This is a genomic window from Pseudomonas sp. G11-1 (assembly GCF_024031555.1).
GTDB classification, from domain to species: Bacteria; Pseudomonadota; Gammaproteobacteria; order Pseudomonadales; family Pseudomonadaceae; genus Halopseudomonas; species Halopseudomonas bauzanensis.
In genome coordinates, this window is the sequence record NZ_QEYQ01000007.1 from 1 (window position 1) to 56,819 (window position 56,819).

Consider the following 56,819-nt stretch of genomic DNA (forward strand, 5'->3'; position numbering starts at 1 on the left):
GCCAGGGAGGCGCATTCTACAGGAGTCATACCCCGTGTCAACGCCTTCCTGAAAATCCTTTCTCACCCTGAAAAAGCGATGCTGCCGGCCTCTTCAGTGAGCGGCGCATTCTACGCCGTTTCGCTTGCCTGTCAACCCTAAAGTTATCGCTAACTTATTGATTGGCCTGGGCTTTTGGAAAAGCCCAGCGACTTGCGAGGGGCGCATTATAGGCCCCTCAGAAAAACCGTCAAGGGGTTTTTACGGTGATTCGGGCAAATTTCTTCTTGCCCGCCTGACACACATGCACCGACCCCACCTGGAACACGAAATCCCGGTCAACGACCTCACCATCCACCTTCACCGAGCCAGCCCCAAGAAGGTCCCGCGCAGCCGCCGCGTTCTTGGCCATACCGGCCCGGTTGAGTACTGCCGATATGGGCAAGCCCGCCTCCGCCTCTAGTATCACCTCAGGCAGATCTTCAGGCAGCTCACCCTCCTTCAGACGGTTTCCTGCAGAACGATGAGCACTGGCTGCTGCCTCTTCGCCATGGAAGCGCGCCACCAGCTCTTCTGCCAGCTTTATCTTGATGTCTCGCGGGTTGGCTCCAGCCTCGACATCGGCACGCAGGCCATCGATCTCTTGCATGCTGCGGAAGCTAAGCAACTCGAAGTAGCGCCACATGAGCGAATCCGGCATGGAGACGATTTTGTTGTACATGACGCCCGGCTGGTCATTGATACCCACATAGTTGCCGAGCGACTTGGACATCTTCATCTCGCCATCCAGCCCCACAAGCAGCGGCATGGTCAGCGTGATCTGCGGCTCCTGCCCATACTGGCGCTGCAATTCACGCCCCATCAGCAGGTTGAACTTCTGATCAGTGCCACCGAGCTCGATGTCGGCACGCATGGCGACGGAGTCGTAACCCTGGATCAACGGATAGAGGAACTCATGGACGGCGATCGACTGACCACCTTTATAACGCTTGTCAAAATCATCCCGCTCCAGCATCCGCGCCACGGTGTACTTGCCGGCCAGCTGAATCATTTCTGCGGCGGAGAACTTATCCATCCACTCGGAATTGAACACCACCTGGGTGAGCTGCGGATCAAGAATCTTGAAAACCTGCTCTTTATAGGTTTCGGCATTGGCCAGCACCTGCTCACGGGTCAACGGCGGGCGCGTGCTGTTCTTGCCACTGGGATCGCCAATCATGCCGGTGAAGTCGCCAATCAGGAACAGCACTTGGTGGCCCAGCTCCTGGAACTGGCGCAACTTGTTGATAAGCACGGTGTGACCGAGGTGCAGATCGGGTGCGGTCGGATCAAAACCGGCCTTGATGCGCAGCGGAATTCCGCGTTCCAGCTTGGCCCGCAGCTCGGCTTCTACCAATATTTCGTCCGCCCCGCGCTTGATCAGCGCCAACTGCTCGTCAACCGGTTTCATGCATGATTCCTGTTTGGTGAAGATTGATTAAGGTCAAAGGAGAAAGGGGGTCAACGATACAACATTGATGATCAAGATCAAACACGCCCGCGGCCTGCGAGCAGGGTCAGTACATAGCACAAGCAGAAAAGTGACGTCGAAAACCTGACGGGCGGGCACGCAAATACTTGCCTAAAGGCACTTTCGGTTATAATTTAGCAAGTTACTTCACATTTCACAGAATCAACCAGAAGAGCGCTTATGGGTCATCACAAGTCAAAGTCACCGCGCTACCCGAAAAGCCACTTGATGGCTGCCAGTGGTATCGCCGCCGCGCTGAGCATTTTCCTGCTCGTCATCCCCACAACCGAAGTCGAAGCCAAGAAAACCCTGGTCCAACTCGAGCTGCAGGACATGCAGCTGGACAACTCGAAACCCGCGCTCTCTGAAGAGTTGGATGCACTGATCAGCGAAACAGTCACAATCAGCTCGCCTCTGCAACTGACCAGCACCTCCGAGTCGCTGAACACTGCCGCTTCCCCTGAAATTGTACAAGCTGGCATCAGCCTGCAGCCTTTGACAGAGCAGGTTGACGAGCAACAGGCCGTCACGCCCGAGTGGACCAGCGTGACCGTTGCCTCCGGCGACACCCTGTCGACCCTGTTCCAGGGTGTCGGGTTGTCGGCCAATACGCTGCATGCGGTACTCAACAGCAGCAAGGACGCCAAGGCGTTCTCCCGCCTGCGCGCAGGACAGCAAGTGGAGTTCAAGCTGGGCGACAATGGCGAACTGCTCGGCATGCGCTCCCAGCTCAACAAACTCGAGACCATCCAGATTGACCGGGATGGCGATAGTTACGCGTTCACCAAGGACGTCCTCGAGCCCGAAATCAGCACCCGCTTCGCCAATGGCAGCATTGACAGCTCGCTGTTCGTTGCCGCCCAAAATGCCGGCCTGTCTCACAATCTGACCATGCAGATGGCGAACATCTTCGGCTATGACGTGGATTTCGCCCGCGAAATTCGTCAGGGTGATAATTTTGAAGTGCTGTTTGAAGAAAAGCACGTCGATGGTCAGCGCGTTGGCACCGGCAGCATCCTCGCAGCCCGCTTCACCAACCGCGGCCGCACCTTTACTGCCGTGCGCTATACCGACAGCGGCGGCAACAGCAGTTACTATCGCGCCGATGGCACCAGCATGCGCAAGGCCTTCATCCGTACGCCGGTTGAGTTCGCCCGCATCAGCTCGCGCTTCAATCCCGGCCGCCGACACCCGGTACTGAACAAGATTCGCGCCCACAAAGGCGTGGATTATGCTGCAGCCACCGGCACTCCGATCAAGGCAACCGGCGATGGCCGCGTAGTACACGTCGGGCGCAAGGGCGGCTATGGCAACACAGTGGTTATCAAGCACGGCCAGACCTATCAGACTCTTTATGCACACATGAGCCGATACGCCAACGGCATTCGCACAGGCAGCAACGTCGCCCAAGGCCAGGTTATCGGTTATGTCGGCGCGACCGGACTGGCCACCGGCCCGCACCTGCATTATGAGTTCCAGGTCAACGGTCGCCATGTGGATCCGCTCAGCGTCAAGCTGCCAGCTTCGGACCCCATTGCCAAGAGCGAGCGCACCAAGTTCATGGCGCTGAGCGAGCAGATGATGGGCAGCCTGGATCAGCAGGGCGCCACGCAGCTGGCCCAGCTGGACGACTGAGTGAAGCATTTGTATGTCGGTATCATGTCAGGCACCAGCCTGGATGGTATCGACATCGCCCTGACCTCATTCTCCCCTTCCGCACCGCGCGCCACACTGCTTGGCGCTACGTGCGTGCCCTTCCCCCCCGCATTACGTCACGATCTGCTCGCACTCTGCCAACCCGGAGCGGATGAAATTCACCGTGCCGGCGTTGCCGGTCAGCAGTGGGCTCGATTGGCAGCTCAGGGCGTCGATGAGCTACTGCAGCAGCAGAGTGTCCATCCGGATCAGGTATCGGCCATTGGCAGCCACGGCCAGACCATTCGCCACCATCCCGAATCCGGTTTCAGCGTGCAGATCGGCGCACCCGCGTTGCTGGCAGAGTTCAGCGGGATCGACGTAATCTGTGATTTTCGCAACCGCGACCTGGCAGCCGGCGGCGAAGGCGCCCCACTGGTACCAGCTTTCCATGCCTGGCTGCTGGCAGCTCCGCAGACCCGGGCGGTAGTGAATATCGGCGGTTTTGCCAACGTGACCCTGCTGGATGGCGCATGCGTCAGCGGCTTCGATAGTGGTCCCGGCAACGTACTACTGGATCACTGGATCCATCAGCACACCGGCAAATTCTTCGACGCCGACGGTGCCTGGGCGCGCGGTGGCCAAGTGATCCCCGAATTGCTGGCAGCCATGCTGGCAGACCCGTATTTCGCGCGCAGCGCACCGAAGAGCACCGGTCGGGAATACTTTCACCCGGCGTGGCTGGCGCACCAGCTGCATAGTCGCCAGGACAATCCCGCTGACGTACAGGCTACCTTGCTTGAATTGACAGCCCGAACCATTGTCGACGCCCTCGACAGTTGCCAGCCGCAGGCCCGAGAGATCTATATCTGCGGTGGCGGCGTGCGCAACGGCGCATTGATGGAGCGCCTGCAGCAGTTGCTCGCGCCCAGGCCGGTGCACAGCACAGCGTCTCTGGGAGTAGATCCGGACTGGATGGAAGCGATCGCTTTCGCCTGGCTGGCCTGGCGCTGCCAGACCCGCCAGAGCGGCAACCTGCCGGCAGTCACCGGCGCCCGCGGCGAACGTATTCTGGGGGCGATTTATCCGGCCTGAGTCGGCAGCGCCGACTCAATCACCTGGGCGGTCTGACGCAGCAGCAGGACCGCAGGCCGATCAGATGGAAAAGGACGAACCGCAACCACAGGTGGTGGCTGCGTTAGGGTTGTTGATGACGAAACGGGAACCTTCCAGCCCTTCCTGATAGTCCACTTCCGAGCCCGCCAGATACTGGAAACTCATAGGGTCGACCACCAGCCGGACACCACCACGCTCGATCACGGTGTCGTCTTCAGCTAATTCATCATCGAAGGTGAAGCCGTATTGGAAACCGGAGCAGCCTCCGCCAGTCACGAATACGCGCAGGCTCAGGCTTTCATTGCCTTCTTCATCGATCAGCGCGCGTACCTTCGCTACAGCGCTATCGGAAAACTGCATCGCGGCAGGGGTGAACACTTCAGCACTAGACATACAACCTCCGGCGGCGGTGCCGCAGCACAACAAGCCGGCTATTATCCGTTTATCCGACTCTTTTGGTCAACTACTCTTGAATTCGCGCGACGGCAACCCGCTATCGGCCCCGGCGCCATGCCCTTCGCCAAGGTAATGCAACTGGCCGTTGATCTGCGCACCGGACACCATTTCCATGAACCGGTAATAAAGATCACCATCGATCCGCGCCTCGGTATCCAGCTGCAGGTGCTCGAAAGCATGCACATCACCAACCACCACCCCGTTGATCAGCACACTCGGCGCCTTGATGATGCCCTCGACATAGCCTTCCTTGCCGACGTTGACGACACCGTCATCCGCGTCGATGTTGCCAATGACCCGCCCCTCGATCTTTACCGCCCCACTAAACCGCAGATTGCCACGTAACTCCGTGTCACCCGCGACAAAGGTGGTCTTGCCCGCGGGCTGATTGATGCTCGCTTTCTTGCGCTTATCGAATTTCAACATCAGGATCCCACTCCCGTTTCTGTCCATTCCATTGTCTGTTCAAGCAATAGCTTGCCATCCTGCTCGGCCCGCAGATGCACGGTTTGCGGCACAAAGCCCACCGGCAACATCAATTCGGCCTCGTTGCCGTTTTCCGGCACTACCTGAAAATAACGAAAGTTCAACGTCAAGCTGCTGGTCTTGCCACCGGTCAGCTCGGTGAGTGATACCCGGGTCTGTTTGTCATTCAGCAAACCGTCGATCGCAATACTCAGCTCCGCCTGCACAGTATCGCTCTCGTTGCCGACGCGACTGACCATGATCTTGTAGCGGAACACCCCCGGCACCTCGGTGCGCTGCACCTCGAATGCCTGAAACCGAACGCCAGGTGTGGTGGCGTTCGGGACCAGGGCACCCTGATATTGCACCAGGTCCTGTTGCAGCTTGAACAACTGCTGCTCCAGGTCTGCGATGGTTTCCTGGCCATCCTCGGCCGATTGGCGTGCCACCAGCAGATCTACCTCAAGCTGCTGATGACGGTGGCGTGTTTCTTCAAGTTCGGCCTGTATGCCACTGCGCTCATCGCGCAAGCGCTGGTAATCCTGCATCCCCGCAGAATGCATTGCTGCGGTCCAGCCCAGCCAGCCGCACAACGGCAAGCCGGCCAGCAGGCCCCAGATCAGCCAGCGGCGCGGGCCCGATGCCGGAGCGGCGGGGAGCAGACTGAGACTGGGCTCGTCCGCGGGTCGGTTTGTCTGGTCACTATCCATCAGGGCATGAGCGCCGGATGCGCCAGCCCCATGCGTTCATCCAGCCCCAGGGCGATATTCATGTTCTGGATGGCCTGACCGGAAGCTCCCTTGACCAGGTTATCGATCACCGACAGCACCACCACCAAGTCACCGCCCTGGGGCCGATGCACAGCCAGGCGACAGACATTGGCGCCACGGACGCTGCGGGTTTCCGGATGGCTGCCGGCGGGCATCACATCAACGAAGGGCTCGTTGGCGTAGCGCTCGGCGAACAGTTTTTGCAGGTCGACACTGTGATCCGGCACCTGGGCATACAGCGTGGAGTGAATGCCGCGGATCATCGGTGTCAGGTGCGGCACGAAGGTCAGACCAACCTCTGCGCCAGCCGCGCGCTGCAACCCCTGACTGATTTCCGGCAGATGACGATGGCCCGCGACGCCGTAGGCCTTCATGCTTTCGGTCGTTTCACCGAACAGGGAGGACACCTTGGCACCCCGGCCCGCGCCGCTGACGCCGGATTTGCAGTCGGCAATCAGGTTGTCGGTACGCGCCAGCCCTGCTTCGAGCAGCGGGATAAGCCCCAGCTGCACCGAGGTCGGATAACAACCGGGCACCGCGATCAGCCGGGCACCGCGGATGGCCTCGCGATTGACTTCCGGCAGCCCGTACACCGCCTCGCCGAGCAGTTCCGGCGCGCCATGGGGCTGGCCATACCACTTGGCCCAGACATCGGCATCACGCAGCCGGAAGTCCGCGGACAGGTCGATGATGCGGGTGCCGGTGGCCAGCAGCTCGGCAGCGAGCGCATGAGCGACGCCGTGCGGTGTTGCGAAGAACACCACGTCGCAGCGGCCGAGGGCAGCGGTATCCGGGACACTGAAAGCCAGATCATCATAGTGGCCACGCAGGTTGGGATACATATCCGCTACCCGCACGCCTTCTTCTGATCGGGACGTGATGATTTCGACATGCGCCTCCGGGTGCGTTGCCAGCAACCGCAGCAATTCGACACCGGTATACCCGGTCCCTCCCACAATGCCTATCTTGATCATCTTACGCCTCGAATCGATTAACATGGCCACAAGCCCCCTATGATAAAAGCGCTGAGGGAAATTACCAGCACAACCCCGCCTCGCTATTGCCGATTTGAGGAGTCACCCGTGTATCTGTGGATCAAAGCCTTTCATATCATGGCCGTTGTCACCTGGTTCGCCGGCCTGTTCTACCTGCCGCGCCTGTTCGTCTACCACGCCATGAGCGAAGATCAGACCAGCCGTGATCGCTTCAAGATCATGGAGCGCAAGCTGTACCGCGGCATCATGACACCCTCGATGGTGATCGCTGTCGGGCTCGGTGTCTGGATGCTGGTCCTCGCGCCGCAGTGGCTGCAACAGGGCTGGCTGCATGCCAAGCTGACGCTGGTAGCCTTGCTGATCATCTACCATTTCATCTGCGGCGCGCAGCTCAAGCGCTTCGCCAGCGACAATAACAGCCGCTCCCATGTGTTCTACCGCTGGTTCAACGAGGCACCGGTACTGGTGTTGGTCGGCGCCGTATTGCTGGTGGTGCTCAAGCCGTTCTGATCAGTCGGCCATCACCGCCCGGTCCCGGGCCCAGTCGCGCAGCGCCTGGATGCGTTCGGCCATGACCACCGACAGCGGCGAGGTTTCGTTCAGCGCATCGAGCAGGTGTGCATTCTCGACTTCCTCCTGACGGGCCGCGGCGCAATAGACTGCGGAAACCACCGCTTGTTCGATCTCCGCGCCGGCAAAACCGGCGCTGGCCTCGGCCAACAGCGGCAGATCGAACCGCTCGACGACCAATTCGCGGCTCCCCAGGTGGATCCGGAAGATATCCTCGCGCACCCGGGCGTCGGGCAGATCGACAAAGAACAATTCATCCAGCCTGCCCTTGCGGATCAGTTCCGGCGGCAACTGCATGACGTTATTGGCGGTGGCCACCAGAAATACCCGGCTCCGGCGCTCGGCCATCCAGGTCAGCAGAGTGCCGAGGATTCGCCGCGAGACGCCCTGATCAGCGCTGTCTTCACCCAGCCCCTTTTCGATCTCATCGATCCAGAGCACGCACGGCTCCATGGCATCGGCCATCGCCAGCGCATCCCGCAGGTTCTTCTCGGTTTCGCCGATGTACTTGTTGTACAGCGCGCCGAAGTCCAGCCGCAGCAGCGGCAACCCCCACAGCCCGGCTACCGCTCGCGCAGCCAGGCTCTTGCCCGAGCCCTGCACCCCAGCCAGCAAAACACCCTTGGGGCTATCGCCATTGGCTTGCGGCTGCTGGAAGGCCGCTTGCCGGTCGCCCAGCCAGCGTTTGAACTGGGCCAGACCGCCGACGTCGGCAAACCGGGCGGTGTCCTGCTCGAAGCTCAGCACCCCCTGCATGTCCAGCAGGCTGAACTTGGCGCGATTAAGAACCGGCAGATCCTCCTGGGTAATGGCACCGTCGTCCACGATCAGTTTGCGCGCCAGCAACCTGGCCTCGCCAAGAGTCACCCCACGGAGATTGCGTACCACCTGCTGCAATGTGCGGTTGTCGGTGCGCACCCGGCGGCCCTGGTTGCGCTCGGTCCAGCGCGCGGCCTCGTCGCGGATGATGGCCGCCAGCTGCTCATCCGAGGGCATGCTCAGGCTGATGTGCGCCGCCAATCGCCGCAGCTCCGGTGCCAGGGTCAACTCGTGGCTGACCAGCAGTAGCGTCGGCGCGGCATCCGCCGGATCCATGGCGATCATCTTGAGCAGGCGGATCAGCCGGGATGACTGCAGAAAAGGATGCAGGTCGCAGAACACATACAACGCCGGCTCGCGCTGCTGGCGGATGTGCTCCAGGGCCACCTCCGGATCGGTCAGATCATCGGCCTCCTCCAACGCACTACCGAACCCCAGCCGCCGCAGTCCTTCGACCTGATTCCAGGTATACCAGGTCAGCCCCCGTTTCACCGCCAGCGTGCCGATGGCTTCGAGCACACGCAGCTCTTCCCAGGATTGGATGACCACCAGCCGCACCCGGGAGTCCAGTACCAGTCCCAGATCATGGATATCATTCTTCATTGCGCATCCCTCGCTGTTACATTCTGCCGGCGGTTGGTTACACTGGCGGTATTTCCAGTCCAACCAGGAGCATGCCGTGGATTGTTTGTTCTGCAAAATTGCCGAAGGCAAGATCCCGTCAAAGAAAATCTTCGAGGATGACCGCGTACTGGCCTTCCATGACATCAACCCCCAGGCGCCGGTGCATTTTCTGGTGATCCCGAAAAAGCATATCGCTACTCTCAATGACATGACAGAGGATGATTGCGAACTGGTTGGCCACATGACCTATGTCGCTCAGCGGCTGGCCCTGGAGCTGGGCTGCGAGGGAGGCTTCCGCACCGTGTTCAATTGCAAGGAAATGGGCAGCCAGACGGTCTACCACATTCACCTGCATGTGCTGGGGCAGCGGCAGATGGGTTGGCCTCCGGGTTGATCTGCAACAACGTCAGCGGCGGCCTCAGCCGCTATACTGCGGGTTGTTCAGGAGACAAATCATGAGTACACGTCAATACAGCCTGCTTGATCGCCTGTTGAACCAGTCCGATCAGGCCATGCGCACCCTGGTGCCCGGCGCCGCCCTGGCTGCCCGCCCTTCGCCTGCGCAACACCTGCGCACCGATGCGGTGACCGAGCAGCAGCGGCGGCATATCGCCGGACTGATGCGCATCAACCATACCGGCGAAGTCTGCGCCCAGGCGCTGTACCAAGGCCAGGCATTGACCGCCAAGCTGCCCGAAGTGCGCGGCAAGATGGAGCATGCCGCTGCCGAGGAAGTGGATCATCTGGCCTGGTGCGAGCAGCGCCTGCGTGAACTGGACAGCCGCACCAGCCTGCTCAATCCGCTGTTCTATGGTCTGTCCTTCGGGATTGGCGCGGCCGCTGGCAAGATCAGTGACCGCATCAGCCTGGGCTTCGTTGCCGCCACCGAGCAGTTGGTGGAGCGGCATCTGGATGACCATCTGCGCCAGCTGCCAGAGGATGACCTCAAGTCACGGGCGATTCTCGAACAGATGCGCGAGGATGAGATAGAACATGGCAGCCAGGCCCTGCAGGCCGGCGGCGTGGTGTTCCCGCGGCCGGTCAAGGGCGTCATGAAGCTGATGTCCAAGGTGATGACTGCTGCCACCTATCGAGTCTGAACCAGGGGCGGTCCGACCCGATGGGCCGCCACCTCACTCTACTTCGATAATCTCGTAATCGTGGGTGATCTCCACACCGGCACGGCCGAGCATGATCGAGGCCGAGCAGTACTTCTCTGCCGACAGTTCAACGGCCCGCTTGACCTGCGCTTCCTTCAACTGCTTGCCGGTCACTACAAAATGCACATGGATGCGGGTGAAGACCTTGGGCTCGCTGTCGGCACGCTCCGCTTCCAACAAGGTATGAACATCGCGAATATCCTGGCGGCCTTTCTTCAGAATGCTCACCACGTCGTAACTGGCACAGCCACCCAGACCGATCAACAGCGTTTCCATGGGCCGCACCCCCATGTTGCGCCCACCCGATTCCGCCGGCCCGTCCATGACAACCGTGTGACCGCTGCCTGACTCACCGAGAAACATGGCACCGTCGACCCACTTGATATGTGCTTTCATCTGGCTCTCCCGCCGCAATGGTTTTGATCTGCTGGCGGCGGAGAATAGCACAGCACCTAAAAGCTGACGCTACGGCTGGCCATTGCAATCAAAACTGGACATAATCCGATTTGGTCTCGACTCGAGGCTGCAAGGACGCCCATGTTCGCCATGGTCTGCTCGATCATATCTGACAGGATGACAACAATGGATGCTCGATCGCTGATAGCCAAAACAAAAAACTTCGATGCGTTTCTCGAACATTGTACCCGTCGCCATTTCGCCCCGCGCAGCACCATCATTCACGCCGGCGACGTGTCCGACAGCCTCTTTTATATCGTCAAGGGCTCGGTCACCATCCTGCTGCAGGACGCCCCGGGGCGCGACATGATCCTCGCCTATCTCAACCAGGGCGACTTCTTTGGCGAGATGGGATTGTTCGATGAAGAGCGTGCTGAACAGGATCGCAGCGCCTGGGTCAAGGCCCGAACCGAATGCGAAGTCGCTGAGCTGCCCTATGCCGAATTCCGCGCCATTTCCGCCCAAGACCCGGAACTGCTCTATGCGGTTGGGCGGCAGATGGCTGATCGCCTACGGCGGACCACCGCCAAGGTAGGCAATCTGGCTTTTCTCGACGTGACTGGCCGCGTGGCCGCTACCCTGCTGGACCTGTGCAAGCAACCCGATGCCATGACCCACCCCGACGGCATGCAGATCAGAATTACCCGCCAGGAGATCGGCCGCATTGTCGGTTGTTCGCGGGAAATGGTCGGGCGCGTGCTGAAGATCCTCGAAGAGCAGGGGCTGATCAGCGTCAAGGGCAAGACCATGGTGGTGTACGGTACCCGCTAGCAGCGCCTGCAGAAGAGCCAGTGCCTGAGGTACAATCGCCGGATATTTCCCATCCGGCGAGGCCATCATGAGCTTGAACAACGAATGGATGCAGCGGGACATTTCAGTACTCTGGCATCCCTGCACCCAGATGAAAGACCACGAGCACATGCCCATCATCCCGGTTCAGCGGGGCGAAGGCGTGTGGTTGTACGATTTCGACGGCAACCGCTATCTGGATGCCGTGAGCTCCTGGTGGGTCAATGCCTTCGGCCACGCCAATCCCTACATCAATCAGCGCATCAAGCAGCAGCTCGATACCCTGGAGCACGTCATCCTGGCCGGCTTCTCCCATCCCCCGGTCATCGAGTTGTCCGAGCGCCTGGTGGCCATCACCCCGGCGCCGCTGACCCGTTGCTTCTATGCCGACAACGGTTCGTCGTGCATCGAGGTGGCGTTGAAGATGAGCTTCCACTACTGGCTCAACACCGGCAAGCCGGAGAAGAAGCGCTTCATCACCCTGTCCAACAGTTACCACGGCGAAACCCTCGCGGCGCTGGCGGTGGGCGATGTAGCGCTGTACAAGGAAACCTATGAACCGTTGCTGATGGACGTCATCACCGTGCCCTCACCGGACTGCTACGACCGCGAGCCGGGCAGCACCTGGGAAGAGCACAGCCGGCTCATGTTCGAGCACATGGAACGCACCCTGGCAGATAACCATGAGCAGGTTGCTGCGGTCATCATCGAACCGCTGATCCAGTGCGCCGGCGGCATGCGCATGTATCACCCGGTCTACCTCAAGCTATTGCGCGAAGCCTGCGATCGCTATGGCGTGCACCTGATCCATGACGAGATCGCCGTGGGCTTCGGCCGCACCGGCAGCATGTTCGCCTGTGAACAGGCCGATATCAGCCCGGATTTTCTGTGTCTGTCCAAGGCACTGACTGGCGGCTACCTGCCCATGTCGGTCTGCCTGACCACCGACAAGATCTACGAAGCGTTCTACGACGACTACGAAACCATGCGCGCCTTCCTGCACTCGCACAGCTATACCGGCAATCCGCTGGCCTGCGCCGCGGCACTGGCTACCCTCGACCTGTTCGAGCGGGACAACGTGATCGAAAACAACAAGATCCTGGCCGCCCATATGGCCAAGGCTACCGCGCATTTCGCCGATCACCCCCATGTGGCCGAGGTGCGCCAGACCGGCATGGTGCTGGCCATCGAGATGGTGCAGGACAAGGCCAATCGCACGCCCTACCCCTGGCAGGAACGCCGCGGCATCCGCGTCTACGAGCATGGGCTCAAGCACGAATCCCTGCTGCGCCCACTGGGCAGCGTGGTGTATTTCATGCCGCCCTATGTCATCACTCCCGACCAGATCGACCACCTGGCCAGCGTCGCCTGGGAAGGTATCGAACTGGCCACCAGGAACTGACCGTGCGCGTTTCCCGCTTCTATCTGGACGCACCGCTGAGCCAGGGCGAACAATTGCTGGAGGGCGACCTGGCTCACTACATCAGCCGGGTTCTGCGCCTCGGCCCCGGTGCGCCGGTGCAGATCTTCAACGGCAGTGGCCAGGAATGGCCCGGCACAGTGCTGGAAGCCGGCAAACGCCAGGTGCGCATCAGCCTGGCTGCACCACTGGACGGCCTGCCCGAATCGCCGCTGCAGGTGCATCTGGGCCAGGCCATGTCCCGTGGCGAGCGCATGGACTGGGCAATTCAGAAAGCCGTCGAGCTGGGCGTCGCGCAGATCACCCCGCTGTTCACCGAACGCTGCGAGGTGCGGCTGCAAGGCGAGCGGGCGGACAAGCGCCAGCAGCACTGGCAGCAGGTCGCGATCAGCGCCTGCGAGCAGTGCGGGCGCAGCGTGGTGCCCACCGTCAATCCACCCATGGCGCTAGCAGACTGGCTCGCAACATTGGATACCGAGCTGAAACTGGTACTGCATCACCGCACCAGCCAGAGCCTGACCAGCCTGACGCCACCCCGGACCCTGGGCTTGCTCATCGGCCCGGAAGGCGGGCTCAGCGCCACGGAAATCAGCCAGGCCGAAACCACCGGCTTCCACGCCACGCGCTTCGGTCCGCGGGTACTGCGTACCGAAACCGCTCCCGTGGTAGCGCTGAGCATCGTCCAGCAACTGTGGGGCGATCTCTGAGCCACTGCCGAGCTGCAATTGACCGCACCCGCCGGCTTGGGTAATGTTCAGCGGTTTTCCCATCACCATCGCAACCGAGGTAGCTGCCCATGGCCCGAAAAAAAACTGCTGTCGATTTCGAGCAATCGCTGGGCGCCTTGCAAACCCTGGTTGAACGGCTGGAGAGCGGCGACCTCAGCCTGGAAGAATCGCTCAGCGCCTTCGAACAGGGCGTAGCCCTGACCCGCGAATGCCAGCAGGCCCTGACCCAGGCCGAGCAGAAGGTTTCCCAACTGCTGGAACAGGACGGTCAACTGACCACCGCGCCCTTTGCCGAGGATGCGCAATGACGCGTTTTGAAGACTATCTCAAGACCTGTCAGCAGCGCATCGACGGCTATCTCGAACAACAGTTCGACAATAACCATCCGGGTCTCGACCGGCTCTACGCCGCCATGCGCTACAGCGTCACCGGTGGCGGCAAGCGCGTGCGGCCAATTCTGACCTACGCCAGTTGCGAAGCCTTCGGAACCACCGCAGTGGCGGTGGATGTGGTTGCCGGCGCGGTAGAGCTGATCCACGCCTATTCGCTGATCCATGACGATCTGCCGGCAATGGACGACGACGACCTGCGCCGCGGCCGGCCGACCTGTCACCGCGCCTTCGATGAAGCCACTGCGATTCTCGCCGGCGACGCGCTGCAGGCCCTGGCTTTCGAATGGATCAGCCGTGAGGGCAGCTGGCAGGCCGACACCCGGCTGCGTATGACCAGCCTGCTGGCCCGCGCAGCCGGCCCCCAGGGCATGGTCGGCGGCCAGGCCATCGACCTGGCCGCCGTAGGCACGCAACTGGATCAGAATGCGCTGGAAGACATGCATCAGCACAAGACCGGCGCGCTGATCCGCGCCAGCGTCCAGCTCGGCGCACTGGCGTCCGAGCGCGCCGATGAAGCCCAGCTGGCGACCCTTGACCAGTATGCCCGTTGCATCGGTCTGGCCTTCCAGGTGCAGGACGACATCATCGATGTCGAGATCGACACCAGCATCTCGGGCAAGCAACAGGGCGCAGACAGCGCCCGGGACAAACCGACCTACCCGGCCATGCTCGGGCTCGACGGCGCCCATGCCCTGGCCCGCTCCCTGTGTGACCAGGCGATCAGCACGCTGGAGCCCTTCGGCAGCAATGCCGAGCGCCTGCGCCAGGTCGCCCGTTACATTGTGGAACGCCAGTTCTGAGCACCCGTTCCCATCGCTCAGTGCCGCCGGAGTTGGGCTATCGACCCTCATCGGTTAAACTGCGCGCTTGTTTCCTGCTGCACCTCTGCGGCAATCAGAGCCTTGTTTGATGCCTAGCACTTTCCACGACATACCCCGCGACCGTCCGAGCACTCCGCTATTGGACAGCCTTGACACCATCGACAAGCTGCGCGAACTCGACGAAGCGCAGCTGCCGGAACTGGCGGATGAGTTGCGCCTGTTTCTGCTGTGGACAGTCGGCCAGACCGGTGGTCACTTCGGTGCCGGGCTCGGGGTCATCGAGCTGACGGTAGCCCTGCATTACATCTACCAGACGCCCGAAGATCGACTGCTGTGGGATGTGGGCCACCAGGCCTATCCGCACAAGATCCTTACCGGTCGCCGCGAAGAAATGGCCACCTTGCGGCAGAAAGGCGGCCTCTCCGCCTTCCCCCGGCGCAGCGAAAGCCCCTTCGATACCTTCGGCGTCGGTCATTCCAGCACCTCGATCAGCGCCGGCCTGGGCATGGCCATCGCCTCCCGCCTGCAGGGCCTGGACCGCCGCACGGTGGCGGTCATCGGCGACGGCGCCATGACTGCCGGGATGGCCTTCGAAGCACTCAACCATGCCGGCGAAGTCGACGCCGACATGCTGGTAGTGCTGAACGACAATGACATGTCGATCTCCCATAACGTCGGCGGGCTGTCCAATTACCTGGCCAAGATTCTCTCCAGCCGCACCTACTCGCATATGCGCGAAGGTAGCAAGAAAGTGCTGTCGAAGATCCCACCGGCCTGGGAACTGGCCCGCAAGACCGAAGAAACCGCCAAGGCCATGCTTGCCCCGGGCGTCTTGTTCGAAGAGCTGGGCTGGAACTATATCGGCCCCATCGATGGTCATGACCTGCCGACGCTGGTCACCACGCTGCGCAACATGCGCCAGCTCAAAGGCCCGCAATTCCTGCATGTGGTCACCAGGAAAGGCAAGGGCTTCTCTCCGGCCGAAGCCGATCCCATCGGTTACCACGCCATCACCAAGCTCGAACCCAAGCCCAGCAGCAACGGCGCGAGCAAGCTGAAGTATTCCAATGTCTTCGGCCAATGGCTGTGCGACATGGCTGAAGCCGACGCGCGGCTGGTCGGCATCACGCCGGCCATGAAGGAAGGCTCCGACCTGATCGCCTTCAGCGAACGCTTCCCGCGGCGCTACTTCGATGTGGCCATTGCCGAACAGCACGCCGTTACCCTCGCCGCCGGCATGGCCTGCGAAGGGGCGAAGCCGGTAGTAGCGATCTACTCGACCTTTCTGCAACGCGCCTACGATCAACTGATCCATGATGTCGCCGTGCAGGATCTGGACGTACTCTTCGCCATCGACCGCGCTGGCCTGGTCGGCGAAGACGGCCCGACCCACGCCGGCAGCTTCGACCTCAGCTACCTGCGCTGCATCCCCAATATGCTGATCATGGCGCCAGCCGATGAAAACGAAACCCGGCAGATGCTCACCACCGGTTTCCTGCACAACGGCCCCGCCGCCGTGCGCTATCCCCGCGGCACCGGACCGGGTGTCCCGGTCGACCCGGCGCTGGAGCCATTGCCCATCGGCAAAGGAGTAATCAGCCGCCAGGGCCAGAAGGTTGCCATTCTCAATTTCGGCACCCTGCATGCCAACGCCATGGCCGCCGCCGAGGCGCTGAACGCCACCGTCGCCAACATGCGCTTCGTCAAACCGCTGGATACCGAGCTGTTGCAGCAACTGGCCGACAGTCACGGCCTGCTGGTCACCCTCGAAGAGAATGCCATCATGGGCGGAGCCGGCAGCGCCGTGAACGAGTGGCTGCTGGCCGAAGGTATCCAGGTTCCGGTCCTCAATCTCGGCCTGCCGGATATCTACGTCGAACATGACAAGCCCAACAACATGCTGGCCGAATGTGGCCTGGATGCTGCGGGCATCGAACAGGCCATCCGCCAGCGGTTGTCGGCCCAATAACGAAAGACCTGCACTAACCCTCCTGGGCGCACCCGTGCGCCCAGTGCCCCATGACACACCAATCTAATTCGGCATGGCTGACTACCCGCCCCGCCCGGACCGTCTGCGTCCAGGGACGGACGTAGACGAGCGCCATGGATGGCGGGGTGCGCGTCCGGGCGGGGCGGGTAGTCAGCCGTGCCGCAACGCCAATCCACCAGCCGCGCGCAGCGTATAGCGACACCAGGCAACACCTGCAGCCAGCCCCAAACCACAACCCCATCCACAAAAACCACCCATCCCCGACCAGGTAAAGCTCAAATCCCTGGCCGCATGCGGCATAATACGCGGCTGACTCACCAGCTCCGGACGCCCTATGTTCTTCGCCGACCAGCGCCTGCAGTTCTTCAAACCACTGACCAGCAAGTACCGCGAACAGATCGTCGAATGCCTGCGCCTGCTGCACGACCGACTGTACAGCGCCAGCGCCGACTACGGCGAGTCGCTCAAGCGCGAACAGGTGCTGGATATCTTCAGCGAAGCACTGGAACGCGCGCCCCTGCTCGAGGGCGACGATGACGACCAGGGGCGCTTCCGCAACAACCGCGAACAGGCCGGCTGGGTCCTCAACAGCCTGGTCGACCATGGCTGGCTCGAACGCCAGGTAGACCAGGCCACCTTCCAGTCCACCTACCCCTTCAGCCGCCTTGGCCGCCTGTTCACCCAATCGCTGGTCGAAGCCGTCGGCCATAGCGTGCGCACCCGGCACCGCAACACCCGCAACACGCTCAACGCCCTGTCCGCCTTCGCCGAGCGCGGCGAAGTCTACGACCTGCTCGACGCCTACGAATACTCCGAACGCATCATCGCCGACTTCACCGACATCATCGCCGAGCTCGAAGAGCGCAAACGCCAACTGGTGCGCGAAGTCGAAGCCCAGCAACTGGTGCAACAGGCCAGCGACCAGTTCTTCGACTTCATGGAGCGCCGCTTCCAGCCCGACGTCTCCATTCGCCTGTCCGCCGACAGCGTGGAAAAACACCGCGACCGCATTCACGACGTGCTCCGGCGCATCCGCCACAAGCCCCGGGAATGGAAAGCCAACGCCGAACGGGAACTGCGCCGCCTGGCCCCGGATCTGATTGTCGACGACAGCGCCTCGGTACTCTGGCAACTGCTCGACACCATCGACAACCGCCTGCGCAACGCCTCGGAGATCATGCTGCCAGCCCTGCGCCGCACCCTGCAGAGCTTCACCAAACGGGCCGACATCCTCATCCGCCAACTGAGCTACCTGCAGACCCAGCAGCACAACGACATCGTCGGCCTGTGCCGCGAACTCAGCGCCCTCGACCCGGCCAGCTACGAACAACGCATGAACGCCGCCGGCGACGCCATGGCGCGCCTGCGCGTGGAACTGATCGACCCAGCCCAGGTGCGCCTGCGCGAGCGCCAGAACCGCCAGCCGGTGCAAAGCCAGATGGACGACCCCGGCCTGCCGGACGACCAGACCCTGCGCTCACTGGCCGTCAGCCAACTGCTGGAGCGGGCCTTCCATATCAATGCCAGCGGCATGCGTGATTACCTGCGCAGCGCCCTGGGCGATGGTCGCCGCATCAACAGCGGCGACCTGCCCATCCGCGATGCCAGCGACCTGCTGGCGGTCAGCCATGTCATCGCCCTGGGCAGCGCCGACCAGGCCGCGGCAGGCTTTCGCGTAAAGATCGAGCCGACTGGCCAGCCGGTTACCGGCGACACCTACTTCAACCGCCGTGACGGTTTCATCATCGAACTGGAACAAGATACCCATGCGTGACGCCCTGGAAGAACAACTGCAGCAACACGGCATCAGCGCCGATGATTTTTCCGACCTGATGATCCGGCTCCTCGACCGCGGCGTGCTGTGCCGTGACGAAAGCAAGCGCGAAGCCGAACTCTATGACCGCTTCCTGCAGGTGCAGCCGCTGGTCGAGGACTACCTGTGGGTCCTGCGTATTCGCCTGCTCCATGAATCACGCTTCAACATGGTCCGCATCTTCCCGCCGGGTGCGGAAGTACCCGGCCTGGCCGACAGCGAAGACAGCTTCAACAACGGCCTGCGCGAACGCCTCAACCAGCAGGAAGTGTCGCTGGTGCTGGTACTGCGTGCCGAATACGACAAGGCCCTGCGTGACGGCCAGGTAGACGAGCTGGGGCAGGTAATGCTCTCGCTCGAAGCCCTCAGCCTGAGCCACCGCAACCTGCTCGGCCGGCCCTTGCCGGAACAGGCCAGCGAGCGTCAGGCGCTGCTGCGGCGCATGCGCCAGCTGCGCTTGCTGCGCAGCCCTGGCGACGGTTCCATGGAAGATGGCGAAAGCTGGCTGATCATCCGCCCCGGCATCATCAGCCTGGTGACCGACACCGCCCTGAGCCAACTGGCTGGCGGCGTGGTACTGGATGACGAAGACCCAATCGACGAACCCGCTGACCTTGCCGAAGGAGCCAACTGAGCATGTATCTGAAACGCTCGATTACCGCCAACTGGGGCAACCTGCCGGTCGAGGAAATGGAATACGGCCCGATCAATCTGTTCTCCGGCGGCAACGGCTCCGGCAAGACCACCGCCGCCGATGCTCTGCAGACACTGATGACCGCCGCCCACGACAACCTGTTCAACTACAACCCCGGGCAGGACGAAACCACCCAGCGCGGGCGCGGCGGCAAGCAGGTACGTACCCTCGCCTCCTATGTTCTGGGTTGTGACGACGGCGCCTTCGCCCGGCCCTGGACCACCGACGGTTACATCGCCGGCGTGTTCCATCCCACCCAGGGCGAAACCGCCGAGCCGTTCACCGCGGTGATCGGCGTGCGCGCCCATCTGGATACTGCCGGTAGCAGCCGCCAGGCGCGTCAGGATGAACTGTTGCTGATGATCGTACCCGGTGAAATGCTGGCGCTCAGTGACTTCGTACGGGACACCGACGACGGCCGCCATGTCATTTCGCTCACCGAATTGCCCAACCTGCTGCGCAAGCAGTTCGGCAAGCAAGGGGTGGAAACCTATGACCGCAAGAGTGCCTACCTGGCCCGCCTGTATGGCGCCCTGCGCGGCAAGGGCGATGCGGTGTCCATCCGCGAGGCAAAGAATGCTGCCCGCACCTTCGCCAACTTCATGGCCTACAAGCCAGTGCGCTCGATCGACCAGTTCGTCGCCGGCGAAGTGCTTGAAGCCCGCGAATTCGGTGACACCATCAAACGCATCCGCGATCTGCTGCGTACCGTGCACGGGATGGAGCAGGAAGCCGCGCGCGTGCGCGGCGCCGTCGGCCTGCTGGAGCAGTCGCGGCAACTGACCGAGGACTATCAGAACAGCTGGCTGGAGCGTGTCGGCCTGGATTATGCCGCCGCCGCGCAGAACTGGAGCCACAATCGCAAGCAGTACGTGGCTGCCAAGGACAAGCAGCAGGAAATCAGCGCCCGCATCGATGACCTCACCGACGAGCAGCAGCTCAATGATGAGCGCACCCAGCAGGCCCACCGCGACCTGGTGCAACTGGAGGCCCGCCGCCAGGGCATTCCCGCGCTGCAGGGCAAGGATGATCTGGAGAACCGCCAGCAGCTACTCACCACGCGGCTGCAGCAGGGCGTGGCACCGCTGCTGGAGCAGGCCCACCAGCGTGATCTCAACCTCGAGGCGGTACGTACCGTACAGCATCTGGTGAGCACCGGTGTGGGGGTGGAAATTCCCGAACTGACCACCCGCAACTGGAAGAACCTGGCCGATGAAATACTGGCTGCCGAGCAGCAACCGGTGGCCGAGCTGCACCAGTTGCTGTCCAACGACTGGATCGACCTGAGTCCGCTGCACCACGGCCTGGACAATGTGCGCCAGCAGCAACAGACCCATAACCGGCTGGCGACACTGCTTGCCCAGCCCGGCACCGACGGCATCAGCCTGCTGCAACGGGTGGACCGGCTGAGTCAGGAGCGGGCCGGCACCCTCGCCAACCTGGAACGCCAGATCACCATCAGCGAGCGGCAGATCAAGACGCTGCAGCAAAGCCGGGTGATCTACCCCATCTATGTTGAAGACGCCCTGGCCGCTATCCGCCAGCAATGCCCGGAAGCCGATCCGCGGGTGCTCTGCGACCACGTGGAAGTCACCGATCCCGACTGGCAGATGTCCATCGAAGGCTATCTCGGTGGTTCGCGCTTCGGCATTCTGGTCGAGCCGGCCCATGAAGCCGAGGCCATCCGCATCGTGCGCCAGCTCAGCGCCCGGGATCGCAACCGCGCCCGGGTGATCCAGGGCGACAAGGCCCGTCAGGACGCCGAGCGCCTCAGCCTGCCCAAGGACTCGGTGGTCCACGTATTGCGTTTCAGCCACCGCGTGGCCGAGCATTATGTGCGCGCCTCCTACGCCTCGCTGGTACGGGTCAACGATGCTGCGGGCCTGCGCCAGGCTCGTCGCGGCATTACCCGCGAGGGCATGGGTTCGGGCAACTACTCCATGTTCCGCTGTGATATCGATGACAGCCAGTTGGTGTTCGGCGTCGCCGCCCGCGAGCGCAACCTGCGCGCCCAGCAAAAACAGCTGGAAGAACTGCAACTGCAACGCCACGCACTGCGTCAGTTCGTGGAACAGCTGAAACATCTGGCCGCGGCGCTGCAACGTATCAAGCCGCTGGACTACCTGAGCCAGGCCAGCCAGTTGCTGGAACAGCGCCAGCAGCTGCAGGACATCGAGCAGCAACTGGCCAGCCTGGACCTGAGCGCCTTCCACGATGTGGAGCAGGAGCTGGACCGGGTCAATGAACGCCACGCCGAGCTGGTAGCCCGTCAGAGCGAGCTGCAGAAGGAACTGGGGGGCTTGAACGTGCAGCTGACCCAGATCAACCAGCGTATCCGTACGCTGTCCGACCAGGGCGATGCACTGCAGGAGCAACGTGAAGAGGCCGAGCAGTATCTGCTCGAAGCCGCCGCCCGCGTCACCGGCCTTGATCCCCAGCAGCGGTTGACCCAGATCGACGAGATGCTGACCCGCACCGGCGATGATTTCGATTTTGCCGCCGACAGCAAGAGCCTCACCGACAGCCTCTATCAGCTGGCGGTCGCGCTTGATCGCGGCCTCAAGGAGTACAACCAGCAGGCGCAGCCGGCGGACAACCTGATCCATGACACCGCCGCCGAGGTGCACAGCCTGGCGTTCTTCGAGCATGTCTGTGGCCTGCGCCAGCAACTGGACAATCTGCATAATCGGCTGCGCAACAACGTGCTGCTGGAAAAGCAGGAGCAGTTGATCAAGCTGCGTGACAGCTTCAACAGCACCTTCATCACCGACCTGTGTCACGAGATCCACCAGGCGATCAACGATGGTGGTCGTACCCTGGAAGGGCTCAACACCGAGCTGCAGCATCACCGCTTCGGCGCCGACCGCGAGAGCTTCCAGTTCGAGTGGAGCTGGGTGCCGGAATACAAGGAATACTGGGAGTTCTTCCGCGAAGTCACGCAGATGCCGAACCTCGGTGACGGTGCCAGCCTCTTCGATGCCCACCTGTCCGGCAAGGGCGCGGCGGTGCGTGATCAGCTGCTCGGATTGCTGCTCGACGGTGATGAACAGCAGGCCCTGCGCGAGCTCGAACGGATCAGCGATTACCGTCGCTACCGCCGTTACGACATCCTCAAGCACCCCGAAGGCAAGGCGCCGATCCGGCTCAGCGAATACGGCACCGGCTCCGGTGGTCAGCTGGAGACCCCGGCCTACATCATCCGCGCCGCGGCGGTGACCAGCGCCTTCCGCTTCAATGAAGGCGACAGCCACCTGCGCATGGTGATTGTGGACGAGGCCTTCATGCACATGGATGAAACCCGCTCACGGGAAGTGATCAATTACCTGACCGAAACCCTCGGCCTGCAGCTGATCTTCATCATGCCGACCAGCAAGGCCGGCCCCTTCCTGGAGCTGATCAGCAACCAGTTCGTGTTCAGCAAGGTGCCCAGCCCCCGCGCGGTGGGTGAGCTCAACACCCGCGTGCTGCTCGATCGCCAGCAGCTCAACCGCGAGCGCATCACCGAGCTGTGGGCCAACCACCGCCGGGTGATTCGTCAGCAGGGGGCGCTGGATTTCATGGAGATGGTGTAGACGACGGGTAACGCCGCCCCCACAGTTGGGGCGGCGTACTGGTTGATACTATCGAGGTCGGTACAGAAAACGCCTGGGCGGTGCAATCAACCGAAACGCTGTGCCGGCGGCCGATACAGCAACATGGCGCCCTGACTGGCGAGCACCAGCAGGATCAACGGGGTCATTTCCAGCGTGCAGACGTAATGCAACATGCCCAGCCAGCCGGGCAGTTTGGCATGCGTCAGACCCAGCAGTTGCTGATGGTGCAGGCGAGTCCAGGCCGATTCGGCCTCGGCGCTATTCTGCTGGGCGTCGGCATCGATCACTGCCTGGCGGAAGTGACGGTAGCGCCAGACACTCAGCAGCAGGGTCAACAGGCCGGCAATGAACAGCGGCAGCGCCACTTCCGGGTAAGCGCCCTGGCGATCATGGAAGAACCAGACCACGGCAATCGGCAAAATCAGTGAAGCCAGACATTGCATGCGCCAGTTGCGGCGCATCGCCTGCCAGTGGGGACGGGTATCAAGCATCATTCTGCCTCGGCCTGGTGAATGGTGCCCAGCAAATGACCGAGCTTGCCGGCCTTGGTGGCCAGGTAGTTGCGATTGAACGGATTGAGGCCGGTCTTCAGCGGGATGCGCTCGGCCACCGTGATGCCGAAGTCTTCCAGCGCCTTGACCTTGCGCGGGTTGTTGGTCAGCAGCTTGAGGCTGGTAATCCCCAGATGCGCCAGCATCGGCTTGCAGATGCCGTAGTCACGCTGATCCGCGCCGAAACCGAGCAACTCGTTGGCCTCGACGGTGTCGGCGCCGCCGTCCTGCAGATGATAGGCGCGGATCTTGTTCATCAGACCAATGCCGCGGCCTTCCTGACGCAGATACAGCAGCGCGCCACGGCCTTCTTCGGCTATTGCCTTCAGGGCCGCTTCCAGCTGGAAACCGCAGTCGCAACGCAGGCTGAACAGCGCGTCGCCGGTCAGACATTCGGAATGCAAGCGCCCCAGCACCGGCTGACCGTCGCTTACGTCGCCCATGGTCAACACCACGTGCTCCTTGCCGGTACCGGGCTCAAGGAAGCCGTGCATGGTAAAAGTGCCCCACTGGGTGGGCAATTGGGATGACGCAACAAAGGTGACTGGCACGCTGTCTCCTGTACGACCACGCTGATTAGAGGGCCGTTATCTTAACAGCACATGGGCACCGCAGTCAGCGCCGATGTGCCCTCTCATGCCAGGCCGGGGATCGCGGCCAGTACCAGCAATACCAGCAAGGCCATGATGCCGGCGAGTATATCGTCGAGCATGATGCCCAACCCGCCGCTGACCTGCCGATCCACCCAGCCGATTGGCCAGGGCTTCCAGATGTCAAACAGGCGAAACAGCAGAAAGCCGATGATCAGCCACAGCCAGCCGGGCGGCGCCAGCCACAGGGTGATCCACACGCCGACGAACTCGTCCCAGACGATGCCACCGTGATCGTGCACACCCAGATCGGCGGCGGTGCGATGGCACAGCCAGATACCCAGCAGCGTACTCAGCACCAGCACCAGCGCATAACCGCCGGGCGGCAATTGCTGCCACAGCAGCACGAAAGGCAATGCCACCAGCGAGCCCCAGGTACCCGGCGCCTTGGGCAGCGCGCCGCTACCAAAGCCGAACGCCAGAAAGTGGATGGGGTTGCGCCATACCGAGGCCGGCGTTGGTTCATGGGATTCAGCCATGCTTGGATTCCTTGAAGTGTTGATAACCACCGGCGCCGCCGGTCGCCTGACCGTCCAGCCAGACCCCACTGCCCGCCGCCGCTTCGCCGATCACCCTGACCGGCCAGCCCTGCCCGGCCCATTGCGCGACCAGCGCGGCGTGCTCCGGCGGCAAGGTGAACAACAGGACGTAATCATCTCCGCCGCGCAGCATCCATTCCCGCTGCTGAGCAGCCGGCCAGGCGCGCAGGGCCGCGGAACCGGGCAGATCGGCGCCATGTATATGCAGCGCCACGCCGCTGGCACCGGCCAGGTGTCCCGCATCCTGCAGCAGGCCATCCGAGACGTCCAGCCCGGCGGACGCTATCCCCGCCAGCGCGACGCCCAATTCACACTGGGCCCGTGGCCGCCAGAAACGCGCAGCGAGATACTCACGGGCCGACGCCGCCAGGTTATCCGGCAGCCCCTGCTCCAGCACCACAGCAAGACCAGCGGCGCCATCACCGAGAGGGCCACCGACACACAGCAGGTCTCCCGGCCGGGCGCCGGCACGGCGTAAGGCCTGCCCCTGCGGCGCCTCGCCAAAGACACTGACGCCGATATTCAGGGGGCCGCGGGTGGTGTCGCCGCCAATCAGGCTGATGCGGTGATCCGTGGCACAAGCGGCCAGGCCAGTGGAGAACGCCTGCAGCCAGTGTTCATCCACCGCGGGCAGGGTCAACGCCAGGGTGAACCCCACCGGCGTGGCGGCCATGGCCGCCAGATCGCTGACAGCCACCGCCAACGCGCGGTAGCCGAGATCCTGGGGGGAATAGTGTTCGGGGAAGTGTACGCCCTGCACCAGACTGTCAGTGGATATGACCCACTGGCAGCCCGGTGTCGGCGTCAACAGGGCAGCGTCATCACCGATGCCGAGTGCGACCTTGGCATGCCCGCCCGCCTGTTCCAGCGCCGCGCGCTGAAAGTAGCGGCCGATCAGTCCGAATTCGCCCAGCGGCATGGCTGCTGCTCCTGCCGTGGCTCAGCGCCCCCGACGGGACGCATTCACCTCGACACTGCGCAGGCGGGGTGCCAGCTTGTCGAGGATGCCGTTGACGTATTTGTGACCATCGGTGGCACCGAAGGTCTTGGCCATCTCGATGCCTTCGTTGATCACCACCTTGTAGGGCACATCCACACGGCGGGTCATTTCGAACACGCCGATGCGCAGGATGGCCAGCTCGATAGGATCAACTTCAGCGATCCCCCGATCCAGCACCTGCTCCAGGTGGCCATCGATCTCATGGAGATTCTGCGGCACGCCCAGCAACAGCTCACGGAAGTAGGCACCGTCCGCACTGTCGAAGTCATACTCGGGATCGCTGCGCAGTTGCGCCTCGATGTCCGTCAGTGACTGGCCAGCCATATGCCAGGAGTACAGGGCCTGCAGCGCAAGGCTGCGGGCCTTGCGGCGCATGGCGTTGCGGGATTGCCCGCCGGAACGCTTGGGTTTCGCGTCGTGATCAGCCACTTAGGCCTCCAGCTGCTTGATCACGCTGACCATTTCGATTGCCGAGAGGGCGGCTTCCGCGCCCTTGTTACCTGCCTTGGTACCGGAACGTTCGATGGCCTGCTCGATGCTGTCGACGGTCAGTACGCCGAAGGCTACCGGAATACCGGTTTCCAGCGACACCGCGCCCACGCCCTTGACGCATTCGCCGGCGACGTATTCGAAGTGCGGGGTGCCACCACGAATGACTGCACCCAGAGTGATGATGGCGTCGTATTGCTTGAGATCAGCAACCTTGCGCACCATCAGCGGAATTTCAAAGGCACCGGGGACGCGAACGATGGTGATGTCGGCTTCCTTGACCCCATGGCGCTTGAGGGTGTCAACGGCGCCGTCGACCAGGCTTTCAACCACAAAGCTGTTGAAGCGGCCGACAACCAGGGCGTAACGACCCTGTGCAGCGACGAAGTCGCCTTCGATGGTACGGATAGCAGTCATGTCAATCTCTCTTAAAGAACCGGCGGCGCGCCAGGCGCCGCCGTGAATCCAAATGCGTTTATTCGCAGGGCAGGTATTCTACTACTTCCAGGTCGAACCCGGATATGGCGTTGAAGCGCATCGGCAACGATAGCAGCCGCATCTTGCGCACACCCAGATCGCGCAGGATCTGCGAGCCGGCCCCTACGGTATTGTAGGTGGTGGGACGGCGTACTGCCGGCTCATCGCCGGTCAGCTGTTGCACATGGTGCAGCAGTTCGTCGCCTTCCATCTGGTTGCCCAGCAGCAACACCACGCCATTGCCCTGCTCGGCCAGCTTGGCCATGGCCGCGCGCAGGCTCCAGCGGCCCGGCTGCTTGACCATGAACAGGTCGCGCAGCGGGTCCATGTTGTGCACCCGCACCAGGGTCGGCTGTTCCGGTTCGATCTCGCCCAGGGTCAAGGCCAGGTGTACGGCGTTCTCCAGGCTGTCCTTGTAGGTCACCAGGTTGAAGGTGCCCAGCTCGGTATCCAGCGGCTGCTCGGAAACCCGCTGCACGGTGCGCTCATTGAGCAGGCGGTAGTGGATCAGGTCGGCAATGGTACCGATCTTCAGGTCGTGCTCTTCGGCAAAGGCTTCCAGTTCGGGACGCCGCGCCATGCTGCCATCCTCGTTCATGATCTCGCAGATGACGCCGGACTCACCGAAGCCACCCATGCGCGCCAGATCACAGGCGGCTTCGGTATGGCCGGCCCGCGCCAGTACACCACCGGGCTGGGCCATCAACGGGAAGATATGACCGGGGCTGACGATATCCTCAGCGACAGCATCGGGGGCGGCGGCCGCTTCCACGGTGCGCGCCCGGTCGGCAGCGGAAATGCCGGTGGTGACACCTTCGGCGGCTTCAATGGAAACGGTGAACTTGGTGCCGAACCCCGAGCCATTGCGCTGCACCATCAGCGGCAGCTTGAGCCGTTCGCAGCGCTCCAGGCTCATGGGCATGCAGATCAGGCCACGACCATAGCGCGCCATGAAGTTGATGTCTTCGGCCTTGCAGGCTTCGGCGGCCATGATCAGGTCGCCTTCATTCTCGCGGTCCTCATCATCCATCAGGATGACCATCTTGCCGGCGCGGATATCTTCAATCAGTTCTTCAATAGTATTCAGTTTCATACGGCCCTCCCGGGCACGTTGTCAGGACTTCAGAAAGCCGTTCTCGGCAAGAAACGCCATGTTGATACCGGGGGCGGCGCCCGCTTCGGCAGCCTTGTCACCCAGCAGCAGACGTTCCAGATAACGGGCGATCACATCTACCTCCAGGTTCACCGGACGGCCGGGCTGGTAATCGCCCATCACGGTTTCCTGCAGGGTGTGCGGGACGATGTTCAGGTCGAAGATCGCACCATCAACCCCGTTGACCGTGAGGCTGGTGCCATCCACGGTAATCGAACCCTTCTCGGCGATATAGCGGGCCAGCGCCGCCGGCGCTTCGATGCGAAAGCGCACCGAGCGCGCCTCCTCTTCCCGTGACAGGACCTTGCCGACACCATCGACGTGGCCGCTGACCAGATGTCCGCCCAGCCGGGTGGAGGCGGTTAACGCCTTCTCCAGATTCACCCGGCTGCCCACCTTCAGCTCAGTAAAGGCGCTGCGGCGCATGGTTTCCTGGCTGACATCCGCCCAGAAACCATCGCCGGGCAGTTCCACGACCGTCAGACACACGCCGTTGACGGCGATGCTGTCACCCAACTTGACGTCGGCCAGGTCCAGCTTGCCGGTCTTCACATAAGCCCGCACATCGCCGCTGCGTGGCTGCAGGCTGTGGATCTGTCCAACTGCTTCGATTATCCCGGTAAACATGATTGCCTCGGTTACAGATGCATGGTCAGGGCGTGATCAACACGCCCACGCCGTAAACCGCCAGGAAGCCGACAACGAAGGCGAAGAACAACAACCCGAAGCTGCGGAAGTAGGACATGAAGGTCAACCCCGGCAACTTGCTCATGGCCACGATCCCGGCGGCGGAGCCAATTATAAGCAGGGAACCCCCCACACCGACAGCATAAGTCAGCCCCATCCATTCAGCGACACTCATTTCCAGGTCGGATTTGAGCAGCGCGGCGGTCAGCGGTACGTTGTCGATCAACGCCGACAGCAAGCCCATCAGGAAGTTGGCCAGCAGCGTCGGCATCATGTCGTATAACGCGGTCAGGCTGCCAAGTACACCAATGAACTGCAGCATGCCGACCACCAGCAGAATACCGAGGAAGAACAGCAGGGTCTCGAATTCGATGGCGCGGATGTATTCGAGGATAGGGTCATTGATGACCTTTTCTTCCATCTGGTGCGCCAGCAGAAACATGACCGACAGGCCCGCCAGAAACGTCAGGGTCGGCGGAATATCGAACAGCAGGCTGAGCACGATGGTGGCGAAGATGGTCAGGAAGAAGACCCATGCGACCATCCGCCCAGTGCGCTGCGAGTGCACCCGATTGCTGCGGTCAATGGTCACCACACCGTTCATGCCGATCGACAGCATCCCGGCCAGCAGCATGACCGCCGCCAGTGCCGGCAGGCTGAGCAACAGCAGCTGGGTGATCTCCACCTTGCCGGCAAGGAAGATCATCAATGTGGTGACGTCGCCGGTGATCATTGCCACCCCACCGGAGTTGACCGAGAACACCACCAACGTGGCGAAGCGCAGGGCCTTGCGCAGTTCCAGCTTGAGGCTCAGCACCAGCGCCATGGACACCAGGGTTGCGGTGATATTGTCAGCGAAGGAGGAAAAGGCGAAGCAGAACAGCGCCGTCAGAAACAGCAGTTTACGCTCGCTGATCTGCCGGGGCAGGATCTTGAAGATGACACTGTCGATCAAGCCCTTCTTGTTCAGATAGGCGACGAAGGTCATGGTCGCCATCAGGAACAGCCACAGCCCGGCGATATCGAGAATATTATGGTTGAAGGCTTCCTGCACCCGCAGCCGGAATGCCTCGTCCGGCGCGCTGATGAACAACAGCATCCAGGCCAGCGTACCGAAGAACAGCACGACGATGGACTTGCTGATGTGGGTCACTTCTTCAAATATGACGCCGAGGATGGCCAGAATGGCCATCAGCAGCAGGGCTACTTCTACTACGCTCATGGGGTGGTTACTCTCGGAAGGAAGACACCGGTCGCGCCGTAATCCGCCAATCACGGCCGATAACCCGCATGTCGGTCACATCGAGATCCATGGCCTCGGCCATCCTGTCGAAGGGCAGTTCCAACAGCGGTCGCGCCCGGCTACCCAGCAGCCTTGGCGCCATATAAACAATCAACTCATCTACCAAGGCAGCGCGCCAGAAGGCACCCGCCAGATCGGCACCGGACTCTACCAGCACCTCGTTGCAGCCACGCCGGCCGAGCTCCTGCAGCAGGCCGCCGAGATCGACCCTGCCCTGCTCGCCGGGCAGCGCCAGCAACTCGGCTCCGTGATGCCGGTACTCCGCCTCGCGTTGCTGCGTGTCGGCACAGACCACCAGCACCGGACCGGCTTCGCGGAACAGCCGCTGCTGCAGCGGTACTCGCAGGCGCCCATCGATCAACACTCGCAGGGGCTGGCTGGCGGCAGCTGCGGTTGCCAGGTCGGCATCCAGGCCGAGCTCGGCGGCGCGCACCGTCAGCGCCGAATCATCCAGCAGCACGCTATCCGCCCCGCTGATCACCGCACCACTGCGCGCCCGCAGGCGCTGTACATCGGCGCGAGCCTGCGGCCCGGTGATCCACTGGCTTTCACCACTGGCCATGGCGGTGCGACCATCCAGACTCATGGCCAGTTTCAACCGCACCCAGGGTAATTCCTGCTGCATGCGCTTGATGAAACCGGGGTTGAGATCCCGCGCTTCGCTTTCCAGCAGGCCGCAGTCGACCTCGATGCCGGCGGCGCGCAGCCGCGCCAGCCCCTGGCCTGCCACTTGGGGATTCGGGTCCTGCATGGCCGCCACCACGCGGCTGACGCCCGCATCGATCAGGGCATTGGCGCAGGGCGGGGTCTTGCCGAAGTGGCTGCAGGGCTCCAGGGTGACATAGGCCGTAGCGCCGCGAGCGCGTTCGCCGGCCTGGGCCAGAGCGTTGACCTCGGCATGGCCCTCGCCGGCACGCACGTGCCAGCCCTCACCGACAATCTCGCCGTCGCGCGCCAGTACGCAGCCCACCCGGGGATTCGGTTCGGTGGTGTACAGACCTCGGGCCGCCAATTGAATGGCCCGGGCCATCAGCCGATGATCGGTGGCATCCTCAGGCATCGGGTTCAACCGGCTCGCCACGGGACAGACGATCAATCTCCTCGCGGAACTGGTTGAGGTCCTGGAAACGCCGGTATACCGAGGCAAAGCGGATGTAAGCCACCTCGTCCAGTTGCTTGAGCTCGGCCATCACCATTTCACCGACCACCATCGCCTTGATCTCGCGCTCACCGGTAGCACGTAACCGATGCTTGATGCGGCCCAGGGCGGCTTCGATCTGCTCGACGCTGACCGGACGTTTTTCCAGCGCACGCAACAGTCCGGCGCGCAGCTTGTCCTCATCGAAAGGCTGGCGGCGGCCGTCCTGCTTGATGATGCGCGGCAACACCAGCTCAGCCGTTTCGAAGGTAGTGAAACGCTCCTGGCAGGCCAGGCATTCGCGCCGACGACGCACCTGACCGCCATCGGCGACCAGCCTGGAATCGATTACCTTGGTGTCATTAGCGCCGCAAAAAGGACAATACATGTTCGGATCCGTAGCAGGTCTGAACAGCGGCCGTGCGCAGGCTCGCTGGGTAGATTGTTCAAAAGCCCCATAGCATACTCGCTGGCACAATGTTATTAAAGTAAGCCCATGTAATGCCGGGCACGTGGTTCCATCATTGCCGCGGATACGGCTAGAATGCGGCCGCCCTCTGCCACGGTACCCATCATGTCTGCACCCGGCCCGCTTGACGATCTGCATCGCCTCCTGCAAGAAACCCTGCCGGAAGCACGCTTGCTGGCCAGTGCCCTGCCCGGTCTACCCGAGCTGCAACTGTGGCTACTCGACCCCGCCAACCTGCAGCGCGCCTTTTCCAGCGAAGAAACCCGCCGCCTGCTCGAAGAGCCGCCCTATTGGGGGTTCTGCTGGGGCAGCGGATTGGCATTGGCACGCTGGATTCTCGACCACCCGGAGCAGGTACGGGGCAAGCGGGTACTGGATTTCGGCGCGGGCTCGGGCATCGTCGCCCTGGCGTGCAGCGCTGCCGGTGCCAAACATAGCATCGCCTGTGACCTGGACCAGCCGGCACGGCTGGCCAGCGGCCTGAATGCCGAGCTCAATGGGCAGCATGTCGAGCTGGCTGCCGACTACTTTGCCGTCACCGGCGAACTGGACCTGATACTCGCCGCCGATGTGCTCTATGACCGCGACAACCACGGCTTTCTCGACCTGTTCCTCGATCGTGCCGATCAGGTGCTGGTGGCCGACTCGCGGGTGCGCGACCTGCAGCACCCCGGCTACCAACGAATAGACACCCTCAGCGGTCAGACCTGGCCCGACCTGGGCGAACCGGTCGATTTTCGCCGGGTCGCGCTGTACCGTTCGACACCTTGATAACTCGCCTGCCCCGCCCCATATAAGACCCATGCCAGCCCGATCCGGAAACGCCATGAGCCAGCCCCGCATGTTCGATGTCACCACCGAGACCTTTGATCGCCTGGTGCTCGATAGCTCTCATGACAAGGCAGTGCTGGTTGACTTCTGGGCACCTGCGTGCGCGCCATGCAAGGCGCTCCTGCCCATGCTGATATCCATCACTGACAGCCACGCCGGCCACCTGCAACTGGCCAAGGTCAACTGTGATGAACAGCCCGCACTGGTCGAGCGTTTCGGCATTCGCACCCTGCCGACGGTCGTCCTGTTCCGGCACGGCCAGCCGGTGGATGGATTCTCAGGGGTCCAGCCGACCAGTATCATTCTCGAGATGCTCGAACCCCATATCGCGGGGCCGACAGGCTAGCTATTAACGCCGATAAATCGCTGACCGCGCTTTACCGGGAAGCCATTGCCGTTACGTTTATGGCACTTTCGCCACTGCCGAATAATCAGCACTGCAGCGCAAAACTGCATTCCAGACGCCTCCCAACTTTCTGTCAAATTTAAATAAGCCGCGATGCCAATAAAAGTTTGACCACTTGGGAAAATATGACCTACTCTTCTTTTACCGACTGGTAAAACAAGCATGTCCGGTCATGCATAAGACTCCACAAAAAAAATAACGGAGGCAGCGGTCATTATGTTGACCCGTTCACAGGCATTAGCGCTTGAGAAAGCGCCCAAGAGTGAATTCACGGAACTGGCCCGCCAAGCGGCAGGTATTCGAGATACTTACTGGGGCAAGAGTCTCAGTTACTCGCGCGCCGTTTTTGTTCCCCTTACCAATATGTGCCGTGACGACTGCGGTTATTGCACTTTCGTTCAGAAACCAGACTCTCCCAATGCGCGCTTGATGACCCCTACTGAGGTCATGCAGATCGTCCATGACGGTGAACGTATGGGGTGCAAGGAAGTGTTGTTCAGCCTCGGCGAAAAGCCCGAGCTGCGTTACCCCGAAGCTCGGGCGGCCCTGGCCCGCCAAGGTCATACCAGCATGATCAGCTACCTGGCCGAGGTCTGCGCCATGGTGCTGAACGAAAGCAGCATGCTGCCCCACGTCAATGCCGGCACGCTCTCGGAAGCGGATATCAGGCTCCTCAAGCCTTACAGCGTGAGCATGGGCATGATGTTGGAGAACGTCAGTCGCCGCCTGATCGCCAAGGGCGGCGCCCACTATGCCTGCCCGGATAAAGTGCCGGTGCAGCGCATCCGCACCCTCGACCGGGCTGGCCGACTGGGCGTGCCCTTCACCACCGGCATCCTGATCGGCATAGGGGAAACCTGGGCCGAGCGCGTCGACAGCCTGATGACGATCAACAACCTGCATCTTCAGTACGGCCATATCCAGGAAGTCATCGTGCAGAACTTCCGGGCCAAGGCGGGTACCGCCATGGCTGGCCATCCTGAGCCCAACCTGGATGACATGGTCCGCACGCTGGTGCTGGCGCGCCTGCTGCTCGCGCCGTCCATCAGCCTGCAAGCCCCACCGAACCTGGAGTCCCGCTTTGCATCCTATATTGCGGCCGGCATCAATGATTGGGGCGGCGTTTCGCCACTGACCATCGACCACATCAACCCGGAACGCGCCTGGCCACAAATAGAATCACTGCGCCGCGCCACGGCAGACTGCGGGTACGGACTGCAAGAACGCCTCGCGGTCTACCCCCATTATCTTGAGCGCCCGCAGCATTTCTTCGCTGGCGACATTGCCCCCCGGTTATCCGCTATCGCCCGCGCTGATGGTCTGGCGTTACACCAGTGCCTGTCATGAGGAGTTCCGCAATGAATGTACAAGTGTCAGGAAAGATTGCCTTGCATGAACCCGCAAAAGAACTTTACCAACCAGGCGTGAGCACAGTCATACGGGATATTCTGGAAAGTGTATTAGCAGGCCAGGAACTTAATGAAGCGGATGCCATTAGTTTATTTGGCACTGAGGGTGCCGAGCTGGATGCCCTAACTGCCTGCGCTGATCAACTACGGCGCGCCAGCGTCGGCGATACCGTTACCTTCGTCATCAACCGCAATATCAACTACACCAATGTTTGCTACATGGGGTGTCGCTTCTGCAGTTTCGCCAAACGCAAGGGCGATGCGGATGCCGAGTTCTTCGATCTCGATGAAATTGTCTCCCGCGCGGAAGAAGCCTGGGCACGCGGCGCAACCGAAGTGTGTATCCAGGGCGGTTTGCACCCGGATATTCCCGGCCACTTCTACCGGGACATGCTCAAGGCGATCAAGGCCAAGCTGCCGGACATGCATATCCATGCGTTTTCGCCGTTTGAAATCTGGTTCGGCGCGCGCAAAAGCAAGATGTCCTATGCCGAGTTTATCCAGGATCTGATTGATCACGGCCTGGGCTCGATGCCGGGCACCGCGGCAGAAATCCTCGATACCACCATCCGCAAGCAGCTGACACGCGACAAGCTGACCACCGAGGAATGGGTGGAGATCGTCAAGACCGCGCACCAGTTGGGCTTGCCCACCACCTCCACCATCATGTATGGCCACATTGACGGCCCGGAGCACTGGGCGGCGCATCTGGCCTTGCTGCGTGACATCCAGAAGGAAACCGGTGGCTTCACCGAGTTCGTGCCCCTGGGCTTCATCCACCATAAAACCCCGCTGTATCTGGAGCAGGCGGGCGTCAGGCCGGGCCCCACGCGGCTGGAGCATATTCGCATGCATGCTGTCGCCCGGCTCATGCTCAACGGCTGGATCGATAACATCCAGGCGTCCTGGGTCAAGCTGGGGCCCGAACTGGCCCAGCAGATGCTTACCGCCGGCGTGAATGATCTGGGCGGCACGCTGATGAACGAGAGCATTTCCCGCGCGGCAGGGGCTGAGCATGGTCAGGAAATGCATCCGGATACCTTCCTGCACATCATGCGCAACATGGGGCGGCAGCCGGTCAGACGCAATACGCTGTATCAGCATATCACCGTGTATGACAGCCCCCAGATCGTGCCCGTCGCGCAGCTGTCCCAGGTCGCCGGAGGGCTATGATGAATCGACACCCTCGTATTACCTTGCTTGCCGGCGGGGTCGGCGGCGCCAAGCTCGCGGTTGGCCTGGCGGCCATTTGTGAACCCGGGCAGCTCAGCATCATCGGTAACGTCGCGGATGATCAGGAGTTTCACGGCCTGTGGGTCTCCCCGGATATCGACACCCTGACCTATACCCTGGCCGGCCGCATCGACAGCGCAAAAGGCTGGGGGCTGGCCGATGAAAGCAACCGCGTGCTCGACAGTTTGAAGCGCCTGGGTTGCGACAGCTGGATGTATCTGGGCGACCAGGATCTGGCTACCCATATCCTGCGGACCCAGTTGCGCGGCCAGGGTATTCGACCCAGCGTTATCGCCCAGCGGATTGCCGAGTCCCTTGGTGTGCAGAGCAACATCATCCTGCCCACCGATGATCGCCTGCAGACCCGGATCAGAACGCCCGAGGGCTGGCTGTCATTCCAGGAATATTTTGTCCGCGAGCAGTGCCGGCCCGAAATCCTCGACATACAGCTTGACGGTGTCGAGCGCGCAACAGCCACGCCGGAGGCACTGGCGGCGATTCGCGAAGCAGACCTGCTGGTCATCGCGCCGAGCAACCCGATTGTCAGTATCGGTCCGATCCTGGCCGTGCCTGGACTGGGTCAGGCGTTTGCCCTGGCCAATGCCGTGAAGGTCGCCGTTTCACCCCTGATCGGGGGCGCCACCGTCAAGGGTCCGGCCGACCGCATGCTGAGCGCATCAGGCTATCGCTGCAACAACCTCGGCATCGCAGATTGTTATAGCGACCTGATTGACGGCCTGATCATCGACCAACGAGACCAGCCCGACGCCAGCGCCCTGCAAGAGCGCGGACTCCACGTCATGACGACCAATACCCTGATGCTGAATGACGCCGACAAGACACGTCTGGCCCGCGAGCTGCTGCAGTTCGCCCAGGGCCAGCTTACTGAGGAGAGGCTGGCATGCTGATGAAAACGCTGGTGGTGATCCCGGTAAGGGATTTCGCGGATGCCAAGTCCCGCCTGGAGCCCTTGCTTGGCGCCAGCCGGCGGGCAACCCTGGCCCGGTGGTTATGTGAACGCACCCTGACGTTTTTCCGTGATCGGATGCCGGAGCAGGATGTGTTGGTAGTCACGGCGTGCGACACCATCGCTCAGTTGGCCCGCAGTTACGGCGCAGCGGTCTTGCGTGAAGACTGCTCGCGGGGGATGTCCGCGGCAGCCCAACTGGCCGCCGACTGGAGCAGCGTACAGGGCTATGACTCACAGCTGTTGATCCCGGCGGACATAGCCCAGCTGGATGAGGCCGAATTGCGCACCCTGCTCAACCACCCCCGGCCGGTGCCCTCCGTGCTGATCAGCCCGGCCCATGACCGTGGCACCAACGCCTTGCTGACCACACCGCCGAACATTCTGCCCTTTCAGTTCGGCCTCAATTCAAGTGACCAGCACTGGAATGCCGCGCACCGCAGGGGCATCACCTGCAGCCTGATCCATCTACCCAAGCTGAGCTTCGATATCGATACACCAGCTGACCTTGCCAGCCTGGCCAGCGCCAGCGCGACGACCAGCACATCGTTTGGTGCCCGTTGGGACCCGCTGCCATCGGGCCCATCACGGCCAGCGCATCGCCCCGCTATGGTGCAGGAGGTACCGGCATGTTGAGTCAACCGCAGCGCCTGAGCATGACCGCCCTGGCTGGTATCGCCGACATTCTGCCCGGCGATGACCTGGCCGATATCCTGGCCCAGGCGATTCGCAGCAACGATGTGGCCTTGAGCGATGGCGACATTCTGGTGATCGCCCATAAGGTCGTCTCCAAAGCCGAAGGCCAGGTAGTGTCCCTGGCAACGATCAAGCCTGGCGAAGAGGCTCGGGAGTTGGCGGCGCAACTGAACAAGGACCCGCGCAAGATCGAAGTCATTCTGCGTGAATCCCGCCGCGTGGTACGCGCTTTCAAACATCCACAACAAGCCGAAGGCATCTTGATCGCCGAACACCGGTTGGGCTTTATCTGCGCCAACGCGGCGGTGGACGAATCCAATGTGGGTGAAGACAACACCGTCATTCTCCTACCCAAGGATCCCGACAGCAGCGCCAGGAGAATCTGCGCAGCGCTGGAAGAAACCTTCGGCGTGCGCCTTGGCGTAGTGATCACCGACACCTTTGGCCGACCGTGGCGAATGGGATTGGTCAACGTCGCCATCGGCCTGGCCAATGTGCCCGCCCAGGTCAGTCTGGTCGGCGACCGGGATGCCTTTGGCCGGGAGCTGGCCGTCACCATCCCGGCCCTGGCCGATGAAATAGCTGCAGCTTCCGGCCTGCTGATGAGCAAGAACGGCAAAACCCCCGCAATTCTTTTCCAGGGCGTGGACTGGGAGCCTGCCCCCAGCTCGGCAACTGACCTGATAAGACCACAAAAAGAGGACCTGTTCCGATGACAATTGCAATTCTAGGTGGTACCGGCCCGCAGGGTCGGGGATTGGCTCTGCGCTGGGCGCGAGCCGGTGTCCCGGTAGCGATCGGCTCCCGCGATGCCGAGCGGGCCAGCGCAACAGCCAAGGAACTACAGGCGCTGCTGCCCGCCTCGGCCGCCTCGATCCGGGGCATGGACATTCGCGACGCCGTGGGCGCGGCGGATGAAATGGTGGTTCTGGCTGTTCCCTACGCGGCCCATGACGTCACCCTAGCCTCCATCCGCGAGCTGCTGCAGGACAAGATTCTGATCGATATCGTCGTCCCGCTGGCGGAGGGCAATCCGCGTGCGGTGGCCATGCCGGGGGCCGGCTCGGCGACCGAAGCGGCCCAGCAACTACTGGGCGAGGCGATCCCCGTTGTCGGCGCGCTGCATAACGTCTCTGCCGCCACCCTGAACCATCTGGACCACGCCATCAATTGCGATGTGCTGGTCTGCGGCGACGCCATGCCGGCCAAGGACAAGGTCATCGAGCTGATCAACAAAATGGACGTCACCGCCTATGACTGCGGTCCCGCCAGCAGCGCCCGCTGCATCGAGGCGATTACGCCGATCCTGATCCGCCTGAACATTTCCAAGAAAGTCCCTTTCACCCACGCAGGAATCCGTATCTGGGCGCCAGACGCCTGATGCATCAGAAGTACCTACCGACACAGGAGAATAACAATGGAATTCGGTATCTGCTTTAAAGGTTTTGTCAGCCCCGAACGGGCCCGCAGCTTGGTCAAACAGGCCGAAGAAGCCGGCTTCGCGTATTGCTGGTTCTATGACTCGCACATTCTGTGGCGCGAGTGTTATCCGGCCATCGCCATGTGCATGGAACACACCGCCAAGATGCGCTTTGCCCCCTGCGTCACCAACCCCAATGCCCGCGATTGGTCCCTGGCTGCGAGCCTGTTCGGCAGCCTGGCCAAGCAAAGCGGCGGTCGCTTCGATATTGGCCTGGGCCGTGGTGACAGCTCGGTGCGCGTGATGGGCAAGAAACCCGCTTCGCTGGCACGGGTAGCCGAATTCACCACCAAGGTAAAAGCCATGATCCGTGGCGAAGAGGTGCTTTATGGCGAATGCCCCGAGCCCGTCAAATTCCCCTGGTCCGACGGCTATGAGCTGCCCGTCCATATCGGTGCCTATGGCCCCATGGCACTGAAAACCGCAGGGGAAGTGGGCGACGGCGTCATTCTGCAGATCGGTGAGCCGAGTATCGTCAAATGGCTGGCTGAACAGAGCATCAGTGCCGGCAAGGAAGCGGGCCGGAACATGGACAACTACAAGGTGATTGTCGCTGCGCCAGCGTATTTTGGAAGCCGGGATCAATGCATCGAAGCCACCAAGTGGTTCCCCGCCATGGTCGGCAACCACGTCGCCGACATCGTGGAAAAGTATGGCAGCGACAGCGGCACCGTACCCGCCAGCCTGACCGCCTATATCGAGAAACGTAAGGGCTATGACTACTCCAAGCATGGCCAGAGCGATAACCCCTACCTCGACTTCATCACCCCGGACATCGTTGAAAGCTTCTGTGTGCTGGGTGAAGCCGAACAGCATGTCAGCAAGCTCAATGAGCTCAAGGCGGCCGGCGCCACGCAGTTCAACATCTATCTGGACAATGGCGATGAGGAAAACATCATCGCCCAATATGGCGCACACATTATTCCCCGATTCCAGGGCTGAGCTGACACCGGTGGTGTCTCCACCACCGGTTTGACAAGGGTCTGGCCGCGCCAGTGAAAACAACAATGACCGAATGAGGCAAAGACAATGCAGAAAACCATGATCAACCAGCAACGGCTGTGGCAAAGCCTGATGGACATGGGCGAGATTGGCGGGACGGAAAAAGGCGGCGTGTGTCGGCTGGCCTTGACCGATCTGGACAAGCAGGCTCGCGATCTGTTTGTGCAATGGTGCAAAGACGCGGGCTGCACCATTCGTATCGACAAGATGGGCAATATTTTCGCCCACCGCGCCGGGCTGGATGATTCCCTGCCACCGGTGGTGATGGGCAGCCACCTGGATACCCAGCCTACCGGCGGCAAGTTCGACGGCATCTATGGCGTACTCGCCGGCCTGGAAGTGATTCGCACCCTGAACGACAAGGGCATGGAGACCCGAGCGCCCATTGAGGCGTCAGTGTGGACCAACGAAGAAGGCTCGCGCTTCCCCCCCGCCATGGTCGCCTCCGGCGTGTTTGCCGGGGTGTTCGAGCTGGATTATGGCTTGAGTCGCGCCGATCTTGACGGCAAGACCATGGGCCAGGAGCTGGAGCGCATCGGCTATAACGGCCCCGATGATGTCGGCGGCCGGCCATTCAAGGCGTTCTTTGAAGCGCATATCGAACAGGGTCCCATCCTCGAGGATGAGAAGAAGCAGATCGGTGTGGTCACTGATGCCCAGGGCCAGCGCTGGTACGAGATCACCCTGACCGGGCAGGAATCCCATGCCGGGCCCACACCGATGAGTCGCCGGCGTGATGCCCTGGTTGGCGCTGCCAGACTGATCGACCAGGTCAACAAAATCGGCCTCGCCCATCAGCCTAACGCCTGCGCCACCGTTGGCCTGCTGCAGGTCTTTCCCAACTCGCGCAACGTGATTCCGGGGCAGGTGTTCTTCACCGTGGACTTCCGCCACCCCGATGCCGAGGTGCTGGCCAAGATGGATCAGGCCCTGCGTGAAACCGCCGACTCAGTCACGACGGAGTTAGGCCTGGAAATGGCGTTCGAACAGATCTGGTACTCCCCGCCGGTCCCCTTTGATACCGACTGTGTTGCGCTGGTACGCCAGGCAGCGACGGATTTTGGCTACAGCCACCGGGATATCGTCAGCGGCGCCGGACATGACGCCTGCTACATCTCCCGCGTAGCGCCCACCGCCATGGTCTTCGTGCCCTGTGAAAATGGCATCAGCCATAACGAGGCGGAGAATGCGACGCCGGAAGACCTGGCGGCCGGTTGCAATGTGCTGTTCCAGGCCGTCGTCGAGCGCGCCAACAGCTGATAGCGGATGCCACCGCCCTGAAGGAGCGCCTGACCACGCTCTTTCAGGGGGAAACAGGGCTAGTTGCTGAGCCCGGTGCCTTTGAGGATGGTGTGGGTGAGAAAGTCGCCTGCCGCTGCAAAATCGCTGGCGTCCAGGTTGTCTTTGCGCAGCACCAGGGCGATCTGGGTGGAAAAGTCGGCATAGGTCTGGGTCGTTGCCCAGATGGAAAAGAACAGATGGTAAGGATCGATAGCATCCATCAAACCATCGGCGATCCACTTGTTGACCAGGGCAATATCGGCATCGAGTTTGGGCAAAAGTTTTTTCAGCAAATAGTCTTTGATATAAGGCGCGCCATTGATGATTTCATTGGCGAATATCTTGGAGCCGTTGGGCCGGGAATGTGACAGTTCCAGTTTGCCAAGAATATAACTACGCAACTTGCTGGCAGGATCATCACCGGTCTGCTCGAACAACGTCATCTTCTCAACCCAGAGATCGAGTACGTTCTTCAGCACGTGTTGATACAGGTTTTCCTTGGAAGGAAAGTAATAAAGCATGTTCTGCTTGGATAAACCGGCTTGTTCGGCAATGGCTTCAATAGAAGCACCGTTATAGCCATATTGCGCAAAGAGTGTTTCGGCAGCATCCAGGATACGAGCTTCCTGAGCCTTTCTAGCGTTCGAACGCTTGCGGGGTTTGGCCGCGTCGCCATTTGAAGGGTTGCTTTCAGTCAAATGGTTGATGGTTCGGTCCAAGGGATCACCTCTTGGTTGCGGTCATAAAGGCGGCAGATAGCGCTTCGTGTTCGCGCTAGGCAGGGCTGGCGACCCGATTGCAGCCTATGCCGTCGGTTCGTTAAGGGGCGCGATTATACACCTTGAACACCCCGGCAACTAGCGAGCGGGCTTAGCGTTACCGGGGAATATTGTTGTGCAACCATCTTGAACAACCCTGCGCCATTGGCGCCCGGGAGGAACTCGATATGAATATCCAACCTTTATATACCAAGGTGCTGATGAGCCAGGTGCTGGTACATCAGAATGCTGTTTATCTGGCCGGTCGGTTTGCCGATGCCATCCCAGCCGAAAATGATCTTGATATCCAGGCGGGCAATACCTTGGCGGCGATCGAGCAAGTGCTGGCCGAGGCCGGCAGCGACAAGACCAGGCTACTGTCCGCCACTATTTATCTGAAGGACATCCAGGCTGACCTTGAGCAGATGGACCGGATCTGGGGGCAATGGTTGCCCGAAGGTGTGGTCCCCGTGCGCGCCGCCCTGGAGGCCGAGCGGGTGCAACCTGATGTTCTGGTGGAAATTGCCATGGTCGCCGCCCTTTGAACAGCGCCCTTCCTACCCCGATATCCTGGAATGAAGACTTATGCGTCCAGCCCACGCAATAATCGATCTTGGCGCCCTGCGCCATAATTACCTGTTGGCCAAGCAGTTTTCTGGCGCCAGAGCGTTGGCCGTGATCAAGGCCAATGCGTACGGCCATGGCGCCATTCGGTGCGCTCAAACCTTGTCGGCATCAGCCGATGGTTTTGCCGTCGCCTGTATAGAGGAAGCGCTGCTGCTGCGCAATGCCGGTATTCAACAACCGATTCTGTTGCTGGAAGGATGGTTTGACGCCACGGAGCTGGCACTGATCCAGCAATATGACTTCTGGGTTGTGATTCACCATCATGGGCAATTGCGTGACCTGGCGGAGGCCGCTATCGAGCGCCCGCTGCATGTCTGGCTGAAACTGGACACGGGTATGCACCGGGTAGGCTTCAAGCCGGATGAATATGGGGAAATATGGCGGACATTACACACCAGCGGCAAGGTTGCCAGCGTGGTGAAGATGACGCACTTCTCCCGTGCCGACGAACCAGACTGTGAGACCACGGAGCATCAACTGCTGTGTTTCAATGAAACCACCGCCGCCCTGGAAGGCCTATCAAGTTTGTGCAACTCGCCGGGGGTTCTCGCCTGGCCACAGGCCCATGGTGACTGGATACGGCCTGGCATCATGCTGTATGGCGCCTCTCCGTTCAGCGACGCCCAGAACAATGCCGCAAGGCTGAAGCCGGTGATGCAGCTGAACTCACAGATTATTGCCGTGCATGATGTGCCCCGCGGTGAGCCGATCGGCTATGGCGCGCAGTTCATTACCCGGCGCCCCACTCGAGTGGGAGTGGTCGCCATGGGCTATGCGGATGGGTACCCTCGACATGCCAAGACCGGCACGCCCGTGCTGGTCGACAATCAGCGCACCGGGCTGATCGGCAGAGTGTCCATGGATATGCTGACCGTCGATCTAACCGATCTGCCGGCGAGCGGCCTGGGCAGTACGGTGCAATTGTGGGGCGATGGGCTGGCGGCCAGTGAGGTCGCCCATTGGGCGGGCACCATTCCTTACCAATTGTTTTGCAACCTGAACCGGGTGCCGCGGCATTATTTTAATTAGTCAGTACGGCCCCTGAGCCAACAAGAAAGCCGGATCACGGGATCCGGCTTTTTGCTGCTGCCCCTATTCAGGAAGGAAAGGAGAACTGCGCCCCTTCCCGCACCCCGGCCGACGGCCAGCGCTGGGTCACGGTCTTGCGTTTGGTATAGAAGCGCACCGCATCCGGGCCATAGGCATGCAGATCGCCAAACAATGAGCGCTTCCAGCCACCAAAGCTGTGATAGGCCACCGGCACCGGCAGCGGTACGTTGATACCGACCATCCCCACCATGATGTTGTCGCTGAAATAACGTGCGGCCTCCCCGTCACGGGTGAAGATACAGGTGCCATTGCCGTATTCATGATCGTCGATCAGTTGCATGGCTTCCTGCATGCTGTTGACACGCATGACCAGCAGCACCGGGCCAAAGATCTCTTCCTTGTAGCAGGTCATGTCAGCGGTCACGTTATCGATCAGGGTTCCACCGACATAGAAACCCTTGTCGTAACCTGCCACAGTCGGTTTGCGGCCATCGACCACCAGGGTAGCGCCCTGCTGCTCGGCACTGCTGATATAACCGATGACCTTTTCCTGGTGTGCCCGGGTGATGACCGGGCCAAAGTCATTGGTCTTGTCAGAGAAGGCACCAACCTTGAGGCTCTTCATCTGCTCGGACATCTTGCTGATCAGCGCATCAGCCGCCTCATCGCCTACCGCCACCGCCACCGACAGCGCCATGCAGCGCTCCCCGGATGAACCAAAGGCAGCGCCAACCAGGGCTGATACGGCATTATCCATATCCGCATCCGGCATGATGATGGCGTGGTTCTTCGCCCCGCCCAACGCCTGGCAGCGCTTACCGTTGGCGCTGGCCGTGGTGTAGATATATTCGGCAATGGGCGTCGAGCCAACGAAACTGACCGCCTGGATGCGCGCATCGCTCAGCAGCACATCCACGGCCTCCTTGTCACCGTTGACCACGTTGAGTACGCCCGGCGGCAGACCGGCTTCATGCAGCAGCTCGGCGATAAACAGCACCGATGACGGGTTACGCTCGGACGGCTTGAGCACAAAGGTGTTACCGCAGACGATCGCCATGGGATACATCCACAGCGGCACCATGGCCGGGAAGTTGAACGGGGTAATACCCGCGACCACTCCCAATGGCTGAAATTCGCTCCAGGAATCAATTGCCGGACCGGCATTCTTGCTGAACTCCCCTTTCAGCAGCTCGGGCGCACCGCAGGCGTACTCGACATTCTCGATCCCCCGCTGCAGCTCGCCCATGGCGTCATGGGCAATCTTGCCATGCTCCTCCCCGATCAGCCGGCAGATCTCATCGGCATTGCGCTCCAGCAGTTCCTTGAAGCGGAACATGATCTTGGCGCGCTTGAGTGGTGGGGTGTTGCGCCAGGCCGGATAAGCGGCCTTGGCAGCGGCAATAGCGGCTTCGACGGTGGGTTTGCTCGCCAGCGCCAACTGTTTCGACACCTCGCCCGTCGACGGGTTGAAAATGTCCTGGGTGCGGCTGGCCTGCGTATCGATGGTGCCGTTGATCAAGTGTCCGATCGTCTTCATCGTCTGTTCTCTCTGCCTGTATTGTTAGCGGTATCAGTCAAGTTCGTTGATGGCGTCGCCAATGGCATTGACGACATTGTCGATCTCTTCACGCTCGACGATGAAAGGCATGCCCAATTGGATGGTGTCGCCGCCGTAGCGTACATAGAAGCCTTTTTTCCAGCACTTCATGGCAATCTCGAAGGTGCGCCGCGCAGGCTCCCCGGGGTGGTTTTCTATCTGCAGCGCGCCAGCCATCCCGTAATTACGGATATCCGTGACGTAGCGGGTGCCTTTGAGACCATGCAGGGCATTTTCAAAGATCGGGCTCATCTCCCGCACCCGATCAACCAGCCGGTCACTCTGCAGGATATCCAGGGAGGCCAGCGCCGCGGCACAGGCCACCGGGTGGCCGGAATAGGTGTAGCCATGCGGCAACTCAATCGCGTATTCCGGCCCGCCCTGCTCCATGAAGGTCTGATAGATCTCGCGCTGCACAATCACCGCGCCCATGGGCACAGCGCCGTTGGTGAGCTGCTTGGCAACGTTCATCATGTCCGGGGTGACGCCGAACTCTTCGGCGCCGGTATTGGACCCCACTCGTCCAAAGCCGGTGATCACCTCATCGAATATCAGCAGGATTTCATGCTGGTCGCAGATTTCCCGCAGGCGTTGCAGATAACCCACCGGCGGCGGCAGTACGCCCGCTGATCCAGCCATCGGCTCAACGATGACGGCTGCGATATTGGAGGCATCATGCAGAGCAATCAGCTCCAGCAGATCCTCGGCACGCTCGACACCGCGCTCGGGCATGCCACGGCTGAAGAGATTCTCCTTGAGCAAGGTATGCGGCAGATGATCCGCATCGATACCCTGACCGAACAGCATCCGGTTAGCGCCGATGCCGCCCAGGCTGATGCCACCGAAGTTGACGCCGTGATAACCCTTGGCCCGACCGATCAGCTTGGTCTTGGTCGGCTTGCCTTTCTTGCGCCAGTAGGCCCGGGCAATTTTCAGCGAGGTATCCGCCGCCTCTGAACCGGAGTTGGTATAAAACACATGGTCGAGGCCTTTTGGCGTCAATTGGGTAATCCGCTCGGCCAGCTCAAAAGCCTTGGGGTGGCCGAACTGAAAAGCGGGAGCGTAGTCCAGTTCACGCAGTTGTTTGGCAACCGCTTCGGCAATCTCCGGCCGGTTATGCCCAGCACCACAGCACCAGAGCCCGGAAAGACCGTCGAATATCTTGCGGCCTTCAGCGTCGACATAGTAGCTGCCTTCGGCACCGACAATCAGGCGTGGGTCCGCTTTGAACTGGCGGTTTGCGGTGTAAGGCAACCAGTAGGCGTCAAGCTGCTCGGGGGTCAGTCCAGCATGGCGCTGATTATTGTGATCAGACATAACATCACCCTCTGTGTACGTTGTTTGTGCAGCCAGTCTCGCCAGTAGCACGCTAAAGTAAAACCCAAGCTTATTTACCTTCATGCAAGCGTTTACTTAACTCAAGGCACTTCCTCCGCTATGCTGCTGGGCACCGGTTATCGAGGACAACAAGATGAAACCCCGTAAGCTGGCATTACCTGGCCAGATCAGTGATACCGACCTGCGTCTGCTGCGGATCTTTCGCAAGGTAGTTGAATGCGGCGGCTTTTCCGCAGCGGAAGTCGAGCTGAATATCAGCCGGGCGGCGATCAGCATCGCCATGAACGAGCTCGAAGGTCGCCTTGCACTACGGCTTTGCCAGCGAGGGCGCAGCGGCTTTTCCCTGACTCAGGAAGGTAGCGAGGTCTATCAGGCAACCCTGCAGATGCTGGCGGCCATTGAAGGCTTCCGCACCCATGTGAACAGCTTGCATGACTATCTGAAGGGCGAGCTCAATATCGGCATCACCGACAGCCTGGTCACCATGCCGCAGATGTTGATCACCCAGGCGCTGGGTGCGCTGAAGGACCGTGGCCCGGATGTGCAGATCAATATCCGCATGATTCCGCCCAACGATATCGAGCTGGGTGTGCTGGACGGCCGCCTGCATGTGGGCATCATTCCCGCCCTGAAATCCCTGCCGGGACTGCATTACCGCCCGCTGTACGAAGAGGTCTCGCAGTTGTATTGCAGCTCGACCCATCCGCTGTACGCGCACCCGGCATCGGAGCCGGTGGCGCTCAGTGGCTGGGATGCGGTCTTGCCGGCGTATGCGCAAACCCCACAAATCAAGGCATTGCATGAGCCCCTGAAGGCCGCGGCATCAGCAACCGACCGCGAAGGGATCGCTTTTCTCATCCTGACTGGCCGCTATATCGGTTACCTGCCTACCCACTACGCCGACCGCTGGGTACGCGAGCAAAGCATGCGAGCCATCAACCCCGGCACAAACCGCTACGTCACCCATTACAGCGCCATTACCCGCAAGACCGCCCCGCCTAATCTGATCCTTGAGAGCTATCTCGAAGAGCTCGACCGCTTGGCGGGATAGCCATCGGACAGCATCTAGCCACGCAAATTGATCCAGAAGCCCTGTAGCTCCCGTGCTTGCCGGTGAGCGCTGGCAGGGGCCAAAAAACACCTGCCACTAGAGGAAAGAATTTTTTTACCGACTGGAAAAATAATGCTTGACCCTCTCAAATCTTGCTTGTAGGTTTGCAAACATCAACTTCCAATACGGTCGATGACATTACTATAAATTTATAAAAAGCGATGGAAACAACCGTACAAGCATAACCAGGCGATGGTTACTTTCTCCTGAAGTGGGTGCCCACTCGTTGTACTAGCATTCGACTTGAATATCTCGATAAGAGAACACTGATAAGAGGATGAAAACATGTGCAGCTACATCCCCGGATACCACCTGATTCCGCTTCCAGATAACCCGATTTAACCAAAGCGTGAGTCGATAGCGCCCGAATACAGTTGCTCGGGGCGCTACTTAATATATTCAGTGACATACGGATAGTGTGCTGCAAGTGCAGCGCACTCATGACGGCTATTTGCCGCTCGGCAAGAACCTAGAGTTGCAAGTAAACAATATCCTGTATGGCGCGGGATACCGACGTGCTTAATAAAAACAATAGAGTCGAGGCACAATGCAATGCACTCTCAAACCGATTCACTTCAGTACGATATAACCCTGGGCGGCAGCCCCAGCGCAGACCTGTGGAATGAAGACCTGGCCCCCGCCAGAGAAGAAGACAAGACCTGGACCTGGCAAAGCATCTCAGGTTTGTGGGTTGGCATGGTGGTCTGTGTTCCCACCTACATGATGGCTGCTGGGCTGGTGGCCGAAGGCATGTCCTGGTGGCAAGCGGTCCTGACTGTTCTGCTGGGCAACCTTGTCGTGCTGGTACCGATGATTGCCATCGGTCACGCAGGTACCAAGCATGGCATTCCCTTTCCCGTATTGCTGCGCTCTTCCTTCGGTACCGCAGGCGCCAAGCTACCAGCGATGTTGCGCGGGCTGGTTGCCTGCGGCTGGTTTGGCATTCAGACCTGGGTAGGCGGCTCGGCGATTTATATTATCGTCAACATCATGACCGATAATGCCATCGCCGGCAGCGTTATCGGTTTTCTCGGTATCGACCTGGGGCAGTTGGTGTGCTTCCTGTTGTTCTGGGCCATGCACGTCGTTTTCATTGCTTATGGCACTGAGTCCATTCGCTGGTTGGAAACCTACGCCGCGCCCTTTTTGATCGCGATGGGCCTGGCTCTGCTGGGCTGGGCGTATTTCAAGGCAGGCGGCTTTGGCGCGATGCTCTCGACGCCCTCCCAGTTCATTGCCGGCGGCGCGCGCGAAGGGCAGTTCTGGTCCGTGTTCTGGCCAGGGCTGACGGCGATGGTAGGTTACTGGGCCACACTGGCGCTCAACATTCCTGACTTCACCCGTTTTGCCCGCAGCCAGAAAGACCAGTTTATCGGTCAGGCTCTGGGCCTGCCCTTGCCCATGGCACTCTTCGCCTTTATCGGCGTAGCCGTCACCTCGGCAACCGTGGTGATCTATGGCAGAGCCATCTGGGACCCTGTCGAGCTGACCAGCCAGATGGGAGGCACCGCAGTGGTTATCGCCTTGATCGCCCTGATCCTGGCGACCCTGACCACTAACCTGGCAGCCAATGTGGTTGCCCCAGCCAACGGTTTCTCCAACCTGAGCCCCAGCAGAATCTCGTTCAAGATGGGCGGTTACCTGACCGCGGGTATCGGTATCGCGATCATGCCCTGGAAGCTGCTGGAGTCGACCAGCGCCTACATCTTCACCTGGCTGATTGGCTATTCTGCGCTGCTTGGCCCGGTTGCCGGCATCATGGTTGCCGATTATTTCGTGATTCGCAAAACCCGCCTGAATCACCAGGCACTCTTTCGCAATGACGGGGAATACAGCTACCGCAATGGCTGGAACCCGATCGCCCTGGTGGCACTGGTGGTCGGGGTGCTGCCCAACCTGCCGGGTTTCCTGCATGTCGCCGGGTTCATCGATAGCGTGCCCGCTGTATTCCAGGAGATCTATACCTATGCCTGGTTTGTCGGCCTGGCAATCGCCGCCTGCGTTTACCTGCTTCTCATGCGCAACAGCATGCAACGCCCGCAATGAGCTTTGTTACCTATCGAGCCGGCCAATAATGCAGACACCGGCTCGCCAAGACCCGTAAGGAGAACCAGCAATGTCCGTACTCATAAAAAACGGTACCGTGGTCACCGCTGACAAGACCTATCGCGCCGATGTGTACTGCGATAACGGAAAGATCGTTGCCATAGGTGAGAATCTGGATGCCCCCGCAACTGCCGAAGTGATAGATGCGAGCGGCCAGTATGTGATGCCCGGCGGTATCGACCCTCACACCCATATGCAATTGCCCTTCATGGGCACCGTGGCAAGCGATGACTTCTATACCGGTACGGCTGCCGGCCTGGCTGGCGGCACCACCAGTATCATCGACTTCGTCATTCCATCTCCCCAACAGTCACTGCTCGAGGCGTTCCACCAATGGCGCGACTGGGCTGCCAAGGCGGCGGCGGATTACACCTTCCACGTGGCCATTACCTGGTGGGACGAGTCGGTTCACGAGGAAATGGGCACTCTGGTACGTGAGCATGGGGTCAACAGTTTCAAGCACTTCATGGCGTACAAGAACGCGATCATGGCGGACGATGAAACCCTGGTAAAAAGTTTCCGCCGCTCTGTCGAACTGGGGGCAATGCCGACCGTCCATGCTGAAAATGGCGAACTGGTCTTCCAGCTGCAACAGGAATTGCTCGCCAAGGGCATGACCGGCCCCGAAGCCCACCCGCTCTCACGTCCACCCGTGGTTGAAGCCGAAGCGGCCAACCGGGCCATCCATATTGCCCAGGCGATGAACGTGCCCATCTATATCGTGCATGTCTCCTGCAAGGAGTCCCTGGAAGCCATTACCCGCGCCCGCAATAACGGCAACCGCGTGTATGGCGAAGTATTGGCCGGTCATCTGGTCATCGATGACAGCGTGTACCGGCATCCCGATTTCGAATTTGCCGCAGCCCATGTCATGAGCCCGCCATTTCGCGCCAAGGAACACCAGGAGGCGCTCTGGCAAGGCCTGCGCGGCGGCAACCTGCAGACGACGGCAACCGATCACTGCTGTTTCTGCGCAGACCAGAAAGCGGCTGGCAAGGATGACTTCACCCGGATTCCGAACGGCACCGCCGGTATCGAGGACCGCCTGGCGATCATGTGGGACGAGGGCGTCAACCAGGGCCGCCTGACCATGAACGAGTTCGTTGCGGTGACTTCGACCAATACTGCCAAGCTGTTCAACATGTACCCACGCAAAGGCTCCGTGTCCGTGGGTGCCGATGCGGACCTGGTGGTGTGGGACCCGGCCGGCACCCGCACTATTTCAGCCAAGACGCATCATCAGAACATCGACTTCAACATCTTCGAAGGCCGCACGGTAACCGGCATACCGAGCCACACGCTGAGCCGCGGGAAGGTTGTCTGGCGCGAGGGTCAGCTGCTCGCAGTGGAAGGTGCCGGCCAATACATTCCCCGGCCCGCCTTTGGTCCGGTGTTCGATGCCATTGCCCGCGAGAACGAGCTGAATACCCCGCAGCCCGTGGTACGCCGAGGCTAACAATGTAGAACAGCGGTGCCCCCGCGGAAGAGGACAGGAACGTGTGGATGTATCTACTCATGGCGTTGGCGGCGGGGGCTGTCTTACCGTTGCAGGCGGGCTTGAATGCACAGCTGGCATTGAGCGCAGGGCACGCCCTGTGGGCAGCATGTGTCTCCTTTGCGGTCGGTCTGTTGTTACTGATAGCCGTGTGCATGACAGTTCGCCTGCCCCGCCCGGCGTGGGCGGATCTCGCTGCGATACCGTTCTGGCAATGGAGCGGAGGCGTCATGGGCGCCTTCTTTGTGACTGCGATGGTCGTGCTCAGCCCCCGCCTGGGCGCTGCCACCATGCTGGGCATGGCGCTGGTCGGGCAAATGACGGCGGCGGCCTTGATTGATCATTTTGGTCTGGCGGGATTTACTCCACACGCGCTCAGCCTTGGGCGAGTAGTGGGTATCGCGCTGTTGATTACCGGAGGTATTCTCGTGCGTCAGTTTTAGTGCCCATTAACAACTGAGGTAGGGAAAGATGATTGATTTACTTATCCGCAGCGTCAATTTGCCCTGCGGAGCGAAGAATGTAGATATCGCAATTGATCAGGGCAAAACCCTGGAAATTGCCCCGCATATCCAGGCCCAGGCCAAGGAGGTGCTCTGTCACCCAGGCTGCCTGGTCACCGCGCCCTTTGTCGACAGTCATTTCCATATGGACTCTACCCTGAGTCTCGGTCAGCCACGTCTCAACCAGAGTGGCACCCTGCTTGAAGGTATTACGGTCTGGAACGAGTTGAAGCCCGATCTGACTTTCGAGTCAATAAAGCAACGCGCCATAGAACTCTGCCACTGGTCAGTCGCCCGCGGCACCCTGGCGATACGCAGTCATGTGGATGTATCCGATGATAGCCTGATGGCGGTGCAAGCCCTGTTAGAAGTACGCCGCGAATTGAAGCATCTGATCGATCTGCAACTGGTTGCCTTTCCGCAGAACGGCTACTACCGCTCCCCCACTGCCAGGCAGAACTTGCTCCGGGCCCTGGACCTGGGTGTCGATGTAATCGGTGGGATACCCCACTTCGAGCGCACCCGCGCAGAAGGCAACCGGTCGATTACAGCCCTTTGCGAACTGGCTGCCGATCGCGGCTTGCCTGTCGATCTACACTGCGATGAGAGCGATGATCCGGACTCTCAGCATATCGAGACTCTCGCCTATGAGACCCAGCGCCTCGGCCTGCAGGGGCGCGTCACCGGCTCTCACCTTACCTCCATGCATTCCATGGACAATTACTACGTCAACAGCAAGCTTATCCCGCTAATCAGCGAAGCCGGCCTGCATGTGGTCGCCAATCCCTTGATCAACATCACCCTGCAAGGCCGCCATGACACCTATCCCAAACGGCGTGGCATGACCCGAGTCAAGGAGCTGCTCGCTGCTGGCGTCAACGTCGCCTTCGGGCATGACTGCGTCATGGACCCCTGGTACAGCCTCGGCTCCCACGACATGCTCGATGTGGCGCATATGGGTCTGCATGTTGGCCAGTTGACCGGTATCGATGAAATGAAAACCGCCTTTGCCGCCGTCACCACTCACGGCGCCAAGGTGCTCGGATTGGATGGCTATGGTCTGCAGCCAGGTAATCGCGCGGACCTGGTGATCTTGCAAGCCAGCAATCCGATTGAAGCCCTGCGCCTGCGCCCGGCCCGCCTGGAAGTAATCCGCCATGGCCAGGTCATTTGCCGCACTGCAGCCGTGGTGCCGCAACTGCTGAGCAACGAGCAGCCACGTGACATCAGCTTTGTTCAAGATGTGTTCTGACTCGCAGTAAACCGCTCTGACAATAATAAAAAGAGACTGTACCCATGCCAAAGCCTGCAAAACTCGCAAAGTCCGCCCATGCCGGGGGCACCCATGATGATTACGCCTCATCCACTGTGCCGTCAGGCTCCCGGCGTGGCCTGATATCCATGTCCGCCGTCATGCTCGGCTTTACTTTCTTTGCCGCCAGCATGTGGACTGGCGGCAAGCTGGGCGAAGGCTTTAGCCTCTGGCCAGACCTGCTGATAGTGATCCTGGCAGGCAACCTGATCCTGGGTCTCTATGGGTCCTTGCTGGGATACGCCGCGGCCAAAACCAATATTTCCACCCACCTGCTCGCCCAGTACTCCTTCGGTAAAACCGGCTCCAAGCTCCCTTCGTTCATGCTGGCAATTACCCAGATCGGCTGGTTCGGGGTGGGGTTGGCCATGCTCGCTCACCCCATCAATACCTTCCTCGGGATCCCGTTTTTCTGGATCATCATCATTGGCGGCGTGGCCATGACCTACACCGTGGCGGTCGGTTTCAAGGCCATCGAATGGTTGAGCATCATTGCCGTTCCCGCCATCCTGATCCTCGGTTTCACCTCCGTCGGCAAAGCGATTGTCGATACCGATGGCGGTATAAGGACGCTGCTGGACAGTGTTCCGAGCTCGCCGCTTACCTTCTCGGTGGGCGTTGCTCTCGCTGTCGGTTCCTTTATCAGCGGCGCCACCCTCACACCTGACTTTGTCCGCTTTGCCAAAAGCAGAAAGATCGGCGTCTGGGCCACCATCATCGGTTTTACCTTTGGCAACAGCCTGATGTTCTTCTTTGGTGCGATCGGTGCGATCGCCACCTCCCATGCCGATATCGCTGAAGTGCTCGCCATTCAGGGCCTCCTTGGTGGCGGCATGATCCTGCTGATACTGAATATCTGGACGACCAACGACAACGCCCTCTATGCCTCCAGCCTGGGCCTGACCAACCTCACCGGACTGAAGCGGGTCCACTTGGTATGGATCGCCGGCCTGGTCGGTACCGCGCTAGCCGATTTGCTCTATAACAACTTCGTCGGCTGGCTTACGTTTCTGAGCATCGCCCTGCCGCCGATTGGCGGCGTCATAATCGGCGACTTCTACTTGCGGCATAAAACCCATTATCCAGACTTTGCCCTACATCAGTTCAAGAGCGTCAACTGGGCTGCGATGGTTGCCTGGGCACTGGCGATCCTCGCTTCACTGATGTCGCCGGCAGCAGGACCACTCAGCATAGCGCCGCTGAATGGCATTGTTTGTGCCGCTCTGGTCTACGTTCTGGCGAGCAAGCTCCTGTACCCCTCCGCTTCCCTCGACGCCATCGCACCTGAACCTGACTGACGCTGCCCCAACCCGCACAGAGTCGGTTTAATGCTGCATTGGCTTCAGCAGCTATTAGCGTTCATGGGCGGGAAATGACTTTGCCTAAAGGAAGACAGAAAGAGCAAAGAACCAATCGGCCTGCGCGCCGGTAATAATAAAAACGACAACCGGATATTACTCATGAAGAAAAAAACCCTACCTTTCCTGCTTATGGGCATCGGCCTGGTGTCTGGCCCAGTATGTGCCGGGGAACTTGTTCAGTGGCACACAAATAGCCTGACCTATCTCTATGGAAAGAACTTCAAGATAGACCCACCTATTCAGCAGACTTTTACATTCGAACATGCCAGCGCCTGGAGTGTAGGAGATCTGTTTATCTTCATTGATCAAATCAACTTCAACGGCAAGGGAGCCAATGAGGGTGATGATGAGCGAACCCATTACGGCGAGTTCTCCCCTCGGCTGTCTTTCGGAAAGATCAGCGGCACCCATATTGCCGCCGGGCCGGTCACGGATATATTACTCTCGATGACCTACGAGTTTGGCAAAGGCGATACCGAAGCTTATCTGATCGGTCCCGCCATTGACCTGGCAATACCGGGATTTGATTATTTCCAACTCAATACCTATCTGCGTAAAACCGATGGCGGCCGGCCTGGGGACAATGTCTGGCAGATCACTCCAGCCTGGAGCTATACCATCCCGGTGGGTCGATCCGATCTGGTGATTGACGGCTATATCGACTGGGTAGTGGATAACGACGAGAACAGTCGGGGCGAGTATCACGCCAACGTGCATATCAACCCGCAAATCAAATATGACCTCGGTAAGGCCTTGGGCTGGCGGGAGAAGGTCTATGTAGGCATCGAATATGACTACTGGAAGAATAAATACGGTATCAAAGACGGCGGTTATGTCAGCGAACAGTTCGTTGGAACGACGGACCAGAACACCGCCAGCCTGTTGTTAAAGGCACATTTCTAGTCAGGCACCGTCACATCAATGAAGATGCCGGTACCCAGCGAGGTGCCGGCATCTCGCTCGCGCCAGCAACGCCCAGTAACACCTTAATATTCGGGTTGCCACCCAGGCGATCTATGGCAGGCTTGATCTCACACGAAATCGTTATAAGATAACATCAAATTATCTGAACAAGGATTCTCGCATGCCGCGCCTCGCTCTCCTCACCCTCGCCTTGACCAGCACCGTCAGCCTCGCCTTGCATGCCCATGAGCCACATGGCCATGCGCACGGATCCCACAATGCAGCCGCCCATCAGCATGGCGTCGGCACCCTGGATATCGTCATTGACGATAAACAGCTACTACTGGAGCTGACGACCCCGGCGGGTGACCTGCTAGGCTTCGAGCATGCACCGCACAACCAGGCGCAGCGTGATCAGCTCGATAACCTGATGAGCACCCTGCGCCAGCCGGAAAAGCTGTTTGCTCTGCCCGCTGCCGCGCAGTGCAGCCTGGAGTCAATGGAGCTGCATAGCCCCCTGTTTGCCCTGCCCGAGCATTCAGGCGATGATGCCCATGCCGAACATGAGCATCACCATGGGCATAATGATGAACACGAGCACGAGCATGCTGACATCAACGCGCAATACAGCTACGCCTGCAGCACTCCGACAGGCCTGGAGCATCTGGACGTCACCCTGTTCGAGCTGTTCCCCGGCAGCGAGAAGCTGATCCTGCAGGCAATCACTCCGCGAGGCCAACAGGGTGGCGAGCTGACAGCTGCCAGCAGGCGCGTGCGCTTCTGAATACTCCAATGGAACCCCTGATGGCTGAACCTGTAGTCCAACTCGAACAGATCACCTTCGCCTGGCCCGGTCGAGCCACACTGCTGGATATCGACAGTTTCACTTTGCAGGCCGGCGAGCGAGTCTTTCTCAAAGGCCCCTCCGGCAGTGGCAAGACGACCCTGTTGGGATTGCTGGGCGGCGTGCAGCTGCCAGCCAGCGGCCGTATCCGTCTGCTCGGTACGGATCTGGCAGGCATGTCCAGCTCGGCGCGCGACCGTTTTCGCGCCGATCACACCGGTTACATCTTCCAGATGTTCAACCTGCTGCCGTATCTGTCGGTAGTGGAGAACATCATCCTGCCTTGCCATTTTTCCAGCCTGCGTCAGCAACGCGCCAGCGAACGCCACGGCAATGTGCAGGCTGCCGCGCTGCATCTGCTGGCCCACCTGGGGCTGGATCAGCCTGCATTGCGCAACCAACCGGTGACTGAGCTATCGATCGGCCAGCAGCAGCGCGTGGCCGCGGCCCGGGCGCTGATCGGCAGTCCCGAGCTGATCATTGCCGACGAGCCGACCTCGGCGCTCGATGCCGATACCCGGGAGGTGTTTCTGCAATTGCTGTTCAGTGAATGTCAGGCGCTGGGCAGCAGCTTGCTGTTTGTCAGTCATGACGCCGCGCTAGAGTCATTGTTCGACCGCAGTCTGTCGCTGCGCGAACTCAACCGAGCCGTCGTCAGCTCTGAGGTGATCTGATGTACCTGTTCCCATTGGCCTTGCGCAGTCTGCTCAATCGACGCTTTTCGGCGTTGCTGACGGTACTGGCCATCGCCCTGAGTGTGACGCTGCTACTCGGCGTGGAAAAGATCCGTAACGAAGCCCGCGCGAGTTTCGCCGGGACCATCTCTGGCACCGACCTGATCGTTGGCCCCCGTACCGGCTCGGTGCAACTGCTGCTGTATTCGGTCTTCCGTATCGGCAATGCCACCAGCAATATGCGCTGGGACAGCTATCAGAGAGTCGCCGAGCACCCCCGGGTAGACTGGGCCGTCCCTATCTCGCTGGGGGATTCGCACCGCGGCTTCAAGGTGATGGGTACCACCGGTGACTACTTCAAGCATTTTCGCCATGGCCGTGATCGTGCGCTGCTGTTCACCGAAGGCCGCGCCTTCGATGACCTGTACGATACGGTAATCGGCGCGGATATCGCCCGGGAACTGAACTATCAACTCGGCAGCGAGCTGGTCCTGGCTCATGGCACCGGCGCCGTGAGCTTCGTCGAGCACGCCGACAAACCGTTCCGCGTCAGCGGCATCCTGGGCAAAACCGGCACCCCCGTG

General features: G+C 60.7%; 56 protein-coding genes and 1 pseudogene (1 of these 57 running past the window's edge). 36 read left to right on the forward strand and 21 right to left on the reverse strand.

From position 1 onward, the window contains the following. Positions 1-229: 229 nt before the first annotated feature. Positions 230-1,429, reverse strand: coding sequence for a tyrosine--tRNA ligase (gene tyrS, locus DHB74_RS15500; protein ID WP_074781254.1), 1,200 nt, complete (start codon positions 1,427-1,429; stop codon positions 230-232). A gap of 240 nt (positions 1,430-1,669) precedes the next feature. Here tyrS and DHB74_RS15505 point away from each other — a divergent pair, with 240 nt between their 5' ends. Then, complete coding sequence (locus tag DHB74_RS15505; RefSeq protein ID WP_499161929.1) at positions 1,670-3,124, forward strand: peptidoglycan DD-metalloendopeptidase family protein; 1,455 nt, start codon at positions 1,670-1,672, stop codon at positions 3,122-3,124. Further along, the gene (locus DHB74_RS15510) at positions 3,125-4,219 is read left to right on the forward strand and encodes an anhydro-N-acetylmuramic acid kinase (protein ID WP_499161931.1); all 1,095 of its coding nucleotides are present in this window, start codon (positions 3,125-3,127) and stop codon (positions 4,217-4,219) included. A 60-nt stretch (positions 4,220-4,279) separates the two neighbouring features. On the opposite strand, the gene erpA is transcribed toward DHB74_RS15510, so the two are convergent. The 4 genes from erpA to argC form a co-directional block, all read right to left on the reverse strand. Continuing rightward, on the reverse strand, positions 4,280-4,633 hold the full coding sequence (erpA, locus tag DHB74_RS15515; RefSeq protein ID WP_074781256.1) for an iron-sulfur cluster insertion protein ErpA: 354 nt from the start codon (positions 4,631-4,633) through the stop codon (positions 4,280-4,282). Positions 4,634-4,699: 66 nt separating this feature from the next. Continuing rightward, on the reverse strand, positions 4,700-5,122 hold the full coding sequence (locus tag DHB74_RS15520) for a bactofilin family protein (protein WP_051611493.1): 423 nt from the start codon (positions 5,120-5,122) through the stop codon (positions 4,700-4,702). Next, positions 5,122-5,871, reverse strand: a complete 750-nt coding sequence (locus DHB74_RS15525; RefSeq protein ID WP_499161933.1) for a DUF6776 family protein — start codon at positions 5,869-5,871, stop codon at positions 5,122-5,124. Before DHB74_RS15525 ends, DHB74_RS15520 begins: the two co-directional genes overlap by 1 nt. Then, a complete protein-coding gene (gene argC, locus DHB74_RS15530) occupies positions 5,871-6,905 on the reverse strand; it encodes an N-acetyl-gamma-glutamyl-phosphate reductase (RefSeq protein WP_036993605.1) in 1,035 nt (344 codons plus the stop codon). The genes DHB74_RS15525 and argC overlap by 1 nt, the downstream gene beginning before the upstream one ends. 108 nt (positions 6,906-7,013) lie before the next feature. Here argC and hemJ point away from each other — a divergent pair, with 108 nt between their 5' ends. Then, complete coding sequence (gene hemJ / locus DHB74_RS15535; RefSeq protein WP_074781259.1) at positions 7,014-7,436, forward strand: protoporphyrinogen oxidase HemJ; 423 nt, start codon at positions 7,014-7,016, stop codon at positions 7,434-7,436. Here hemJ and DHB74_RS15540 read toward each other — a convergent pair whose 3' ends face one another. After that, entirely contained in the window at positions 7,437-8,918 is a 1,482-nt protein-coding gene (locus DHB74_RS15540) for an AAA family ATPase (protein ID WP_036993607.1), read from the reverse strand. A gap of 76 nt (positions 8,919-8,994) precedes the next feature. Here DHB74_RS15540 and DHB74_RS15545 point away from each other — a divergent pair, with 76 nt between their 5' ends. Both DHB74_RS15545 and coq7 read left to right on the forward strand, forming a co-directional pair. Next, positions 8,995-9,333, forward strand: a complete 339-nt coding sequence (locus DHB74_RS15545; protein ID WP_036993609.1) for a histidine triad nucleotide-binding protein — start codon at positions 8,995-8,997, stop codon at positions 9,331-9,333. A 61-nt stretch (positions 9,334-9,394) separates the two neighbouring features. Further along, entirely contained in the window at positions 9,395-10,039 is a 645-nt protein-coding gene (gene coq7 / locus DHB74_RS15550; protein ID WP_499161937.1) for a 2-polyprenyl-3-methyl-6-methoxy-1,4-benzoquinone monooxygenase, read from the forward strand. Between the two features lie 33 nt (positions 10,040-10,072). On the opposite strand, the gene DHB74_RS15555 is transcribed toward coq7, so the two are convergent. After that, positions 10,073-10,495: an OsmC family protein gene (locus DHB74_RS15555; RefSeq protein ID WP_136869984.1), complete on the reverse strand. Its 423-nt coding sequence runs from the start codon at positions 10,493-10,495 to the stop codon at positions 10,073-10,075. A 186-nt stretch (positions 10,496-10,681) separates the two neighbouring features. On the opposite strand from DHB74_RS15555, the gene crp reads away from it, so the two are divergent. The 9 genes from crp to DHB74_RS15600 all read left to right on the forward strand — a co-directional run bounded on the left by crp (position 10,682) and on the right by DHB74_RS15600 (position 22,774). Beyond that, on the forward strand, positions 10,682-11,326 hold the full coding sequence (gene crp / locus DHB74_RS15560) for a cAMP-activated global transcriptional regulator CRP (RefSeq protein WP_036993611.1): 645 nt from the start codon (positions 10,682-10,684) through the stop codon (positions 11,324-11,326). Between the two features lie 67 nt (positions 11,327-11,393). Then, positions 11,394-12,746, forward strand: coding sequence for an adenosylmethionine--8-amino-7-oxononanoate transaminase (locus DHB74_RS15565; RefSeq protein WP_280165098.1), 1,353 nt, complete (start codon positions 11,394-11,396; stop codon positions 12,744-12,746). Between the two features lie 2 nt (positions 12,747-12,748). After that, the gene (locus DHB74_RS15570) at positions 12,749-13,471 is read left to right on the forward strand and encodes a 16S rRNA (uracil(1498)-N(3))-methyltransferase (protein ID WP_499161940.1); all 723 of its coding nucleotides are present in this window, start codon (positions 12,749-12,751) and stop codon (positions 13,469-13,471) included. 89 nt (positions 13,472-13,560) lie between these two features. Continuing rightward, positions 13,561-13,800: an exodeoxyribonuclease VII small subunit gene (locus DHB74_RS15575; RefSeq protein ID WP_036993613.1), complete on the forward strand. Its 240-nt coding sequence runs from the start codon at positions 13,561-13,563 to the stop codon at positions 13,798-13,800. Further along, positions 13,797-14,684, forward strand: a complete 888-nt coding sequence (locus DHB74_RS15580; protein WP_074781263.1) for a polyprenyl synthetase family protein — start codon at positions 13,797-13,799, stop codon at positions 14,682-14,684. The genes DHB74_RS15575 and DHB74_RS15580 overlap by 4 nt, the downstream gene beginning before the upstream one ends. A 109-nt stretch (positions 14,685-14,793) precedes the next feature. Next, entirely contained in the window at positions 14,794-16,674 is a 1,881-nt protein-coding gene (dxs, locus tag DHB74_RS15585) for a 1-deoxy-D-xylulose-5-phosphate synthase (protein ID WP_499161942.1), read from the forward strand. Positions 16,675-17,029: 355 nt separating this feature from the next. Then, positions 17,030-18,469: a Wadjet anti-phage system protein JetA family protein gene (locus DHB74_RS15590; RefSeq protein ID WP_074781265.1), complete on the forward strand. Its 1,440-nt coding sequence runs from the start codon at positions 17,030-17,032 to the stop codon at positions 18,467-18,469. Continuing rightward, positions 18,462-19,142, forward strand: a complete 681-nt coding sequence (locus DHB74_RS15595) for a DUF4194 domain-containing protein (protein WP_074781266.1) — start codon at positions 18,462-18,464, stop codon at positions 19,140-19,142. The genes DHB74_RS15590 and DHB74_RS15595 overlap by 8 nt, the downstream gene beginning before the upstream one ends. Before the next feature lie 2 nt (positions 19,143-19,144). Then, positions 19,145-22,774 (forward strand): ATP-binding protein, encoded by a 3,630-nt coding sequence (locus DHB74_RS15600; RefSeq protein WP_499161945.1) that lies wholly within the window; start codon positions 19,145-19,147, stop codon positions 22,772-22,774. 86 nt (positions 22,775-22,860) lie between these two features. Here DHB74_RS15600 and DHB74_RS15605 read toward each other — a convergent pair whose 3' ends face one another. The 11 genes from DHB74_RS15605 to nrdR all read right to left on the reverse strand — a co-directional run bounded on the left by DHB74_RS15605 (position 22,861) and on the right by nrdR (position 31,170). Beyond that, the gene (locus DHB74_RS15605; RefSeq protein ID WP_499161947.1) at positions 22,861-23,289 is read right to left on the reverse strand and encodes a hypothetical protein; all 429 of its coding nucleotides are present in this window, start codon (positions 23,287-23,289) and stop codon (positions 22,861-22,863) included. Continuing rightward, a complete protein-coding gene (gene ribA, locus DHB74_RS15610; protein ID WP_036993620.1) occupies positions 23,286-23,897 on the reverse strand; it encodes a GTP cyclohydrolase II in 612 nt (203 codons plus the stop codon). The genes DHB74_RS15605 and ribA overlap by 4 nt, the downstream gene beginning before the upstream one ends. Positions 23,898-23,980: 83 nt before the next feature. Continuing rightward, positions 23,981-24,475, reverse strand: a complete 495-nt coding sequence (locus DHB74_RS15615; RefSeq protein WP_499161949.1) for a phosphatidylglycerophosphatase A family protein — start codon at positions 24,473-24,475, stop codon at positions 23,981-23,983. Next, entirely contained in the window at positions 24,468-25,448 is a 981-nt protein-coding gene (gene thiL, locus DHB74_RS15620; RefSeq protein ID WP_499162018.1) for a thiamine-phosphate kinase, read from the reverse strand. Before thiL ends, DHB74_RS15615 begins: the two co-directional genes overlap by 8 nt. Positions 25,449-25,475: 27 nt before the next feature. Then, on the reverse strand, positions 25,476-25,910 hold the full coding sequence (gene nusB / locus DHB74_RS15625; RefSeq protein WP_136870019.1) for a transcription antitermination factor NusB: 435 nt from the start codon (positions 25,908-25,910) through the stop codon (positions 25,476-25,478). 54 nt (positions 25,911-25,964) lie between these two features. After that, positions 25,965-26,441 (reverse strand): 6,7-dimethyl-8-ribityllumazine synthase, encoded by a 477-nt coding sequence (ribH, locus tag DHB74_RS15630; protein ID WP_036993624.1) that lies wholly within the window; start codon positions 26,439-26,441, stop codon positions 25,965-25,967. Positions 26,442-26,499: 58 nt separating this feature from the next. Further along, entirely contained in the window at positions 26,500-27,594 is a 1,095-nt protein-coding gene (gene ribBA / locus DHB74_RS15635; RefSeq protein ID WP_499161952.1) for a bifunctional 3,4-dihydroxy-2-butanone-4-phosphate synthase/GTP cyclohydrolase II, read from the reverse strand. Positions 27,595-27,615: 21 nt separating this feature from the next. Continuing rightward, a complete protein-coding gene (locus DHB74_RS15640; RefSeq protein WP_074781270.1) occupies positions 27,616-28,281 on the reverse strand; it encodes a riboflavin synthase in 666 nt (221 codons plus the stop codon). Positions 28,282-28,306: 25 nt separating this feature from the next. Beyond that, positions 28,307-29,563, reverse strand: coding sequence for a sodium:proton antiporter NhaD (gene nhaD, locus DHB74_RS15645; RefSeq protein ID WP_499161954.1), 1,257 nt, complete (start codon positions 29,561-29,563; stop codon positions 28,307-28,309). A gap of 7 nt (positions 29,564-29,570) precedes the next feature. Then, positions 29,571-30,704: a bifunctional diaminohydroxyphosphoribosylaminopyrimidine deaminase/5-amino-6-(5-phosphoribosylamino)uracil reductase RibD gene (ribD, locus tag DHB74_RS15650; protein ID WP_499161956.1), complete on the reverse strand. Its 1,134-nt coding sequence runs from the start codon at positions 30,702-30,704 to the stop codon at positions 29,571-29,573. Then, the gene (gene nrdR, locus DHB74_RS15655; protein WP_036993630.1) at positions 30,697-31,170 is read right to left on the reverse strand and encodes a transcriptional regulator NrdR; all 474 of its coding nucleotides are present in this window, start codon (positions 31,168-31,170) and stop codon (positions 30,697-30,699) included. The genes ribD and nrdR overlap by 8 nt, the downstream gene beginning before the upstream one ends. Before the next feature lie 186 nt (positions 31,171-31,356). Here nrdR and DHB74_RS15660 point away from each other — a divergent pair, with 186 nt between their 5' ends. The 10 genes and pseudogenes from DHB74_RS15660 to DHB74_RS15705 all read left to right on the forward strand — a co-directional run bounded on the left by DHB74_RS15660 (position 31,357) and on the right by DHB74_RS15705 (position 40,535). Continuing rightward, positions 31,357-32,022, forward strand: coding sequence for a class I SAM-dependent methyltransferase (locus DHB74_RS15660; RefSeq protein WP_499161958.1), 666 nt, complete (start codon positions 31,357-31,359; stop codon positions 32,020-32,022). A gap of 55 nt (positions 32,023-32,077) precedes the next feature. Further along, a pseudogene (locus DHB74_RS15665) lies at positions 32,078-32,419 on the forward strand (thioredoxin family protein); the annotation flags it as partial. Between the two features lie 285 nt (positions 32,420-32,704). Then, positions 32,705-33,835, forward strand: coding sequence for a 7,8-didemethyl-8-hydroxy-5-deazariboflavin synthase CofG (gene cofG / locus DHB74_RS15670; RefSeq protein ID WP_499161960.1), 1,131 nt, complete (start codon positions 32,705-32,707; stop codon positions 33,833-33,835). Between the two features lie 77 nt (positions 33,836-33,912). Then, positions 33,913-35,070 (forward strand): 5-amino-6-(D-ribitylamino)uracil--L-tyrosine 4-hydroxyphenyl transferase CofH, encoded by a 1,158-nt coding sequence (gene cofH, locus DHB74_RS15675; protein WP_499161962.1) that lies wholly within the window; start codon positions 33,913-33,915, stop codon positions 35,068-35,070. Beyond that, positions 35,070-36,038 (forward strand): 2-phospho-L-lactate transferase, encoded by a 969-nt coding sequence (cofD, locus tag DHB74_RS15680; protein WP_499161964.1) that lies wholly within the window; start codon positions 35,070-35,072, stop codon positions 36,036-36,038. Before cofH ends, cofD begins: the two co-directional genes overlap by 1 nt. Then, the gene (gene cofC / locus DHB74_RS15685; protein ID WP_499161966.1) at positions 36,032-36,733 is read left to right on the forward strand and encodes a 2-phospho-L-lactate guanylyltransferase; all 702 of its coding nucleotides are present in this window, start codon (positions 36,032-36,034) and stop codon (positions 36,731-36,733) included. The genes cofD and cofC overlap by 7 nt, the downstream gene beginning before the upstream one ends. Further along, entirely contained in the window at positions 36,727-37,509 is a 783-nt protein-coding gene (gene cofE, locus DHB74_RS15690) for a coenzyme F420-0:L-glutamate ligase (protein ID WP_499161968.1), read from the forward strand. The genes cofC and cofE overlap by 7 nt, the downstream gene beginning before the upstream one ends. Further along, positions 37,506-38,174, forward strand: coding sequence for an NADPH-dependent F420 reductase (gene npdG, locus DHB74_RS15695; protein WP_499161970.1), 669 nt, complete (start codon positions 37,506-37,508; stop codon positions 38,172-38,174). Before cofE ends, npdG begins: the two co-directional genes overlap by 4 nt. A gap of 36 nt (positions 38,175-38,210) precedes the next feature. Then, complete coding sequence (locus DHB74_RS15700; RefSeq protein ID WP_499161971.1) at positions 38,211-39,215, forward strand: TIGR03842 family LLM class F420-dependent oxidoreductase; 1,005 nt, start codon at positions 38,211-38,213, stop codon at positions 39,213-39,215. An 87-nt stretch (positions 39,216-39,302) separates the two neighbouring features. After that, positions 39,303-40,535, forward strand: coding sequence for a Zn-dependent hydrolase (locus DHB74_RS15705; protein ID WP_499161973.1), 1,233 nt, complete (start codon positions 39,303-39,305; stop codon positions 40,533-40,535). A 59-nt stretch (positions 40,536-40,594) separates the two neighbouring features. Here DHB74_RS15705 and DHB74_RS15710 read toward each other — a convergent pair whose 3' ends face one another. Then, positions 40,595-41,275: a TetR family transcriptional regulator C-terminal domain-containing protein gene (locus DHB74_RS15710; RefSeq protein WP_211242674.1), complete on the reverse strand. Its 681-nt coding sequence runs from the start codon at positions 41,273-41,275 to the stop codon at positions 40,595-40,597. Positions 41,276-41,502: 227 nt separating this feature from the next. On the opposite strand from DHB74_RS15710, the gene DHB74_RS15715 reads away from it, so the two are divergent. Beyond that, positions 41,503-41,859, forward strand: coding sequence for a RidA family protein (locus tag DHB74_RS15715; protein WP_499161975.1), 357 nt, complete (start codon positions 41,503-41,505; stop codon positions 41,857-41,859). A 40-nt stretch (positions 41,860-41,899) separates the two neighbouring features. Further along, positions 41,900-42,970 (forward strand): alanine racemase, encoded by a 1,071-nt coding sequence (gene alr, locus DHB74_RS15720; protein WP_499161977.1) that lies wholly within the window; start codon positions 41,900-41,902, stop codon positions 42,968-42,970. Positions 42,971-43,037: 67 nt separating this feature from the next. Here alr and DHB74_RS15725 read toward each other — a convergent pair whose 3' ends face one another. Beyond that, on the reverse strand, positions 43,038-44,528 hold the full coding sequence (locus tag DHB74_RS15725) for a CoA-acylating methylmalonate-semialdehyde dehydrogenase (protein ID WP_499161979.1): 1,491 nt from the start codon (positions 44,526-44,528) through the stop codon (positions 43,038-43,040). Between the two features lie 33 nt (positions 44,529-44,561). Then, positions 44,562-45,905 carry an omega-aminotransferase AptA gene (aptA, locus tag DHB74_RS15730; protein ID WP_136870003.1) on the reverse strand — a complete coding sequence of 448 codons (1,344 nt, stop codon included), beginning with the start codon at positions 45,903-45,905 and terminating at the stop codon, positions 44,562-44,564. Positions 45,906-46,059: 154 nt separating this feature from the next. On the opposite strand from aptA, the gene DHB74_RS15735 reads away from it, so the two are divergent. The 10 genes from DHB74_RS15735 to DHB74_RS15780 all read left to right on the forward strand — a co-directional run. Beyond that, complete coding sequence (locus DHB74_RS15735; RefSeq protein ID WP_074781285.1) at positions 46,060-46,977, forward strand: LysR family transcriptional regulator; 918 nt, start codon at positions 46,060-46,062, stop codon at positions 46,975-46,977. A gap of 612 nt (positions 46,978-47,589) precedes the next feature. Further along, entirely contained in the window at positions 47,590-49,083 is a 1,494-nt protein-coding gene (locus DHB74_RS15740) for an NCS1 family nucleobase:cation symporter-1 (RefSeq protein WP_051611507.1), read from the forward strand. A gap of 70 nt (positions 49,084-49,153) precedes the next feature. Continuing rightward, positions 49,154-50,599, forward strand: a complete 1,446-nt coding sequence (gene hydA / locus DHB74_RS15745) for a dihydropyrimidinase (protein ID WP_036993646.1) — start codon at positions 49,154-49,156, stop codon at positions 50,597-50,599. A gap of 47 nt (positions 50,600-50,646) precedes the next feature. Continuing rightward, positions 50,647-51,081: a DMT family transporter gene (locus tag DHB74_RS15750; protein ID WP_036993647.1), complete on the forward strand. Its 435-nt coding sequence runs from the start codon at positions 50,647-50,649 to the stop codon at positions 51,079-51,081. A gap of 28 nt (positions 51,082-51,109) precedes the next feature. Next, positions 51,110-52,393, forward strand: coding sequence for an amidohydrolase family protein (locus DHB74_RS15755; RefSeq protein ID WP_499161982.1), 1,284 nt, complete (start codon positions 51,110-51,112; stop codon positions 52,391-52,393). A gap of 44 nt (positions 52,394-52,437) precedes the next feature. Continuing rightward, positions 52,438-53,751: a cytosine permease gene (codB, locus tag DHB74_RS15760; RefSeq protein WP_051611509.1), complete on the forward strand. Its 1,314-nt coding sequence runs from the start codon at positions 52,438-52,440 to the stop codon at positions 53,749-53,751. Between the two features lie 162 nt (positions 53,752-53,913). Further along, positions 53,914-54,717 carry an outer membrane protein OmpK gene (locus DHB74_RS15765; protein WP_036993650.1) on the forward strand — a complete coding sequence of 268 codons (804 nt, stop codon included), beginning with the start codon at positions 53,914-53,916 and terminating at the stop codon, positions 54,715-54,717. Between the two features lie 181 nt (positions 54,718-54,898). After that, entirely contained in the window at positions 54,899-55,501 is a 603-nt protein-coding gene (locus tag DHB74_RS15770; RefSeq protein ID WP_499161985.1) for a DUF2796 domain-containing protein, read from the forward strand. 20 nt (positions 55,502-55,521) lie between these two features. After that, positions 55,522-56,235 (forward strand): ATP-binding cassette domain-containing protein, encoded by a 714-nt coding sequence (locus DHB74_RS15775; protein ID WP_036993792.1) that lies wholly within the window; start codon positions 55,522-55,524, stop codon positions 56,233-56,235. Continuing rightward, positions 56,235-56,819, forward strand: the start of a protein-coding gene (locus DHB74_RS15780; RefSeq protein ID WP_036993652.1) for an ABC transporter permease. Its footprint extends 678 nt past the window's final position; only the first 585 of its 1,263 coding nucleotides appear in the window; its start codon is at positions 56,235-56,237; its stop codon lies off the right edge, out of view. The genes DHB74_RS15775 and DHB74_RS15780 overlap by 1 nt, the downstream gene beginning before the upstream one ends.

Excerpts from the sequence above, each read along its gene's own strand:
- tyrS (WP_074781254.1), bottom strand. The coding sequence starts at position 1,429 with ATGAAACCGGTTGACGAGCAGTTGGCGCTGATCAAGCGCGGGGCGGAC.
- DHB74_RS15505 (WP_499161929.1), top strand. The coding sequence starts at position 1,670 with ATGGGTCATCACAAGTCAAAGTCACCGCGCTACCCGAAAAGCCACTTG.
- erpA (WP_074781256.1), bottom strand. The coding sequence starts at position 4,633 with ATGTCTAGTGCTGAAGTGTTCACCCCTGCCGCGATGCAGTTTTCCGAT.
- DHB74_RS15520 (WP_051611493.1), bottom strand. The coding sequence starts at position 5,122 with ATGTTGAAATTCGATAAGCGCAAGAAAGCGAGCATCAATCAGCCCGCG.
- DHB74_RS15525 (WP_499161933.1), bottom strand. The coding sequence starts at position 5,871 with ATGGATAGTGACCAGACAAACCGACCCGCGGACGAGCCCAGTCTCAGT.
- argC (WP_036993605.1), bottom strand. The coding sequence starts at position 6,905 with ATGATCAAGATAGGCATTGTGGGAGGGACCGGGTATACCGGTGTCGAA.
- DHB74_RS15540 (WP_036993607.1), bottom strand. The coding sequence starts at position 8,918 with ATGAAGAATGATATCCATGATCTGGGACTGGTACTGGACTCCCGGGTG.
- coq7 (WP_499161937.1), top strand. The coding sequence starts at position 9,395 with ATGAGTACACGTCAATACAGCCTGCTTGATCGCCTGTTGAACCAGTCC.
- DHB74_RS15555 (WP_136869984.1), bottom strand. The coding sequence starts at position 10,495 with ATGAAAGCACATATCAAGTGGGTCGACGGTGCCATGTTTCTCGGTGAG.
- crp (WP_036993611.1), top strand. The coding sequence starts at position 10,682 with ATGGATGCTCGATCGCTGATAGCCAAAACAAAAAACTTCGATGCGTTT.
- DHB74_RS15565 (WP_280165098.1), top strand. The coding sequence starts at position 11,394 with ATGAGCTTGAACAACGAATGGATGCAGCGGGACATTTCAGTACTCTGG.
- DHB74_RS15575 (WP_036993613.1), top strand. The coding sequence starts at position 13,561 with ATGGCCCGAAAAAAAACTGCTGTCGATTTCGAGCAATCGCTGGGCGCC.
- DHB74_RS15580 (WP_074781263.1), top strand. The coding sequence starts at position 13,797 with ATGACGCGTTTTGAAGACTATCTCAAGACCTGTCAGCAGCGCATCGAC.
- dxs (WP_499161942.1), top strand. The coding sequence starts at position 14,794 with ATGCCTAGCACTTTCCACGACATACCCCGCGACCGTCCGAGCACTCCG.
- DHB74_RS15590 (WP_074781265.1), top strand. The coding sequence starts at position 17,030 with ATGTTCTTCGCCGACCAGCGCCTGCAGTTCTTCAAACCACTGACCAGC.
- DHB74_RS15595 (WP_074781266.1), top strand. The coding sequence starts at position 18,462 with ATGCGTGACGCCCTGGAAGAACAACTGCAGCAACACGGCATCAGCGCC.
- DHB74_RS15600 (WP_499161945.1), top strand. The coding sequence starts at position 19,145 with ATGTATCTGAAACGCTCGATTACCGCCAACTGGGGCAACCTGCCGGTC.
- DHB74_RS15605 (WP_499161947.1), bottom strand. The coding sequence starts at position 23,289 with ATGATGCTTGATACCCGTCCCCACTGGCAGGCGATGCGCCGCAACTGG.
- DHB74_RS15615 (WP_499161949.1), bottom strand. The coding sequence starts at position 24,475 with ATGGCTGAATCCCATGAACCAACGCCGGCCTCGGTATGGCGCAACCCC.
- nusB (WP_136870019.1), bottom strand. The coding sequence starts at position 25,910 with ATGCGCCGCAAGGCCCGCAGCCTTGCGCTGCAGGCCCTGTACTCCTGG.
- ribH (WP_036993624.1), bottom strand. The coding sequence starts at position 26,441 with ATGACTGCTATCCGTACCATCGAAGGCGACTTCGTCGCTGCACAGGGT.
- ribBA (WP_499161952.1), bottom strand. The coding sequence starts at position 27,594 with ATGAAACTGAATACTATTGAAGAACTGATTGAAGATATCCGCGCCGGC.
- DHB74_RS15640 (WP_074781270.1), bottom strand. The coding sequence starts at position 28,281 with ATGTTTACCGGGATAATCGAAGCAGTTGGACAGATCCACAGCCTGCAG.
- nhaD (WP_499161954.1), bottom strand. The coding sequence starts at position 29,563 with ATGAGCGTAGTAGAAGTAGCCCTGCTGCTGATGGCCATTCTGGCCATC.
- ribD (WP_499161956.1), bottom strand. The coding sequence starts at position 30,704 with ATGCCTGAGGATGCCACCGATCATCGGCTGATGGCCCGGGCCATTCAA.
- nrdR (WP_036993630.1), bottom strand. The coding sequence starts at position 31,170 with ATGTATTGTCCTTTTTGCGGCGCTAATGACACCAAGGTAATCGATTCC.
- DHB74_RS15660 (WP_499161958.1), top strand. The coding sequence starts at position 31,357 with ATGTCTGCACCCGGCCCGCTTGACGATCTGCATCGCCTCCTGCAAGAA.
- cofG (WP_499161960.1), top strand. The coding sequence starts at position 32,705 with ATGTTGACCCGTTCACAGGCATTAGCGCTTGAGAAAGCGCCCAAGAGT.
- cofD (WP_499161964.1), top strand. The coding sequence starts at position 35,070 with ATGAATCGACACCCTCGTATTACCTTGCTTGCCGGCGGGGTCGGCGGC.
- cofC (WP_499161966.1), top strand. The coding sequence starts at position 36,032 with ATGCTGATGAAAACGCTGGTGGTGATCCCGGTAAGGGATTTCGCGGAT.
- cofE (WP_499161968.1), top strand. The coding sequence starts at position 36,727 with ATGTTGAGTCAACCGCAGCGCCTGAGCATGACCGCCCTGGCTGGTATC.
- npdG (WP_499161970.1), top strand. The coding sequence starts at position 37,506 with ATGACAATTGCAATTCTAGGTGGTACCGGCCCGCAGGGTCGGGGATTG.
- DHB74_RS15700 (WP_499161971.1), top strand. The coding sequence starts at position 38,211 with ATGGAATTCGGTATCTGCTTTAAAGGTTTTGTCAGCCCCGAACGGGCC.
- DHB74_RS15705 (WP_499161973.1), top strand. The coding sequence starts at position 39,303 with ATGCAGAAAACCATGATCAACCAGCAACGGCTGTGGCAAAGCCTGATG.
- DHB74_RS15715 (WP_499161975.1), top strand. The coding sequence starts at position 41,503 with ATGAATATCCAACCTTTATATACCAAGGTGCTGATGAGCCAGGTGCTG.
- alr (WP_499161977.1), top strand. The coding sequence starts at position 41,900 with ATGCGTCCAGCCCACGCAATAATCGATCTTGGCGCCCTGCGCCATAAT.
- DHB74_RS15725 (WP_499161979.1), bottom strand. The coding sequence starts at position 44,528 with ATGAAGACGATCGGACACTTGATCAACGGCACCATCGATACGCAGGCC.
- aptA (WP_136870003.1), bottom strand. The coding sequence starts at position 45,905 with ATGTCTGATCACAATAATCAGCGCCATGCTGGACTGACCCCCGAGCAG.
- DHB74_RS15735 (WP_074781285.1), top strand. The coding sequence starts at position 46,060 with ATGAAACCCCGTAAGCTGGCATTACCTGGCCAGATCAGTGATACCGAC.
- DHB74_RS15740 (WP_051611507.1), top strand. The coding sequence starts at position 47,590 with ATGCACTCTCAAACCGATTCACTTCAGTACGATATAACCCTGGGCGGC.
- hydA (WP_036993646.1), top strand. The coding sequence starts at position 49,154 with ATGTCCGTACTCATAAAAAACGGTACCGTGGTCACCGCTGACAAGACC.
- DHB74_RS15750 (WP_036993647.1), top strand. The coding sequence starts at position 50,647 with ATGTATCTACTCATGGCGTTGGCGGCGGGGGCTGTCTTACCGTTGCAG.
- DHB74_RS15755 (WP_499161982.1), top strand. The coding sequence starts at position 51,110 with ATGATTGATTTACTTATCCGCAGCGTCAATTTGCCCTGCGGAGCGAAG.
- codB (WP_051611509.1), top strand. The coding sequence starts at position 52,438 with ATGCCAAAGCCTGCAAAACTCGCAAAGTCCGCCCATGCCGGGGGCACC.
- DHB74_RS15765 (WP_036993650.1), top strand. The coding sequence starts at position 53,914 with ATGAAGAAAAAAACCCTACCTTTCCTGCTTATGGGCATCGGCCTGGTG.
- DHB74_RS15770 (WP_499161985.1), top strand. The coding sequence starts at position 54,899 with ATGCCGCGCCTCGCTCTCCTCACCCTCGCCTTGACCAGCACCGTCAGC.
- DHB74_RS15775 (WP_036993792.1), top strand. The coding sequence starts at position 55,522 with ATGGCTGAACCTGTAGTCCAACTCGAACAGATCACCTTCGCCTGGCCC.